Origin of the sequence: Bacillus kwashiorkori (assembly GCF_001375515.1) — a bacterium.
Lineage (GTDB): Bacteria > Bacillota > Bacilli > Bacillales > Caldibacillaceae > Bacillus_BK > Bacillus_BK kwashiorkori.
The window spans coordinates 1-57,671 of sequence record NZ_CTDX01000004.1; the positions used below are offsets into that span (position 1 = coordinate 1).

The window sequence follows — 57,671 nt, forward strand, 5'->3', positions numbered from 1 at the left end:
GCGAAGTTTGCTAGACGCTAGGAGCCGTAGCTAGACAATCATCGAGTAAAGATTCAATCCTTTTTAATGGTTAAGTTAGAAAGGGCGCACGGTGGATGCCTTGGCACTAGGAGCCGATGAAGGACGGGACTAACACCGATATGCTTCGGGGAGCTGTAAGTAAGCTTTGATCCGGAGATTTCCGAATGGGGAAACCCACTGTTCGTAATGGAACAGTATCCATACTTGAATCCATAGAGTATGGAAGGCAGACCCGGGGAACTGAAACATCTAAGTACCCGGAGGAAGAGAAAGAAAAATCGATTCCCCAAGTAGCGGCGAGCGAAACGGGAACAGCCCAAACCAAGAGGCTTGCCTCTTGGGGTTGTAGGACCTTGAACATAGAGTTACAAAAGGTTGGAATAGACGAAGCGGTCTGGAAAGGCCTGCTAGAAAAGGTAATAGCCCTGTAGTCAAAATTTCAACCACTCTTCGAGGGATCCTGAGTACGACGGGACACGTGAAATCCCGTCGGAAGCAGGGAGGACCATCTCCCAAGGCTAAATACTCCCTAGTGACCGATAGTGAACCAGTACCGTGAGGGAAAGGTGAAAAGCACCCCGGAAGGGGAGTGAAAGAGATCCTGAAACCGTGTGCCTACAAGTAGTCAGAGCACAATTACGTGTGATGGCGTGCCTTTTGTAGAATGAACCGGCGAGTTACGATTTCATGCAAGGTTAAGGTTAGATCCGGAGCCGCAGCGAAAGCGAGTCTGAATAGGGCGAATGAGTATGAGGTCGTAGACCCGAAACCAGGTGACCTACCCATGTCCAGGGTGAAGGTAAGGTAACACTTACTGGAGGCCCGAACCCACGTACGTTGAAAAGTGCGGGGATGAGGTGTGGGTAGCGGAGAAATTCCAATCGAACTTGGAGATAGCTGGTTCTCTCCGAAATAGCTTTAGGGCTAGCCTCAAGAGGAGAGTATTGGAGGTAGAGCACTGTTTGGACTAGGGGCCCTCATCGGGTTACCGAATTCAGACAAACTCCGAATGCCAAATACTTATTCTTGGGAGTCAGACTACGAGTGATAAGATCCGTGGTCAAGAGGGAAACAGCCCAGACCGCCAGTTAAGGTCCCAAAGTATACGTTAAGTGGAAAAGGATGTGGAGTTGCCTAGACAACCAGGATGTTGGCTTAGAAGCAGCCACCATTTAAAGAGTGCGTAATAGCTCACTGGTCGAGTGACTCTGCGCCGAAAATGTACCGGGGCTAAACGTATCACCGAAACTGCGGGTGAACACTTACGTGTTCGCGGTAGGAGAGCGTTCTAAATGCGTCGAAGCTAGACCGGAAGGACTAGTGGAGCGTTTAGAAGTGAGAATGCCGGTATGAGTAGCGAAAGAAGGGTGAGAATCCCTTCCACCGAATGCCTAAGGTTTCCTGAGGAAGGCTCGTCCGCTCAGGGTTAGTCGGGACCTAAGCCGAGGCCGAAAGGCGTAGGCGATGGACAACAGGTTGATATTCCTGTACCACCTCGTATTCGTTTGAGTGATGGAGGGACGCAGGAGGATAGGGTAAGCGCGGCATTGGATGTCCGCGTCCAAGCAGCAAGAGTGACAATGAGGCAAATCCCATTGTCGAAAAGCTCAAGCTGTGATGGCGAGGGAAATATAGTACCGAAGTTCCTGATTTCACACTGCCAAGAAAAGCTTCTAGCGAGAATACAGGTGCCCGTACCGCAAACCGACACAGGTAGGCGAGGAGAGAATCCTAAGGTGATCGAGAGAACTCTCGTTAAGGAACTCGGCAAAATGACCCCGTAACTTCGGGAGAAGGGGTGCTCTGGTAGGGTGCAAGCCCGAGAGAGCCGCAGTGAATAGGCCCAGGCGACTGTTTAGCAAAAACACAGGTCTCTGCGAAGCCGCAAGGCGAAGTATAGGGGCTGACGCCTGCCCGGTGCTGGAAGGTTAAGAGGAGGGGTTAGCACTTGTGCGAAGCTCTGAATTGAAGCCCCAGTAAACGGCGGCCGTAACTATAACGGTCCTAAGGTAGCGAAATTCCTTGTCGGGTAAGTTCCGACCCGCACGAAAGGCGTAACGATCTGGGCACTGTCTCAACGAGAGACTCGGTGAAATTATATTACCTGTGAAGATGCAGGTTACCCGCGACAGGACGGAAAGACCCCGTGGAGCTTTACTGTAGCCTGATATTGAATTTTGGTACAGCTTGTACAGGATAGGTAGGAGCCGTAGAAGCCGGAGCGCCAGCTTCGGTGGAGGCGACGGTGGGATACTACCCTGGCTGTATTGAAATTCTAACCCGCACGTCTTATCGACGTGGGAGACAGTGTCAGGTGGGCAGTTTGACTGGGGCGGTCGCCTCCTAAAGAGTAACGGAGGCGCCCAAAGGTTCCCTCAGAATGGTTGGAAATCATTCGTAGAGTGTAAAGGCACAAGGGAGCTTGACTGCGAGACCTACAAGTCGAGCAGGGACGAAAGTCGGGCTTAGTGATCCGGTGGTTCCGCATGGAAGGGCCATCGCTCAACGGATAAAAGCTACCCCGGGGATAACAGGCTTATCTCCCCCAAGAGTCCACATCGACGGGGAGGTTTGGCACCTCGATGTCGGCTCATCGCATCCTGGGGCTGTAGTCGGTCCCAAGGGTTGGGCTGTTCGCCCATTAAAGCGGTACGCGAGCTGGGTTCAGAACGTCGTGAGACAGTTCGGTCCCTATCCGTCGTGGGCGTAGGAAATTTGAGAGGAGCTGTCCTTAGTACGAGAGGACCGGGATGGACGCACCGCTGGTGTACCAGTTGTCTCGCCAGAGGCATCGCTGGGTAGCTATGTGCGGAAGGGATAAGTGCTGAAAGCATCTAAGCATGAAGCCCCCCTCAAGATGAGATTTCCCATATAACTTCGGTTATAGTAAGAACCCTTGAAGATGACAAGGTTGATAGGTCCGAGGTGGACGCACGGTGACGTGTGAAGCTGACGGATACTAATCGTTCGAGGACTTAATCATATATTTACTCGAGTTTTCCTTACATGATCTAGTTTTGAGAGAATGATTTCCTTAATTCATTCTCAACTGAATATTGTTTGGCAGTAATGGCGAGAAGGTCACACCCGTACCCATCCCGAACACGGAAGTTAAGCTTTTCAGCGCCGATGGTAGTGAAGGCTTTGCCTTTGTGAGAGTAGGACGCTGCCAAGCAAGGTAAAAAGACAGTGATGATTCACTGTCTTTTTTGTGTGCGCATGGAATAAGTAATAAATTGGTGATGAAAGTTTTACTACAGACTTAGCAGTAAGAACTGTTAGCAAAAAAGCAAGGCGTCCCGTGGTGACGGGGAGTCTGAAGGAAGCAGGATGAAATTCTCGAATTACGAACGGAATCTACATATCATGCTTACGTGGGACAGACGAGTATCCTGTGAAACAATTTATGAATAAAACGCCAAACGATTAGATGTTTAAGTTGTCTAATTGTTTGACGTTTACTTTGTATGGGAGAAAATTTATGAAGATAAAATCTTTGAAGCGACACTAAAATAAATTAATACGCCAGAAATATCACAGATTGAAGTAATTAGGGGTGCACTAGCGGTTGCAGGGTCAATTTTAAACTTACTAAAGAGAAAGGGGAGAGACATTCCAATTAAGCTACCCGTAATAACGATTAAAATCATTGTTATGGCGACAATCAGAGCAATCTCTAAACCTCCTCTGTACCAACCAACAGCAGAAACAGCGAGTGCCATCGTTAATCCTAAAGTAACGGATAAAAACAACTCTTCTATGACTCATGCCATTCCAACTGAATAGCTAATAATTAGGTAGTATAAGAAAAACGTATTCAAAATATTATAAATATAAAATATGATTATTTGGATTCAATTTCAAACGAATACAGTTTGTTCAGAAAAATTCACCTCCTTCTTTAAATTTCTTATGATACAATATACCTATCTATAAAAATTTTTAATTTATAGACTTTTACGTTTTATAATAGCAAAAGGGTAGGTTTTTCTAATGGTAATGCCACAACAATCTGATATTGAGATTCCTTTATTACAAGTACTGATCGACCTTGGAGGGCAAGGTAGGCCCAAAGATGTTTATCCTCTAGTGACAAAGAAGTTCCCGGAATTAACACGGGAAGATTTGGAAGAAGTTATGGTATCTGGCGTAAACAAATGGACAAATCGTATCCAATGGGTAAGACAAAAATTAATTGATAATGGTGATATGTATAGTCCGCAAAGAGGGATATGGGCGATAACTGAACAAGGAAGATTACGAATTCAATCACCTCAAGAAAACCGACCAGCCCCATTAAACCTTGTTGAATTATATGATAACTATGAAGATGACTTTAAATCGCAGTTACTAGATAGGCTCCATGAATTAACGCCGAGACAATTTGAAGAATTTGCAAAGAAATTTCTTCAAATTTATGGGTTTGTAAGTGTGAATGTTACTAATATTGGCCCTGATGGTGGTATTGATGGATATGGTAAACTGAAATTAGGACTAGCCACAATGAATGTTGCTTTTCAATGTAAAAGGTGGCAAGGAAATGTTGGTAGAAAAGAGATTCAACAATTTCGAGGAGCTATTCAAGGAAATTATGAACAAGGTATATTCTTCACAACTTCCGATTTTACACAAAATGCAAAAGGAATATCTATTCAAAAAGGAGCAGTCCCTATTATTCTAATGAATGGAACTGGAATTGTTGACATTATGATAGAAAAAGGTCTTGGTGTCGAAAAAAAACCACTGTATCTTTTTTATGAGAAGGTACAAGATTTTTTGGATGAGTAATAATAGCATATAGTAGGAAACGTACGATTATCAAAAGGAACTGGAGACAAGTCCTATTAATCCAATTTCGATAAATTGTGGGCACAATAAAGGATAGCAGATTATTCAGTAGATAATGAACTCCATATTTATTCAATTATTATATGAACCGATAAAGGAAGAATAAAAAGTAACAATGAATTTTAAAAGGATCAAATTATTAATAATTATTAATATTAAAAAAATAAAAGGAACTATATTTCAAGTTATTAAGATAGAATTATTGATTAAAGAACCGTGGATGCTATAACCAGTAAATTGAAGTGAATCGAAATGGTAGATAGAGAAACAAGAAAAAAATCTCTACTAATCAAAAAGAACGAATAGAGAAACTCAATTAAAATAAGGAAATTAAAACAAATAGTATTAGGAGTTCTAATATGACAAATGATAAACGTTTAATTGTAAATTCTGATAGTGGAAATCTACTAAATGAACTAGTAAAGTCATTAAAAGAATGTGAATCTTTTTATTTTAGTGTGGCATTTATAAATTTTAGCGGACTTCAGTTACTGCTTGATCCACTGAAAGAAGCGGAGGGTAGAGGGGTCAAAGGGAAAATAATCACTTCCACCTATTTAAATTTCACTGAGGTTAAGGCACTAGAAAAGATTAAAACATTTAATAATATTGATTTAAAAGTGTTTGATACGGTAGCAGAAAAGGGTTTTCATACAAAAGTTTATATTTTTGAATATCAAGATACATATAAAGTAATTATTGGTTCTGCTAACATAACTCAAAGTGCATTAAAAAGTAATATTGAATGGAATGTTGAAGTTGTTTCTAAAAACGAATCTGAATTTGTAAAGGAAGTTATCAAAGAATATAACCATTTATGGGAAATCAGTGAAGAAGCAACGGAAACGTTTATTGGGGAATATGAAAATTTCCTAGCCACTATTAAGAGAACAACACCTATGCGCCAAACAGTTTTTGAACGAGGGAAATATGTTGTTCCAAATCGTATGCAGAAAAGGGCTATGGAGAGTTTGGAGAGATTACGTAGTTATGGGGAGTCGAAAGCTTTAGTTATTGCAGCTACCGGTACAGGAAAAACGTATATGTCTGCTTTTGATGTGAAAAATTTTAAACCTAAGAAACTATTATTTATTGTACATAGAGAAGAAATCCTAAAGAAGGCAAAAGGGACTTTCGAGTTTTTACTGCCAAATGAAAATGTAACATTTGGTTTATTGACTGGAAACGCTAAAGATAAACAAGCTGACTATATTTTTTCTACGATTCAAACATTAACTAGATGCTATCAAGATTTTGAGAGAAATGAGTTTGATTACATTATTTATGATGAAGCGCACCATGCTGCTAGTCCAAGTTATCAAATTATCATGAATTACTTTACTCCAAAATTTACATTAGGCATGACAGCCACCCCTGAGCGCAGTGATAATATGAATGTATTTGATCTTTTCGATAATAATGTGGCAATTGAAGTTCGTTTACATGAAGCTTTAGAAGATGATTTAGTTATTCCGTTTCATTACTTTGGTATAACAGATATTGAGGGAATTGACTTAAGTGATGTAGATATTGATGATATAGCTGAAGTTACAAAACGTTTGAAGGTTAATGAGCGGGTAGATTTTATTATTGAAAAAATGAACTTCTATAGTCATGATGGGGACAAAAGGAAATGTTTAGGGTTTTGTGCAAGTGTAGAGCATGCTCAATTTATGGCGGATGAATTCAATAAGCGCGGGTATTCAAGTGTTTGTTTACACGGAGGTCATTCAGTTGATGAAAGAGCGTATTATATTAATAGATTAGAAAATGAGAATGATGAACTCCAGGTGATTTTCTCTGTTGATATTTTTAACGAAGGTGTAGACATTCCTTCTATAAATACCGTACTTATGTTAAGACCAACAAACTCACCAATCGTTTTCATTCAGCAATTGGGGAGAGGACTTAGAAAATACGAAGGAAAAACTTTTTTAACGGTTCTTGACTTTATTGGTAATCACAGTAAAGTATTTCTGATTGCATTGGCCCTGAATGGGAGCAGATATTATGATAAAGAAAGTTTAAAAGTTGCTGTTGCGACTGGATTTGCTAGTATACCGGGAGCTACACACATTCAAATGGATGAAATTTCAAAGGAGCGTATACTTCAACAAATCGATCGTGAAAACTTTAATTCTTTAAGGTATTTACGAGATGAATATTATGAATTTAAAAAGATGAATCAAGGAAGAATCCCTTATCTTTTACTCGATTATTTAAAATTTGACGGTGCACCAGATCCAATTAAGTTTATTCATCGGGAAAAATCTTATCTCCAATTTGTTGCGAAAACGGAGAAGGATGAATCACTCAAAAAATTATTACTTGATGATAATTTTGAAAGCATTTTAAAGGAATTATCAGGAAAATTACCTTTAAAACGCATTCATGAATTTGTCATTCTTAAACTTTTACTTGAGAAACAACAAGTTACAGTAGAGCAGTCAAAACAAGAAATTTTAAAATATGTCGAGAAAGCTGATGTGGATAGTGTACAACATGCGTTAGAGGTATTAAATCAAGACTATTATGATACCGGACAAAAAAGCAGAGGAGTAAAGCTTGTAAATTATTCAAATGGTGTAGCTGATAGGACAGATATTTTTAGTAGGGTACTCGAAAATAATGAATTTAGCAGTTATATAAAAGATGTTATTCAATATGGAATTTTTAGATACGAAAAGGAATATAAAAGAGAATATTATGGTTTTCCACATTTTAAACTTTACGAGCAATATCAAATGATGGATGCTGCTCTTTTGTCTAACTATCGTAAAACCCACAGTTCGTTTAGGGGTTCTGGGCTTTTAACAAATGGTAATGATTATTTTCTTTTCATTGATTTACATAAAGAAGACAATATAAAAGAAAGTATTAATTACCATGATAAATTTATTAATCGCCAGTATTTTCAATGGCAAACCCCAAATAGTACAGTACAATCATCTGAACGAGGAAAAAATATTATATTGAATAAAAATAGGGGAATTCATCTTCATCTATTTGTTCGAAAATATAGGGAAATTGATGGAAAGACAGAGCCTTATATTTATATTGGAAAAGGAAACACAATAGAATTTGATGGTGAAAAACCAATCACTGTAAAATTAGAACTCGAACATGAAATTCCAAATAACCTCTATACAGAGTTTACGGAAAAGATATAGTCTTCTCAAAATGAGAAGACTATTTTCCATTTACCAGCAATTCTACTGCAGGAATGTCTGCCGGGGCCCAAATAAGTGATTTAAGGTTTTCTCTTTTAAGCCAGATAAACTTAGAATGTTCAACCGGAACCGGATTTCCTGCAATAACTTTGGCTTTAATCGCAATTAAATCGATAATAAACGTATCATATTCATGGATATTTTCATTATGTATGTCGTACGTTTCAATTTTACATTCAAATTCCTCTTCAATTTCACGTTTTAGTGCAGAGAAAACATCTTCATCTTCTTCCACTTTTCCACCGGGAAACTCCCAATGATTTGGTATAGACATTTTTGGGGATCTGAGGGCACATAAAATTTCCTCTTGATCATTTTCAATAATGGCAGCAACTACTTTTATTTTCTTTTTCATTATAATCACCTATCTTTATTTATTCACTTACTAGCATACCATTTTTCTTCTTAATAAAACTACAAATGGAATTAGATAAGATATGCTTAGGGGTAATATCTGTCAATGAGAGGGAGGCGATTAAATTATATAAGCGTATGGGTTTTGTTGAGGAAGGAAAATAAAAAAAATAAATTAAATATGAAGATGGATCTTATGGAGATGACATACTGATGGCATATTATCTTAAATAGTTTCAGTAAATTAATATTTTCAATTAGGATTTAGCTTAGAAATTGTCATTCCCCATTCAATTACTAAATTCTCTAGACTCGGAGAATCCCACTAGTTAATACGGGATAAAATGGAAATATATAGGACATACTATGTGAAATGTATATAGGGAGGTAAGCTAAAGGATGGATAAGAATATTCTTTCCATATATGCCCTTGGCGGATTGCATGAGATTGGTAAAAATATGTATGTTCTTGAATATGGTGATGATATATTAGTAATTGATTGTGGGAATAAATTTCCAGATGAAAGTTTGTTAGGGATTGATTTAATTATTCCTGATTTCTCTTATTTGTTGGAAAAGCAAGAAAAAGTACGTGCACTAATTGTTACCCATGGCCACGAAGACCATATTGGCGGAATTCCTTTCTTTTTGAAAAAATTAAATGTACCTGTGTATGCGACAAGATTTACTTTAGGATTGATAGAATTAAAATTAAAAGAGCACAGGATTTTAAGAGAGAGTCAATTACATGAAATAAATTCAGAATCAGAAATTCAAATTGGGCAGTTTAAACTGTCCTTCTTTAAAGTCAATCATAGTATTCCTGATTGTTTAGGGATTGTGTTTCAGTCACCTGAAGGAACAATTGTACATACTGGAGATTTTAAATTTGATTTTACTCCTGCAAATGATGAACGTCCTGAAATTCATAAAATGGCTGAAATTGGAGATAAAGGGGTTTTACTTTTATTATCTGAAAGTACGAATGCTGAGCGTCCTGGTTGGACCCCGTCAGAACAATTGGTTGAAGAACATTTAGATGCCGCGTTTTTAAAAGCAGAGCAAAAAGTTATCGTTTCAACCTTTGCCTCAAATATAAGCAGGATCCAGCAGGTCGTGAATGCATCAAGTAAGACGAATCGAAAATTGGCATTATTAGGAAGAACGATGGTAAATGTAGTAAATTTAGCTATAGAACGGGGTTATTTAACAGTTCCCGATGACATGTTAATAGAGCCTCGTGAAGTAAATCAACTCCCTCCTAATTTAGTAACAATTTTATGTACTGGCAGTCAAGGAGAGTCATTGGCTGCACTTAGTCGCTTGTCTACAGGTGATTTTCGTGATGTGGAAATAATGGCAGAAGATACGGTTATTATCGCTGCTGGTCCGATTCCAGGTAATGAAAAAAATGTCACTGCTATTGTTGATAATTTATTTAAATTAGGTGCTAAAGTAATTTATGGATCGGGCAGCACATCGGGAATGCATGTTTCTGGACATGGTTATCAAGAAGACTTAAAACTAATGCTTACTTTAATGAAGCCTAAGTACTTTATCCCAATCCACGGTGAATATCGTATGCTCCACCACCACCGATTACTGGCGGAAACTGTTGGTGTGGAACATGGAAATACTTTTATTATTAATAATGGCGATGTTGTTGATATTGAAAATTCAGTACCACGGTTGACTAGGTCCATTACTGTTGGAAATACTTATGTCGATGGATCAGATATAGGAACGATGGAATTTGTGTTACGCGATCGCAAGCAGATTTCAGAAGATGGAATGTTAATGATCATTTTACCGATTGATAAGGCGAATCGGAAATTATTAGCGGAGCCGGAAATTATTACCCGTGGATTTACAGATAAAAAGTTTTCGGAGCTCCGTAAAGAAATGATGAAACTTATTTTAGAGAAGGCGGATGAATTGTACGAAGAGGAGCGAACGGGGAAAAATTCCATGAAAAAGCAAATGAAAAAATTAATACGTCAATATATTTTTAATAAGACGAAGAAGGAACCGATGATAGTTCCGATTTTGCTTGAGATTTAACTTAATAAAGAGTAGTCCCCGCTATCTTTGTAAGCGGGGGAAGGATATACTATGATAAATTAATTCATGGCTTCTAAATAAGTACAAGCTAAGACTAGTAATCCACAAATTTGTAGAACCGCTTGTTGAGCGAGAGAAGAGAAAGAAATATCGAGTTGTCTTAATATTTTTGGCGAGTGCCTTTGGTTATTCCTAGGGATATGATTTGTAAGCATGGAAGAATCGGGTGCAAACTTGTTAAGTTCACTTTGTTAACGATTAAATTGTTCAATTGGCAGTACGAAAACAGTTGCTCCACCTACCATCACTTGATGAGGATTAGGTAAAAATTGCTCCACACTACCTCCTAATGGTGAAATAGGGGGGGCTTCTTTTACTCTTTTTTTACCTGTTTGTTCGATAATGCGAAGTACCTCATCGACCCGCCCCTCTTTCGCCCCAATCAAAAAAGTTGTATTTCCTGAACGTAAAAATCCACCTGTACTTGATAGTTTAGTCGCTTGAATGTTTTGTGCAACTAAAGCTTTCATTAATGCCGAACTGTCTTGTTTTTGAATAATCGCAATGATTAGTTTCATGGATAAACTCCTTTACAAAACTCCTTTACACATATTCAATCATAACTTAATTGTTTGCTATTGAATGTAGGTTGTTTTCCCCATTTAGAGCAAATATTTCACTAAAAACAATTTTACAAGAGGTTGTAATACATAAATAAAGGTCCGTCCCATGTAATTGGGCAGACCGCTAGAGTCTTCTTATATGTCACAACATTGCGAATTGTTGGGGACAGGCACCTTTAAGAAAAAATGTGTGGATTTTTCTTTAATACACTTAACAATACTTCCGTCATTTTTTCAGTGTTACAAACTCGTACTGTTGCATCGCCAAACTTTCCTAAATACATTGCCCCGGTTTCTTGAAATAGCTGATCTACTCTTTCGTATTTTTCCGACGTATGACCGATATGTCTTCTTGATGGAACCGTTATTTTCGTTCCATCTCGTAATACAGTGTAAAGCTGTTCATGGTCATCTGTTAGCCGATTAGGAATATCTAGCCATTCCTCGACGCCGTGAATATAAGTGTTTCTCCGTAAATCGACGCCAATTAACAAAATCGTCGCTTTTCTATCGAGTAATTTTCCCCATGATGATCCTCTCGCACAAGGTGTATCAAACTGTTCATTTCCAGCAATAAAATCACTAGCGTCTTCTCCTAGGGCAGCAACGGAGTGAGTAGGATGTAAAGAGCGAACAACTCCAGGACGTTTTCGAAATAATTCTGTTAAAATACCAACACAACTAGGTGATTCGTCAACGTAAAAGTTTGGATTTTCCGCATTGATATATGACCATGTGTGAGTAGGAAGCACTAATAGTCCATCTTTCATATATTCGGATAAAGCATCAAGAACGGTTTCAGCCCCACCGTCTACTGCACCAATACTTTTCATCGATGAATGTACGAGCAATGTTCCAAAATTGCTTATTCTTAATTTATGCAGATCATGAAGTAAGTCTTGTTTATTGTACATATTGCTTTTCCCCCTGGTGACTTAATGATAAAGCATTATTATATCAGAATACTATTAGAAATAAAAATTTCTTCGGTAACATTTGCCACCACATACTATATTTTGTGAATTTCGTAAATCAATAGTTTGCTAATTCACAAAGTGACCGCTACTTTGTTGGGCTAAAAATTAGCCTGCAGTCTCTACGATTTATAAAATAGCTCATCCGTGCACGAAAAAAATCAGATGCAAAAGCGGGTAAGTGTTTGATAATCATGTGATTCCTACTTTATATTAGCTAAAGGAAAAAGGAAAAACATTTCAATGAAATTTCTAAGTATAATCAAAGTAATAACTAAACTTTCATTTTTCTAAGGAAATAAATGAATAATAAGCGGTTCAATGGTTAAGATAAACATGGTCTCTCCTTCAGTGGAAACAAAATAATTATGATCACAGCATTTGTAGCGTTATAAGTCAAATTGTCACAAGTTTCAATTCAATAAAACTCATTGGAGGTAATTATGGTAAAAGATTCTGAAGCAAATAAAGAAAAACGCAATGTCGGCAATAAAATGCCGGACGAACAAAAACGTGGGAAAGGGAAATCTAACTCACGCGGGGGAAGAAATTAATTCTTCCTAAATTTTGGAGTAAAGAAAATAATAAAGCATGGAGACAGGATGGATTCCTGTCTTTTTCCGTTCTAAATAACCTTTTGCAATACTAATTAATATAATATACGCTCGGACAAGCTCTTATAAAAAAATAAACTAATTTTGTTATAATAGCTTTTAGATTAATCCTATTAACCGAACGTAATGAGGTGAAAGTATTGACTTATAAAGATTCTATTAACGTGCTATTGGAAAATGTCCCCGAGCACATTTTAAGTTATGACCCAAACCATACAGTAAATAAACCAACTCAAGCTTCTTCCGACTTCTTAATTAATAAAGAACAAGGAGATTGGGCGGAAGAAGTTGTATTTAATTTTATAAATCGAGGTTTCACTAATCAATATCGAGCAGTTCGCTATGGAAAAAATGATGATAAAGTAGCAGGGGAAGATGGATTTAATGAATTTTATTACAACTATCAAGAGGAGTTAAGGAAGATTGGCAAAAGGCCCGACTTATTAATATATGAGAGCGGGGCTGTAGCCAATGATGACATAAGCAGAAAAAGTCCAGCAGATATTGATAATATTGTTAAACAAGCAAAGGCAGGTTTCGAAGTTCGGTCTAGCTCCTTTTTAACAGAAAAGTATTTTGAGGATATTGAAAAAAGAGTAGAACAAGCGGAGAAAGTAATAAAAAGTTCTATACAAAAAATAAAGCAATTAGCGTCCTTACAAAAGATAACGTTTAATAATACTTGGCAGCAATTTTTGAATAAGGATTTGCCCAATGATTTAAGAGATATAGAAATACCTGCTTTTCGTGGCGAAATGACGCAATCACCAGAGCTTATGGAAATAAAAGATGAGTTGAAAAAATCGATCAACATTTTAAAAAGGCGACATACGTTAAGTTTTACACCAAAAGTGGAAGATATTTATGCCATTGCGCGCTGGGTCAATATTTACAATGTTCCCCACTACTATGTGCAAGTATTTTTTGATAAAATATATGCTATTTCTTTTAAAAGAATATTAGAGATTATATCCGATAGTAATAATCAGAATAAAATCTTTACGATTGAACGTAACAGAAAAAATCAAATGAAACAAACGATTCATATTGACATACATCAAGGGGAGATTATCGGTGAAATTAATGAGTTGCCGCCCATCGAAGGTAAGATGCGAAAATTAGCTAGAGGAAGATTATTATTTTACATCGGATTTGGTGAAAGCACCGGCATGATTTACAAGGAGAAGTTTCGTGATTTGATCAATGGATAAAGGAAAAAGGTGTCTAGATAAAAGTCCGACACCTTTGCAGTCTAGTTCTGTCCGCAGATTGTGTTCATTTTTGTGAAAATATACAACAACTATCTAACAGAACTTTTCTACTAAATAACTAATAAGCTTTTAAAAAATTTGTTTAACGTATGAAGCTCCATTGTAATCTCTGCACCGTTCAGTTGCTTTTCTCTAAGTACTTGATAAATATCAGTAATAAATTGAATTTGCTCTGTCGTTAAACTGTCTAAGTCAATAACTAATGATGTATTAATATCGTTAGGTTCAAATTTTTTCAAACCTCGTCCATATTCTCTTCTACTATCTTCTAATATTTCTTGGGCAACATCGGTTAATAAATAGGCCATTAACACATTGGTATATTCATCATACATCGGTAACATGTATATACAATGGAAGGTAGTTAAGTTAACGACATTTGCTTCATTACGAATAAATTTAATTTTTTCACGATTAAAGACTCCAACTAAAATAGGCGCTGGTTCTCGCGTTTCGTTCTTAAACCATGGATTCCGGTTTTTTGTTAAATACCGTTCATGATAGCCCAATTTTTCACCGTACTTAATATAATTTTTCAAGTTTTCATCATGTAAGTCTTTCGTATAGGCATTTAATAATTTTACGTGTTTATCATTTTCCCATAAGTTGTTGAAATCATCAGTCGTGAAGAAATTTTTATCAACTTGAACGGCCTTCGTTAAACAAGGAATTAAAAATTGATTAGCAATCTGGTACTGTGCTTGTTTTGTTTTATTAAATTTAAAAAACTCATTCGCCCCAGTAGCGATTCCCCGTGATGCTTTCGCAAAGTTAGAAAAAGCTTTAAGGTTTTTGTATTTACTACTATTTTCACCTTGATAATAAATTCGCCATTTTTTATTAATGTCGATATCCGTAAGGGCTACCGTGTTGCCAAGTCTTGGTTGCTCAGGGTATTTACTAATATAACTTTCCGTTCTTTCTAGTTTTTCCTTTGAGTCAATATTAATAAATTCAATAAAGTCTTTTGGATTCTTTTTTTCAAAGAAGAATAGAGCCGATGTCGTAGTGGCATCTTCAAACCAATTAGTAGTGAAATCTAATATTACAACGAATTTTAAAAGTTTTGAGTCTAACAAATATTGTTTTATTTGCTTTCCATAGTCCGAATTTAAAAACTCAGACGGAATAATAAAGGCAGCCCTGCCACCGTGATTAAGCTGATGTAAAGCCTTTAATAAAAACAATGTATATATATTGGTAAAACCGGATAATTCCAAGTTCATTTCTTCAGAAACAATTTTTAATAATGTATCCTTGTCTTCGTAATCATGAAATTTTAAATAAGGAGGATTACAAATAATTGCATCATATGTATTTTTCCAATTGCTAGTTAAATAGTCTTCGTGGAAAATGGTAATATTTGTATCGTCCAAATGTGCGGCAAAATAATCTAATATTTTTCTATCTATTTCATATCCGAAAAAAGTAACGTTCCTTTGTTGACCTGCTGTGAGCTGTTCTTTCATGGAGCGGATAAATACACCTAGACCGACTGCAGGATCTAATATAGTTGCCCCCTTAGCCAGGTCTTTGGTGACCCATTTAGCCATTAAATCTGAAATATGTTTCGGTGTGAAAAATTGTCCGTATTTTTTTCGATGTTCACTTGATACCGAGGTAATATATTCAGATTCAAGTTGTTTTTTCATCGTCGGCATCGATTCAACTCCTTTTTGCTTTACTGACTCTATTATATCATTACCCACTTGTATTACAATAATATATAAAAACAAACGTTCGCCACAATTCACTATCGATAATAAATAGTAACATGAATTTTTTCATGGAGCAATTAGTTATTTGCGTCACTTCCAATCATTTTCTGTTTCTAAAATCGCCCTTGCCATTTTACTTGTAAAACTTTAATCGAAAAAACACGCTATACTTGTGATAAATTATTTTATTTTGGAAACTTTAATTAAGAATAAATCTCTGTGAGGACAAGGTGAAAAAGATGATATCGAAACGACATTTCCTTTTTAACATAGCAATGATTGTAATACCATGGTTATCACTATTATTTTTCGGGAAACAAAATTTCAAAAGGTATTCTATTGCAGGTATTTCCATTATTTGCCTTGAAATAGTCAATCATCTGATTGGCTATGCCCGTAACTGGTGGAGTTTTTATAGTAAGAGAAAATCATTTCTAACGAACGAACTACCTTTTAGTATCGGTCCGTATATGCCGCTTTCCATGTGGATACTACGTTTCACTTTTGGAAATTTCAAGAAATTTATTTTTGTTAATGCAATATTTGATGGGATTTTTGCCTATTTCTTTATTGAGTGGTTAAGTAAAATAAAAATATTAACTCTAAATAAATTAAGTAACAATCAATTTTTCTTTTACCTTTTTTATAAGGCTTTTATTCTTTATGGAATTCAGTACTTAGTTGAGGGGAAGAAGATGGGAAAAGTAATTTAGCGGTACTTTGTTGAGGAAGAGTGGGTTTTACGTTAATTAACTTACACCGGATAACTGCCAATTTTTCTAAAGGATAGTGATTTGCCTTTCCTTCAATATCCAAGGATACATAAGATACTATGACAAAAATTATTTTGTCCAATCTTTTTAAGGAGGGCAACATTTTATGAGTCATATTTCTTGTTCTAGTTGCGGAAAACGTCACTCACGACATCATGATTGTAGTTGTCACTGTAAATCTTGTGGTGGCTCCCTTAACCGGGATTTCGTTCGTGATATTAGATTGAAGAGAAAGAAAATTCAGCACGAAGTCATTTGTTTTGATAGTTATAACGATTACCATAGCAGTCATCATTGTGAAAGTCATCACCCAAAACTAACTCACAATGGATTAAGCTATCATTGTTCCTACTGTCATAAACACCGAGAGCATTGTTCCTGTAAATTTAATCAAGATTATCACGACTTTCAAAATCATCATAGTCGTGATGGACATTCTGCAAGTTGCTCGGCATGTGGAAAACGGTTGCATTATTGTTCTTGCAGCGATGATTGCGGTTCGCATCATTCTAGCCATGTATCCCCGTGTGCCGACAATTTTAAAGTGCGGCTGGGCGGCTTAACGACAGGAATAGAGTTTCGATTGCGTCAGCTAACCGGCTGCATAGTAAAAATACGTGTAAGTGGTGGAAATGGGAATGAAAACAGTCCAGGGAATACAGCTGAACTAGGAATTGGAAATCTATTACAAATCGGAAATAATAACCGTAGCCGCATTAGTGATGATGAAATAATTGGGCGGATTTGTCTAGTTGGGGGAAATTTTGTCGAACTGGATTACGTGAAACAAGACAAAAGGAATCATCATCGTAAAAATGATCAACATCAAGTCGCTTCCCTCATTATTCCAATAAATCGCATCCAATACGTAAAATTATTAGAGGAAGAGCATCATGAAAAACTTTATGATAAAAAATAAAAGAAGCAATATGGAAATGATAAATTTTATATGAACCATTATTTTATAAGGTAATCCCACCGTCAAGAGGTGGGACTCCTTAATTCGTAAAGAAAAAAGTAAATGGAACAACAAGGGCATAACATTTTCCTTTATAAAAGATACTCCAAAAGAACCACCCGAAAATTCTTTAGTTAAACGATTAATTTAACATAATTAAATACTCGCTTCAACTATGAAGCTGTCAGTTAGTTGTAACTTCATTGAATTTATCTTGCATTCCAATAATCCTATTCAAAATAAATGAAATCGATATCGGAATATTTAATCGAAATCGTTTTTCTTTTACCTGTGTAAAGTTCCAAAAAGTTCTCATTTGTATCGATTATTTTTCCACTTAATTTCAAGTCATTACTAATTATTCTTACGTTTTTTATTTCAAAATTTGCTAAAAAGAATTTTAGCTCTACTGTAAAAAAATGTAGAATTAATGCTGGTGATCTTGATACGACTTCACCAAAATGGAAGGTGAGTGCCCTTCGTAATTTGGCATCTAAGTCTAGTGTATAATGGACTTTTTCATGACTATTGTTTGTTCGAGTAATATGAATGATTCTATCATAAGGGACAATAAATTTTCTGTTTTTATTTTCTAGTAAAACAAAATCTCTTCCGACAATAGATACGACTCCTGAAATGTGCGAGCGACGTTTTAATTGAATGGGATTACGGTTCCGCCTTTTGACAACTCGATATACTCGTTCCACATTTATATTGACGAGTTGGTCTTGAAGACGGTGGAAAATGCGGTCAAACCGATCTGGTGATTGTTCGGTAGCATCATCTTCATCTTGGTCAAGATCCAGTAACAACTGATTCGCCTCTTCGATTTTCTCAACGAGTTCATCTAATTGTTCCTTTGGTAGGCAACTGTTTGGGGAACTTAGTTGTAATTTTTCTAATTTCGGAGAATAACAATCTCCTGGAATAAAAAATCCCTCATTATCCTCGCGAAAGTCTATTTCTGGGCAACGAAACTCATTCATCATAGGAACCACTTCCTCTATCATATACTTTCGAATAATTTAACGGTGGCAGATGTTTTTGTAACCTACCATGGACGCGGATAATCCCCCACATACCTTGTTCAATGTCCCAGCGAATGTTTCCGGATCGGTACATATAATCACCTGGGAAGTTGTAATAACTTCCAGCCCCATAGTGTAGTGATAAATTTCCAGTATGGCCAGCAACAATTTCTCCTCTAACAGAACGAACCTCGGAACTGACATCTCTCAAATCATCGTTCCAATAATGCCCGTGAATGTGGAAAGTATGACTTCGTCGTCGTTCTGATGGGTTTAATAGTCGAACAATAATTGGGTCTTTCGGGTATGCTTCAAAAACAGGTGTTGCCGGATCCCCAAACACTTTTGAACTAAATATTTTTTCTAGATTTGGTACTTCTCTTAATCGATTGATTAACCGTTCTGTACGATAATTAAATCCACGAGACCCATTATCATACGTGTCAACGAGATCTAATTTTTCGAGCTGTTCATCGCTTGGACTGCGTAAAATTCCATCCACTGGATCTACTATTAATTGGTTATTTATATCATGCAACCTTGCACCGTCATACATAATAAGGACAAATTCTCGTGTGTCTGGTAAAAAAGGTTGCCTCCGAATGACATTCGCACCTGTATTCACTTGCTTAAGTGTATATGGGTCCAAAATTTCAGTCCCACGTGCTTCAGCTATAAAAGCTCCATACGTTCCAAGCGAGCGGTGATTGCGTATATCGGTCATATCCCATAAGCCGCATGAACCAATTGGTAAATCAACATACCAGCGATAAGTTATTGATTCACCAGGTCCCACACTTTGATCATGGTTGAACCCAATTGTCTCACCAGCAGATGATTTTACATCATAGATTAGCATTTGTGCATGTAAAGAGATTCGTACAGAAGGAGGATAAAATGCTTGTTCTTTTACTGGTGGATAAGGCCATATCCCATCTAAAAACGGAAAACGATCAAAGTCTAGTAATGAAGTTAATGTAACTTCAACTAAATCTCCTTGGTTAGCTCGAATTATTAAAGGTTCTGGATTTTTGCGACCAGACAATAGATCATCCAAATCTTCTTTTAACGCAAATACGATACCAAAAGGATCATGGTCACCATAGTTGTTGTAATTAATTGGAGTATGGAAGGCAACGATATCAAATTTTTTTACTCGTACATTTTTTGGAAAATCTATTGGGGGATCCGTTAATTTTGCCTTTGGTGGCCGCTTCCCAGTGCAATTCGGTAGCGGTTTTGTTCGTTTTGGTGGTCTTGGTAAATCATGAAGCGGGATTAAGAAATCAACTTCTTCGTCATATGCCCGAATTAATCCCCATAAGCCATTCCATAAATCTTCTTCTGTTTCAAATGTCCATAAATAATCTCCAGAAGCTGGTACATATGTCTCCAATGTGAATGATTCCGAGATGCCGAGATGTTCCTGTGCCCGAAAACGAGACTCCGCATCAGGTCGTTGATCTTTCCATCTTAGTCCGTGAATGTTGAAACTATGAGATTCCTCGTGAGCACCTTGAATGACGTGAATTCTAATAGGATCTTTCTCATAACATTTAAATACTGGTGTGATCGGATCCCCGTGAACATAAGAACTAAATGAATAAGCCGGGTCTTTATCGGAATCTAATCGGAATTGAAGTGGTTCATTTTTATAGTTGACACCAAATAGTCCTGGGTCATCTTGAGAGCCAGGAAAACGTGGTCGTTGTAATGGGTTTCCATCTTTATCAAATAAAAAAGCAAAATCATGAACTTGAATTGTATAATCTCGATAATCCGGAATAAAAGGATGTGTTACCGTTACTTCCGTCCCTTTAACAGTTGGATTACCTTGTGGATCAAAAACAGTGGCAAATCTAGCGTGCACTACGCCATTTCCAAAAACCCCATGTTGCTGGTGTGTATTAGCAAATAAATGGTCATGAAAAAACCATGCTTTTAACTCAACATCGGCAAAGTACTCATACCTCGCAGTCTCACCAGGAAGAATACCGGAATTATAATTCCATCCGACATTCGAACCATCCGCTACTAATACATCAAACTTAACGAAGTGGATATGGAATCCTTGTTCATATGTTCGAGTTACTAGCTGAAAAGCATCACCGTCCAACACTTCCGGACATCGATTAGTAAAATTCACTCGGATAATCGACCCAGCGTCTGCATGAAATACGAGTGGTTCTGGATCTTTTTTTCCACTTAGCACATCCTCTACGTCCTCATCTAAAACGTACATCCGTCCTTTTGGATCGTGCCAGCCTTGCTTGTTATAAATAATTGGCAATTGGATAACAGAAACATGGAACTCGCGGATTGGTGCATTTCTTACGCCACCACTAGGGTCGGCAAAAACGGCCCCAGGTCGAGCGTTCGGAATAGCGGCATTCCGTTCCAAATCAGTAAAGTCCCTTCCACCTTCAATCATTAAAGGAGGTCTTGGGGCTTTACAGCCAATCTTTCCAGGGATGAAATTAGGAAATCCTGGCCTTTCTAAAGTAGGTTTTGGTGGTGGTTCACGATCTGGTAAAGGCTGTAGTGGTGCGATTGGAACTCCGTTTGGATAACATTGACTGCCATCTTGCAATGTGTTAAAAATTCGATTCATCCCCCACATTCCCATTGAAAAATGTGGATATAAATGACAATGGAAAATAACATCCCCAAATGAGCCTTGGTAACTTCCTAAACCGTATAAAGGTTCAATGGTGTACGATGTTTGTGGGCTAAAGGCTTGTGCATCGATAATCTCTGATTCTATATTTTGATTATCAGATAACCATTGGTGAAGGTGGTAATGAAAAACATGGGTTTCTTTGACTGCAGCATGAATTAATCTAATTTTTGCAGGATCTCCAACATATCCTCTCAAAATAGGGGTAGCTGGGTCACCAAATACCCAAGAATCATGATGAACCTCTTCACCATCACAATCAGGGCAAACAATTCCTTCCCGAATTAACATATGGCGATTATGCATTGGTTCGTATCGGTAATTGATACCGTGAAATGATCCAAAAGGTTCGCCAGTTAAATGATCAATCGGTGAATTCCCAGTAATGTCAACGACTTCCATTTCATCATGAAATATAGTTGTATATTCACGGAAAGAAGGTAAAAAAGGATGGTGAATATCTGCATATACTCCACTTTTTATTTCTTTTCCAGTTATTGGATCAGTCCACCATGAACCACGCGCCTGTACCATTAAGGCACCGAATAAACCATTAATATTGGAACCTCGATCACTGCTATCAGGATCTCCTAAGTCAGAAAAGAAATATGGACCTTCTTTATTGACGGTAATTCGATATAGTATTTTCTCTCCTGGATTCGCAAGTGTATTTTCATTCAGTCCGACATTGGCACCGTCTGATGTGAATACATTGTAGTCTGCCTCTTGAAAATGCATCCCCGCTGCATGAAGCAATTTGTTTTCAAATATAATTTCCACTGTATCCCCAACATTTGCACGAATAACAAGTGGTTGAACGAGTTCTACTGGTTTGAAAGGATTTTCTTTCACTAGTTTTTTTACTAAGTCCTCATTTTCTTTTAAAACATACATTGCACCATGAGGATTGTGTTCACCAAAATTGTTAACGACGATACGAATTGGAATAGCAACGACATGATATAGTCTTTTCATTTTAACACCTACGATAAATTATTTATTAACTTTGGTATTTTAGGGCCATTTTCCTCTTCAATATAAAAAATTTCAATGCGGTGAATGTGAATGGACCATAGGCGATTTTCCAATTCTTGTATAGGCGTTGTGTCCACCTTAACTTGTACGTAATCTCCGTGCACAGCTATAATTTTTCCGATGAATACAAAAGGAAATGACCGTGTTAAAAGGAAGATGCGTTTATCGATACTTTCCAAAAGCAATTCAACCATTGCTTCTTCGTGGGTGATACTATCAGAAATACTAATATTTTCAAGTTTATTATCCACTTTAGTTAACCTCCTAAAATTCATTATGTTAACGGGATTCGTTGCTGACAGTCGAAGCAACCAGTAAATTGCGTTATTTTTTCTAAAGGAATGCTAATCGGTATTGGAAACCGATAGAATGGTGCATTGACCATTTTTATCATTACAGGGTATAAAGTAATATGTCCGACACCGACTTCCTTTAATGTTCCACAAAAAACAGGTCGAAAAGTTTCCCCAAATAAATTTAATTGATCAGATAATGTAATAACGAGTAATTCCTCCCCGAGTAATTCGTTTAATTCCTCGGTAAGTTCATCTGTCAAATCCATAGACATCCTATCCCACTTCCTTTTATAAAATAGGTAATTATAACTATTCCATATACTCATATTCAACTATTAAAGAAACGGAATAGGTGATTAACCTAATTTTTCTTCTTCAAAAACTATAAATGCAAAGGAACATGTTCTAGATAAAATTAATTATTCACTAATTTAAATTGTGGAAGCGAATTCTATAAGTTAAAAAGGTAGTAAGAATTTTTATCCTAATTATTCCTGCTATCAAATGGTTTTCGTTACTAAAGAATTCGGATGGGAAATGATTCATCAAAAGATAACATAATACGATAGCAGTTTAATTAAAAATGCAGGTTTGCTCCCTGGCAAAACCTGCATCAAGTTCGTTCTATATCTTTATTTGTATTCAACTATACTCGTTTTCTCTCGCCAAATCTGTTCCATCAATATAACAAGTGCCGTCCCTACTAATAATCCATTACTCATGACATTTTGGACAATTGTCGGTAAATCGGAAAAAGCTTCTGTCGGCAAAAACATCGTTCCCATTCCTATTAAATAAGAAGTACCAAGAATTGTAACTTTTCTTGAATCCAGTGGAGTAATCGTCAAATTATTTATTGCTAACCCTACCAACTGAACAAAGGACGCCATCAATGCCGCGTTAGCAACAGGGGAAGGGATGCTGGAAATAAACGAAATGATTGGCGGGAAAAAGGCAATCAATATTAAAATAATGTTTGCATAAATGAACGGTTGTTTCCTCTTTTGACCAGTGAGTCCGATAAAGCCGGAAGAAGTGGCTAACGGAACATTGGCGACAGTAGAAAATAATCCAGCAAATCCATGACTAATACCAGAAAAAATTGTTCCACTATTCACTTGATGATTGTCTAGTTTAGCATTGTTACCTAATGTTTGATTCATCGCAACTATTGAGGCTACCATATTTGAAATTAAAATAATGGCGGTGATAAAGGCAATTGGGATCACACTTAAATCAAAAGTAGGCTTTCCAAAAGCAAAAATTTTAGGAAATGTAAAGACGGCTGAATTTGTTTGTAGGTTATTTCCACCGATAAAAATTAAATAATTGATCCAACCAAAAATGATACCAATTAAGACTGCATAGCTTCTTAACGTACCTTTACCAAAAGCAGATAGGGCAAGGACTATAAAAAAAGTTATGAAGGCAATAATGGCTCCCGGTAAATAAATGGTATTTGCATCTGCTTGAATGAGCATTCCCTTTAAAAAGGTGCCACTCAATTGAACCGTTAAAAGTAGAAAAAATGTCCCTGTTACAAGTGGGGTAAAAATAGGTAAAATTTTGGAAGAAATTTTAAGAAGCCCAAAGATAACTAAGAACAATCCGGTAAAAAACATAGCAGCTTCCAGTGTTTGCAATGTTTCCGTTAAAGTGTTTCCTCCCCTAACCCCTGTTATAGCCATGACGGAAAAAACACTAATCCAAATACCTGCAGGTCCTTCCATAATCGGTAACCGGTGACCAATTATCCCTTGTAAAAGTGAAGCAAGCCCAACTACAAACAATGTCCGTTGCATTAATCCAGAAATCTCCACCACACTCATATCAAAAATGGAGCCAATAACAATCGGCATCGCAACCGAGCTTGCTAAAAGAAATATAAACCATTGTAAAGTTTCCAATGAAGTTGTTGCAATAGATGTTTTTCTACTCAAAACCAGCACTCCTAAATAACGAATTGATAAACCATTACACATTATAACACTACTTTCATTGCTTGATGTTAAAGTTTTTATAAATTGCGAGTAAGAAAACATTGCATAAGTGTATAAAGTTAACGAAAATTGAAATGTACAGAAACCAGAAACCTTGACCAAAAACGACTCATTGGAGACATTTACCTTTAACTTGCCATGCGTAGGAACTGATAAGTTTCAGAAAAATCATTATCGATTACTAATTTTCACAAAAAAGTAGATTATATAAACTATTGTTAAATGATGGGAATGATATAATAGAATTATATTCTACTAAAGGAGATGAATAGAATGAAAGCTGCAGTTTGGTATGGTGTTAAGGATGTACGTGTAGAGGAAGTAGCAGAGCCCGTAGTTACAACTGGAAAGGTAAAAGTAAAAGTTGAGTGGGGTGGAATTTGCGGAAGTGACTTACATGCTTACTTAGGTGGTCTATCAATGGAAACACATCCAATTACAGGTAAAAAACCACCACTCACCCTTGGACATGAATTTTCTGGAACGATTGTGGAAGTTGCTGAAGATGTGACTAGCCATAAAGTTGGTGAACGTGTTGCGATTGAACCGTTAATCTTTTGTGGTAAATGTTACGCATGTAAGCGAGGTTACTATAATCAATGTGCCCACGTCGGCTTTGTCGGCTTAAATAGTGACGGAGGTTTTGCTGAATATGTAATTGTTGAGGAAAATATGGTCCATGCTTTACCTGATAATGTTTCATTTGAAGAAGGAGCTTTAGTAGAACCGACAGCCGTATCATTTTATGCTGTGCGAGAAAGTAAGTTACGGGCAGGAGATCCGGTTGCCATTTTCGGTGCAGGTCCGATCGGTTTATTAGCTTTACTTTCTGCTAAAGCAGCAGGAGCTACTCAACTAATTGTCGTGGATGTTTCTTTGGAACGATTGGAAAAAGCGAAAGAACTAGGAGCAACGGCCACAATTGATGGAAGTCGCGATGATATTGTGGAAACAATTCTTGAACTAACGAACGGTGGTGTTAGTGTAGCGTATGAATGTGCAGGCGTCCAAGCGACGATGACGAATGCAGTAGCATCCGTACGCCAAGGTGGTCAAGTGATGTCGATTGCCGTATTTAGCAAACCTGTAGAAGTTGATATGGGACAAATATTATTTAAAGCAGCCGATATTACATCCACACTTGCTTACCGCCATGTCTTTCCAGAAGTGATTGAAATGATTGCTACTGGTCGTCTCGATGTGAAACCGATAATTACGAAGAAAATAAATTTATCCGATGTCGTAGAGGAAGGTTTCAATCAATTAATTACCGATAAAAAGCAAGCAAAAATTCTTGTTAGACCTGCAGGAGATCTATAATATTTTATTGTGCATTAACTTGATATAAGATGTTTTTCAATCATAGTCTAAGAAGAAATATAAAAAGCAGCTTCTTGTTTTCCGAAGCTGCTTTATCATGCCTAAAAAACCGCGAAATAATGTGTAGTTATTTGTTACTATTTGCTTTAGCTTGAAGTTTCCTCATGTTGGCAACGGTTCCTCCATCTACTAATATATCTGTACTAGTTATATAGGATGCACCATCACTAATTAAAAATTCCACAACCGTTGCTATTTCCATCGGTTCTCCTTCTCGATCAAGTCGAGTATTTTCTAGCATTACTTTCATCATCGGTTGCTCTATTGTATAATAGCCAATCAATTAATTACAAAAAATTTGTAAAAAATACCTCTAATTAATTATCGGTGAGGCGTATTGTTCAAATAATAGTATCCAGTTTTTCATTACTGGATACTTTTTTATTTGGACATAAGTGTAGAAGGCAAATTCAATAATTATATTATCTATTATTATAAGTAATGATATAAATTTCAGTGAAGCTACCCGTGAAATATTCAATGAAACGAACATCCTGTCTCCAGTGTTATAGTTCTGCAAGATTCGCTTTAAAGCAATTTCGTCCTTTTCATGCTTGCTAAAAACTAACATATTTGAAATGTTTTATCATAAAATATAAAAATAAAATAAATTACTATTTCATTTTTAAATAGAAACAATTATAATAAACATATAGCATTTGTTTTCTATTATTTTAGCTAAAGGAGATTAGTATAAAACAATAGAAACGCAAAAATGTAATCGTTATCAAATAACTAGGAAAAACTAAAAAAGATATTAGAGGAGGTATATAAATGATTCAATTTCGTTATTATCAGTCAGGAGACGAAAAGTTAATTGTAAATTTGTGGAATGAGTGTTTATTAAATGATCCTATCACACAAAAACGGTTCCGAAACCTCGTGTTGCTCGACGCGAATTTTGATCCGGAAGGGTTGCGCGTTGCTATTGATGGAGAAAAAGTAGTTGGCTGTGTCTATGCCGTGCGCAGACTATTGCCTATGTATGGAACTGACTTAGAACGAGATAATGGCTGGATTCCATTCTTCTTCGTTCATCCGGATTATCGGAGAAGTGGTGTAGGTGGTCGACTCATGGAAGAGGCAATCGGATTTCTAAAAGAAGCAGGTAGAAAACATGTTTTCTTTTCATCTTATGCACCAAATTATATTATGCCAGGTATCGATGAAGAAGCATATCCGAGTGGTTACCAATTTTTGTTAGCACAAGGTTTTACAAAGCTTTACTCCCCAATTGCGATGGATCGCAATATCGTAGGGTATCAAATGCCAGAAGCAGTGAAAGAATTAATTAAACAACGAGAGGCAGAAGGCTACACGTTCCGCACTGCAGAAGATTGCGATTTATACGACGTCATTAAGTTTGCGAATGAAGTATTTAATCCAGACTGGGGACGAGCGATTCGTGAAGGTGTGCTTCAAGGATTACCAATGGAAAATATATTGGTTGCCCGAGATGGGGATAAGTTAGTAGGATTCTGTATTCACGGAGGATATGAAGGTGTTCCTGATAGATTTGGACCGTTCGGAGTGGATCCAAACCAACAAGGAAAAGGTCTTGGGAAAATTCTTTTACATCTTTGCTTAACAAAAATGCGGGCAGAAAGTCTTCATGGTGCATGGTTCTTATGGACAGGGGAAAAGACGACAGCCGGTTATTTATATAAGAAAACAGGATTTGAAGTAACGAGAACATTCCATGTGATGAAGAAAGAAATTTAGTAATAATAGGGCTACCTTAAAAAAATGGGATGGAATTTAACCGACAGACTTCTCTTGTTAAAAAATTCCATCACATGAAAGGTAGTCCTTAATTCATCAATCATCAAGCTCTTCATTTTAGCAAAAAATTGCTCATACAAATGAGTATGTTGCTATTGTATTAAAGGGAGGTTTATTTATGTACGTACTTGGAATTGATGGTGGTGGTACGAAGACGAAAGGCGTTATAGCTGATCATGACGGGAATATTGTTGCGACAACTACCGTTGGCCCCTCCAATCCGAACAATGTGAGAAGATCAGATTTACAAAAAGAGCTGTCTACACTTTTTAAAAAATTAGAAGAGCAAAGTGGGCTCATTCATACAGAAATAAATAGTGTTGTTGCGGGGATGTCTGGTGTTGATCATCCTGTTGCGCGCCAAGAAATGCATGAGATTATTAAAAGCTTATTACCAAAAACAGTAAAGTCTGTTGTGACAAATGATGCGATTACGGCACTGTATTCAGGGACATTTGGTCAACCTGGAATCGTTCAAATTGCAGGAACAGGCTCCATTACTTACGGCTTAAACAATAATGGTGATGTCGCAAGAGTAGGCGGTTGGGGTTATTTAATTGGTGAAAAAGGCAGTGGCTATGCTATTGGAAATGATGGACTAGTTGCTGCCTTCCGTGATCATGACGGACTAGCAGAACCGACAATGATAAACCAGCTAATAAAAGAACATTTCAAAATTTCTTCGCTTCCAAGTATTATTCATACTATTTATCAATCACCGAATGTAAAGGAAACGATAGCCGTACTAAGTAAAATTGTTGTCTCAGCTTATGATAGTGGTGATAAAATTGCTCAACAAATCATCATAGAAAATGGAAACTTTATAGGGAAATCTATCGCTTGCTTAATAAAAAGAATATTTACTGAAACGGACATTCAAACAAATATTCCCGTCGTATTAGTTGGCGGTTTATTTAATCGATTCGATATTTTACAAACTCCAATTTTAAACCAGTTAAAACAAGAAGATATTTCGGCAAAGTTAATCATTCCACAAATTGAACCAGTTGGTGGTGCAGTTATCGCCGCCTTGAAAGAAGAAGGAGTAACAATCTCTGAAAACTTTGTGAAGAACTTTAAGAAAGTAGTAGGAAATGGTTAAAACATTATTTCATAAATAAAAAATATATATTGAAATTAAGTTTCTTTTAATATAAAATTGAGTTGTAGGAAAGATTTAATGGAACGTCAATTCCTAAACGGAAGAGAGACTATTAAATGTTCACAACAAAGAGAATATTACAGAAAAGGTGTGTTCTTATGGGAGTAATTCTGTCAAATTTACTAACAGAACAATGTAATGAACGAACGCGAAACATTGATCAGTTGGAGATAAGAGAAATAGTAGAAATGATGAATAATGAAGATCAGACTGTTTCAATGTCCGTAAAACAAGTATTACCAGATATTAGCCGCTCCGCAGAAATTATTTTAGAAGCTATGAGAGATGGTGGGCGTCTATTTTATACTGGTGCTGGGACGAGCGGCCGTCTTGGGGTATTAGATGCTGCAGAGTGTCCACCAACCTTCCGTACACCTCATGAATTAGTTCAAGGGATAATGGCTGGTGGGGAAGGTGCAATGTTTCGAGCAGTAGAGGGAGCTGAAGACGACCCGAAAGCAGGTGCGGATGATTTAAAAGAACGAAAGCTTACGGAAAAAGATGTTGTCGTTGGTATTGCTGCAAGCGGGAGAACTCCATACGTAATTGGTGCCCTGCAATACGCACGGGAAATTGGTGCAAAGACGATTGCATTAGCGTGTAATAAAAATGCGGAAATTAGCCAATATGCAGACCAAAAGATTGAGGTGTTAGTTGGACCAGAAGTGTTAACAGGTTCAACGAGATTAAAGGCAGCAACCGCACAAAAAATGATTTTAAATATGTTGTCTACTTCTGTAATGATTAAGTTAGGGAAAGTATATAGGAATCTAATGGTAGACTTACACGCTAGTAATTCGAAACTATTAGAACGGGCAAGACAAATCGTCATTGCAATTACAGGTGTTGACTATGAAACAGCTGCACATTACTTAAAATTAACCGATCAACATGTAAAACCAGCAATCGTAATGATAGAAGGTAAAGTGTCTTATGAAGAAGCTAATCTTTTATTAAATAATGCAGAGCAATCTGTTGCAAAAGCGTTAGAATTACTAACGGAACAAAATGGAGTCAAGTAATATTCAACGTTTTTTTTATAAACTAAGTGAAATGAAGTAACATTTTTTTAAAAAAACATGTAAATTTATGTTTTAAAATCTATTTATTTGTTTTATAATATTAGTAGAAAAACAAAATGGAAAGTTAATAAAAATGAACTATTAGTGTAATTTTGTATCAGACATTTGGAAACCCTTACAAAAAAGTATTTGGTAAAACTTCCGCATGGAAAGGAGTTGTTAATGAAATGATGAGTGAAAAAAGTTTGAGTACCACTCCACTTACCATAAATCATGAGTTAACAAAAATACAAATTGCTAAAGCAAAGATGCGAAAAATGGTAAAAAGTTGGCAACTGTACGTGTTATTAGCACCTGCATTATTATATTTCCTCATCTTTAAGTACATCCCAATGTATGGGGTTGTAATAGCCTTTAAAAATTTCAGACCTATAGATGGAATTTTCGGTAGTCAATGGGTCGGTTTTGATCACTTCATAAGGTTCTTTAATTCTTATTACTTTTGGGATTTAATTTGGAATACTTTATCCATTAGCTTATATCAATTACTGTTATTTCCAATTCCAATTATCGTAGCTCTAGCTTTTAATGAATTAAGGGCAGGGAAATTTAAAAAATCGGCACAAACAATCACATATGCACCACATTTTATTTCAACAGTAGTATTTGTTGGGATGATTATCGCCTTTTTAGACCCAGCAACTGGTATCATTAATCACTTTATTCAGCTTTTAGGATTTGATCCAATTGATTTTATGGCAAGTCCGAAATGGTTTAAAACAATTTATGTTTTCTCTGGGCAGTGGCAAGAATTAGGTTGGAGTGCAATCATCTATTTGGCAGCGCTTGCAGGAGTTGATCCACAGCTACATGAGGCGGCAAAAGTCGATGGAGCTACGAGATTTCAACGGATATGGTATGTAAATATCCCAGGAATTATGCCTACTATTATTATTCTATTAATTTTAAATATGGGAAGTATGTTAGCAGTCGGATTTGAAAAAATCTTACTAATGCAAAACCCACTGAACTTAACGTCTTCCAATATTATTGCAACATATGTTTATGAAATTGGTTTATTAAATGGTCAATTTAGTTATTCTACAGCAGTCGGTTTATTTAACGCAGTCATCAACTTTATAATTCTCATAACTTTTAACCGTTTAGCAAGAAGAACGGGCACAAGTTTATGGTAAAAAGGAGTGTCCAAAAATGAGTGAAATAGCTAAGTCAAATAAAATCGGACAACCTAAATCAGATAAAATATTTGATGTTTTAAATAAAATATTTGTTTGGTTTCTTATTATCATTATCACATACCCATTAATTTACATTATTAGTGCTTCGATTAGTAATCCAAGCTACGTAAATTCAGGAGAGATGTGGTTATTTCCAAAAGACATTACATTTGAAGGTTTCAAACGTGTCTTTAATAGTCAAGATATTTGGATAGGGTACAGAAATACTATTTTTTACACACTTTTAGGTACAGCCATTAACTTAGCAGTAACTGTTCCTTGTGCTTATGCACTTTCTCGTGTGGATCTTGTTGGAAAAAGTGTCATTATGAAACTATTAATTTTTACGATGTTCTTTGATGGTGGTTTAATTCCAACTTATTTGCTAGTACAAAAACTAGGAATGGTTAACACAATTTGGGCAATGGTCATCCCAGGTGCCGCTTCCGTTTGGAACATTATTGTAACGATGACATTCTTTAAAGGAACAATACCTAGAGCATTGGAGGAAGCTGCAGAAGTTGATGGGGCGTCTATATTCCGAACATTTTTCCAAATAGTATTACCTTTATCTGCACCTATTTTAGCAGTTATGGCTTTATTCTATGGAGTCAGTCACTGGAACCAATATTTTGGAGCTTTAATTTACTTGCATGACCGGGATCTTTTCCCACTTCAACTATTCTTGAAGGAAATTTTAATTGAGCAAGAAATAACAGCCGAATTAATGATGCAAGGAAGTAATATCGATGCAATTGGCGAACAAGCGAAAATTGCTAGTTCTATCAAGTACGCAATTATGATCGTTTCTGCCGCACCTTTACTAGCTGTGTATCCGTTCTTACAAAAATATTTTATTAAAGGTGTATTAATTGGTTCGGTTAAAGAATAACAGATAAATCTTATCTTTAAGGAGGTGATGCACTAAAGTTAGAAGTCATGTATTGTTCAAATTGTCGGGGTCATACATTTTGAGTTTTCATAAAAAGGAGAGAAGGCTTGTGAAAAAGAAATTATCTATAATATTAATGGCAGTTTTGTTAGTAGCAATGACTCTTGCAGGATGTAAGTCAGATGAGAAATCAAATGCATCTAATGGTGATAAAAGTAAAGCACCTGAAAATTTTAATGAAACTGGTTACCCGATCGTTAATGAAGCTATCACTCTAGAAATGATGGGACAAAGATCCCCACTTCAACCAGATTGGGGCGAAATGGGATTCTTTAAAACAATGAAAGAAAAAACAAATATGGATTTCACTTATCGTGTATCCACATCTGAACAATATCAACAACAAAAACAATTAGCTTTTGCATCTCAACAACTTCCAGATTTATTTTTTGGTGCATTATTCAATGCCGCTGAAGAAGTTGATTATGGATCTCAAGGCTTTTTACAACCATTAGAAAATTTAATTGAAAAATATGCTCCAAATTTACAAAAGGTTATGGAAAAATATCCTAACTTGAAACCATCGATTACAGCACCAGATGGACATATTTACGCCTTACCTGGTATCGATACTTCCATTACGTCACAAACACCAATTGCATGGATGAACGGTCCGTGGCTTGAAAAAATTGGGGCAGAAAGACCTACTACAACAGAAGAACTTTATAACTTATTGAAGAAATTTAAAGAAACAGACATGAATGGAAACGGTAAAGACGACGAAATTCCTATGACAGCTTCCAGTATTGCTGAATTAAGATATAACATTTTACCAGCTTTCGGTATTCCATATGGTACTTCAGGAAGTCTTCCTGGTATTTATGAAGACAACGGTACTGTAAAATATGCCTTTATGCAAGATGGTTATAAAGAATATATGAAATTCTTAAACCGCTTATATAGCGAAAAATTATTAGACCAACAAATTGTATCTCATACATGGGAACAATATGTAGCAAAAGGTGCTGCAAACCAAATCGGTGTATTTCCAACATGGCCAATCATTATGATGGGTTATGCAGATCCTGCGGAAGGTGAAAACTATCCATTATTACCAGCTTTAACAAGCCCTATTAATAATAAACCAATAACTGTAAAAATCACTGAAATCAAACGTGGTAGAGCTGCTATTACGAGTGCAAATAAACATCCAGAAGCAACCATGCGCTGGTTAGACTATATGTATTCTGAAGAAGGAACTATTTTAGCTCGATTAGGTATTGAAGGTAAAAACTGGGAGTGGACAGATGATAGTAAATCTTCTTGGACATTACTTGCTCCAGAAGGTATGAACACAACTCAAGCGAATGCTCAAGACGCACCAGGTGCTGGTACAGCCGTTCCAATGATTCTTGAACAAGAGTTTTTCTCTAAAGAAGAAAACCCTACACTTCGGATTATTGAACAATGGATTTTAGATGAATATTATCCACACTTAACAGTTCCGTTCCCTGATGTATATTTCACACTAGAGGAACAAGAAACTACGAATACATTAAGACCAGATATCGATAAATATATTGAACAAATGGAAGCAAAATTTGTTACTGGAGAACTTTCTATCGATAAAGAATGGGATAAATATGTAAGTACATTAAACAAACTCGGCATTGAAGATATCGTTAAAGTAAACCAAGCAGCTTATGATCGTTGGGCTGAAGCGAAATAAATTGGGACAAGCATTCTCATTCTAATTTCATAGATATAGAGATTGGTTGAATGGCGAATAGGAGAAACGAACAAACAGGAATGCGGACTTAATGAATAGTTAATAGTTATCCGAAATACTTGGACTAGGGGCTGGCAAGCTGTTCCTGCCAGCCTCTTATAAAAATTTACGTGTAAAGAGGCGATGAAAATGGTTTTTGAAGGTTTTGTTATGAGAATATATAGCGTTGCAGAGAGGATAACACGAGTTTTATACATTAATTTATTATGGGTATTTTTTACCGTAATAGGTTTAATAGTTTTTGGCTTATTTCCTGCAACTGCAGCCATGTTCGCCGTTACTCGTAAATGGTCACAAGGTGAAACGGATATCCCTATTTTTAAAACATTTTGGCAAGTGTATAAAAAGGATTTCCTGCAAACAAATCTTTTAGGATATTTCATGGCAATCATTGGTGTAGTTCTATACATTGATTTACGGTTCTTTCAATCATCCAACACGTTAGTTTTAAAATTATTTTCTTTTATAATGATTGTTTTATTCGTTGTTTACTTAGCGAGTATCCTTTATATTTTTCCCGTGTTTGTTCATTATAAATTAAAAACATTACAGTACATGAAAGTTTCAGTAATCTTGGCAATCGGTCGACCATTGCAAACGATTTTAATGGGCCTAGTCGGACTGTTCGTTTTTGCCCTTTTTAAAGCCGTACCGATTTTAGCTATATATTTTGGTGGGGGTTTGTTCAGCTATTGCATTATGAAGATTGCAATCCGATCATTTTTGAACGATCCGTTAAAAGTGGAATAGTCTATGATTATTTTTTATAAACGATCCAATTAATAGTTAACAAATGTGAAAAAGTCTATATATACTAAACTCAATTTTTGTAAAAGGAGAAAGGAATATGGCAATGAAAAAACATTTAATGATTGTTGGTGCCCATTGTGGCGACGGGGAAATTCAAGCCGGTGCAATTGCCTATAAGTATGCGAAAGCAGGGCATAAAGTAACCTTTCTCCATTTGACAGCAGGAGAAAAGGGAAATCCGCCGCATATTTCGGAAGAAGATTATCGTTTGCAAAAAATTCAAGAGGCGGAAAAAGCTGCCGCTGTATTAGGGGCAGAAAGTATTACATTAGATTATAAAGATGCTGAATTAAAATTAACCGACGAATTAGTTACTCGAGTGGCAAAAATTATTCGAGAGCGAAAACCGAATTTGGTTATTACTCATTGGGAAAAAAGCATTCATCCAGACCATGCACTATGTCCAAAAATAATGGCTGCAGTGCAAATGAAGGCAGGTTTGCCAGGTTTCGAAATCGATGGACTCCCACCTCATTATTTCGGGATACTTCATAGTGAGAACTGGGAGGATATGCAAGACTACGTCCCTGATATTTTCGTTGATGTATCTGAGGAATTTGAGACATATTTGGAGGCACTTTCTCAATATTGGTTTATTATGAATTCTAGTTCTTTCCGTTATTATGATTATTACAAAGCACTAGGAACAGTACGCGGCTGTGTTAGCCGTGCAAAATATGCGCAAACATTAAAATATCCGACTGGCAGTAATGTTCGTCGTGGAGAGATAATTCCAGGCTTTCCACTGTAAAATTAAATTTAGTATGTTTGAAATGAAAAATTATAAAATGTTTATGTGAATTAAAATTTAAACTTACTTTTAAAGAATATCCATTCAAATATTTTCCATTCAACAATGAAGGGGTTGTCCAAAGACTGAGGAACAATACATATGATAGTTGTTTACGATTCAGCTATACGGGTTTCTCATTTGGATAACCCCTTATTGTATATAAATTTTAACTAATTAGGGGGGATTTAGTAGTTACTATTTAAATTTTTTGAAAAAAGGGGGGTAGAGAGCATTTTTCTTGTAATAGTTGACGTTGAAGATTTAGGGAGTTAAAATATTTTACTATTTTACGAGGGGTTGAAAAAAATTGAATAAGAAATTTATTTCAGTGTTAGCACTTTTTACTATTATTATTGGAAGCGTTTTCTCGTTTTCTCCTAATCAATTAAAAGCATTGGCAAATGAAAATGATCAAGCAATCAAATCTTATATTGAAGTTTCACCGATTGAAGGGAATACGGTTAAGGGGAGTCCGATAATTACTGCAATACCCGATCTAGACAAAGAAGTGGAAAGTGTCACTTTTTTTGCAAAAGCATTGAACGAACCAGAAAGTCTCTATTATAACCAAGGAACAAAAACAGGCGGACCGTACGCATGGAACTGGGCAACCGGTAATCCGTGGATTCCAGACGGAAAATACATTTTGAAAATGGTAATAAAGTATCGTTCTGGTGAAGTGGAAGAACCTACGAAAATATTAAATGTAAAAAACTATGAAGAACCAATTTATCCTGAATCTGCTAAAAATTTGAATGCAAAAGGAACGAATGAAAATCTTGAATTAACATGGGAAAGTGCGAAAAAAGCTTCTCATTATGAAGTTTATGTAAATGGAGAAAAAGTTGAAACAGTAAAGGATACTCACTATACTTTGAAAAATCTAGCAGCAGGGGAAACATTCACTATCCGTGTAAAAACAATTGATGTCTATGACAATATGTCGATTGACGATAATACGATTATTGTAAAAACCCCTGCAAACGGTGGAGAAATAACAGCACTTCCTGTCGTTAGTGAACTTATCGCACCAGAGTCAAATGGAGCTACACCAGGTAGTGGAGGATATTCTGGAACAATCAACGTATCTGTAGAAACAGGTGAGAGTGTTTCTAAAGTAGAATTTTTCGTAAAACTATTGACTGCTCCAGAATCAAGCTATTGGAAATTCCCAACTACAAAAGTAGAAGGTACTACATATTCTACACCTTGGAATACTACTTCTGCAAATGCAGAAGATAAAAATATCATTATTAAAGCAGTTGCTTACGATAGTTTAGGTCAAGCAAAAACGGTTACGAGAGTATTTTTAATAGATAATGAAACTCCAGAAGTTGCACCTCCAAGTTGGAGTCCGGCTGATGAAGTGGCTGCAAATTATATTGTTGGATACCTTGCTGGTTGGAACACTCATTCCAGTTTTAATATAATGAATGATTTGGATGCTAGCCGTCTAACACATTTAAACTATGCTTTCGGATTGATTAGCAATGATATGAAACTAGTGATGAGTGACCCTGAACAAGATCCAAAAAGTTTTGAACAATTAAAGGCATTAAAGAAAAAATATCCACATTTAAAAACGATGCTTTCTGTCGGTGGCTGGGGTGGTTCTGCTAACTTCTCTGAAGCTGCATCAACGGAAGAAAATCGGACGACTTTTGCAAATAGTATTGCAGAGTTCCTCGTGAAGTATGGGTTTGATGGAATTGATTTAGACTGGGAATACCCTGTTACAGGTGGTGGAACAGGTACAAAACCTAATCCAGCCGATAAAGAAAATTTCCCATTATTATTAGCAAAAATTCGTGAAGTGCTAGATGAGCAAGGGGAAAAAGATGGTGTTCATTATTTATTAACGATTGCAGGTGCTGCGAATGCTGGCTACGTTAAAAACGCTTCCCTTAGTGAAACACATAAATATTTAGATTATATTCAAGTAATGACATATGATATTCATGGTACGTGGGAAAAATTAGCAGATCATAATGCACCACTTTATGATGATGGTGGTAAAACATGGAGTGTAGATAAAGCGATTCAGACATATTTAGACGCTGGTGTTCCTGCAGAAAAAATAGTTATGGGTGTCCCATTTTATGGATATACTTATACCGTCAAGTCAAGTGAAAATAACGGATTACGCCAAGAATTTGGAGTAAGTGGCTCGGTTACTTATAACCGAATTGTAAAAAATGACTACTTAAATAATGGTTATGTTCGTTATTGGGATGAAGGTAGTCAAGTACCATATTTATACAACGCTGAAAAATCCATATTTATCAGTTATGATGATGTTGAATCTATTGGCTTAAAGGCGGATTATATACGTGAAAAAGGTCTCGGTGGTGCCATGGCTTGGGAAATTACTCAAGACCACGGTAATGATTTATTAGCAGCACTATATGATAAATTAAAAGATCCAATTGATCGTTCCGAGGGTGATAATCCAACACCTGGAGAGGACGATCAAACACCAGGTGAAGATGATCAAACACCAGGTGAAGACGACCAAACACCAGGTGAAGACGATCAAACACCAGGTGAAGACGACCAAACACCAGGTGAAGACGACCAAACCAAAGATGATTCGACATCCAGTGATGATCAAAATGGGGATGAAAATAAACAAGTACAAGATAATGAAACAAGTGACGAAAATACAAATAATCAAGAGAAGGCTTCAGGAAAAGAACTTCCTAATACTTCTACAGATGCCTATTTTCTGTTAGTTCTAGGTATTGTCATCTTAATTGGTAGTAGTTCTAGTTTAGTTTTTCGAAAACTAAGAAGGTAATTAGTAGTATTTGAAGCAATGGAAGTCACTTTTCCTATTTTCAAAGGAAGAGTGACTTCCTTTCTTCATTTTTATGTAGTTTCCTTAGTTGTACTTTCTGTTAGTTGTTTTAAAGCTCTTGAAAGTTAGAGGAATTTTGAAAGGATAGCAGGGGTGTGGTGTTGTTGAAACAATTAAACAAAGATAGGTAAATTAATATAAATTATTATTTCATTTTCTACGAATAAATTATATAATAGATGCATGATGGTAATATCTTTATGTAAGCGTTAAATATTTTAAAATAGTAAGCAACATTTATTATTTCAAATTAGAGAAAGTAGGGTGTTACTATGGATATAAGAAAAAAGGTTGGTCAACTACTCGTCATCGGTTTTTCTGGAAAAACAGTTCCAAAAGAGGTGAAACAATTAATTCATGATTACCATATTGGTGCGATAATTTTATTTGGTAGAAATATAGGTACACCTAAAGAAGTGCTAGCATTAACAACGGAACTACAAATGGAAGCGAAAAAAGCGGAATATCGTCATCCATTATTAATTTGTGTGGATCAAGAAAATGGAGTTGTTCGGCGCTTAGGTGAAGGTGCGACTATTTTTCCGGGTGCGATGACTATTGGTGCTTCAGGAAAAGCAGAAAATGCCTATAAAATTGGACTAGCTTCAGGTAAGGAATTAAAGGCATTGGGGATAAACTGGAATTTAGCTCCAGTATTAGATGTGAATAATAACCCACATAATCCAGTTATTGGTGTTCGTTCCTTTGGTGAATCACCAGAAAAAGTTGCGGAATTTGGAAGGGCCTCCATGCAAGGAATGCAGGCAGCGAAAGTGGTAACAACTTTAAAGCATTTTCCTGGTCACGGAGATACAAATGTAGACTCCCATTTAGATTTGCCGATTATCAACCATAGTATGGACAGATTGGAAGCGGTTGAATTAAAACCATTCCGTGCATCGATTGAAGCAGGGGCAGATACGGTAATGACAGCACATGTGTATTTCCCTTCGATAGAGCAAGAACATGGTCTGCCAGCTACATTATCTAAAAAAGTAATTACCGGGTTGTTAAGGGAAAAACTGCAATTTGATGGAGTAATAACAACGGATTGTATGGAAATGAATGCAATTGCTAACGGGGTTGGCACAGAAAAAGGAGCAGTGGAGGCGTTAAAAGCAGGGGTCGATTTTGTGATGATTTCCCATACGACCTCTAAACAAGTAGGGGCAATTAGTGAAATCATCAAAGCAATCGAGAGTGGAGAACTTTCAGAATCTCGAATTGATGAATCGATTGCTCGTATTAATAAGCTAAAGGAGAAATACTTGCAGTGGGATGAGATTTTATCAACGGGGATAGAAGTACCTTCAACAGTCGGTTGTCCATTACACGAAAAAGCTGCTTATGAAGTGTATCGAGAAAGTGTGACAATCGTAAAAAATAATCATATACTCCCACTTGAAATTAGTGAAAACGCGAAAGTACTCGTGATTCATTCTGACAGTGGAACGACGATGCAAGTAGAAGATAAACGGTATGCGAATGTGGCACTAGGTGAAGCGGTGAAAGAATATCATCAAAATACAGATGTTGTTTTGTTTAATAACGATTTAGCAGATGAGGATATTCAGCGAATTGTACGGCATGCAAAAGATTTCGACTTCATAATTATTGGAACTCTTACCTTATCAAAAGGGAACAAACAAATTGAGCTAATCGCGAAGTTAATCGAAGCGAAACTTCCTGTCATTGTTGTAGCAATGCGAAGTCCATACGATTTAGCATATTTACCAGACGTGCCTGCTTATATTAATACGTATGAATTTACGTATCCTGCACTAAAAGTAGCTGCAGGTGCTATATTCGGGAAGGAAACAGTTAGTGGTCAACTTCCAGTAACAATCATTCAATAACTAATCTCCTTTTTGGAAAAGAAGAGGAATCCACTAATTTATTATTGGTCTGCCTCTAGAGGTATGCCCTGCTATCGAAAAAAATTAGCAGTCGCTGTACGATCAATTTTCATTTTAGTTAATGAATTTAAATGGACTTGTATAAGAATTAACAACTACATTTGTATCAACTACTAGCGCTAATCTCGTATTAATGAGGTTAGCTATTTTTTTGTACGATTTATAGAGTAATTTTAAACACCTTTGTCATACTAATGGTAGTTATGTTATGGTTTTTATATGTTAAAGTCAATTTTGCCATTTTCTTTAACAAATTTACTAAATTTTATTTTAGGAGTTTGACATATGAAAAAAGTTTCGACCGTATTTTTGTATTCAGCAATTATTTTATTGATTTTAGTTATTTTCGGAGTATTTGCACCAGAGCTCTTGGAAACAGTTACTGCGAATGTACAAAGCTTTATAACAACATCTTTTGGTTGGTATTATTTAATTGTAGTAACTAGCTTTTTATTAGTTTGTTTTTATTTATTTATTACCCCTGTAGGCCGAATAAAATTAGGAAAGCAAGATGATAAACCGGATTTTTCCAGACCTACATGGTTAGCGATGCTTTTTAGTGCTGGAATGGGGATTGGCTTAGTCTTTTATGGAGCGGCGGAGCCAATTAGTCACTTTGCCATTCATTCGCCAACGAACCAAGAAGGTACGAATCAAGGAATTAAAGATGCATTACGATTCACTTATTTCCACTGGGGTCTGCATGCCTGGGCAATTTATGGTATTGTCGCCTTAATACTTGCTTATTATAGTTTTCGAAAAAACCAACCCGTTACTATTAGTGCCACATTGAAACCATTACTAGGAAATAAAGTAGATGGTAATCTTGGTAAGGTGATTGATATTTTAGCAATATTATCGACCGTATTCGGTGTAGCGACCACATTAGGTTTTGGTGCGATGCAAATAAATGGGGGATTATCGTATTTGTTTAACATTCCGACTACATTTTACGTTCAGTTTATTATTATCATTATCGTAACGGTTCTATTTATTTTTTCTGCTTTGTCAGGGTTAGGGAAAGGTATTAAAATTTTAAGTAATACGAATATGGTCCTTGCATTTTTACTTCTTTTTACTATGTTCATCGTAGGACCGTCCTTAACGATTTTAAATTTATTTACTGATTCGATCGGAGGATACTTACAAAATCTTCCAAGAATGAGTTTTCGAATAGCACCTTTAAATGAACAGGACCGACAATGGATTAATAATTGGACCATTTTTTATTGGGCATGGTGGATTGCTTGGTCTCCGTTTGTAGGAATTTTCATTGCTCGTGTATCAAAAGGGCGTACTATACGGGAGTTTATTTTTTACGTGTTATTACTCCCGTCCATAATCGGCTTCTTTTGGTTTTCGACCTTTGGTGGTTCAGCAATCCAACTAGAAACATTAGGTATAGCGCAAGTTTCAGAGTTAGCAGTGGAACAGTTACTATTTGGAGTGTTTGATAATTTTCCTTTAGGATTCATCATGTCTATCGTTGCGATAATTTTAATTATTACTTTTTTCATTACATCTGCCGATTCTGGAACCTTCGTATTGTCCATGATGTCGACTAATGGGTCACAAAATCCACCAAATCGGATGAAGTTAATATGGGGTGGATTGTTAGCTGCCATTGCTCTTGTGTTGTTATATTCTGGCGGGTTACAAGCATTACAAAATGCCATGATTATTGCAGCTTTGCCATTTTCTATCATTATGATTTTAATGGTCCTCAGTTTATTTAGGTCTCTAAATGAAGAAGTAAAAAGGTTTCTAAAATAACTGCTAATTATTTCCTGGGAAAATTTTTAAGCAGGAAGTGAAGATTGGAGTTTTTGAGGTGAAGTCTGTCTATGTAGATGTCTTTCAATTTCGCGGGAGTCACTATGATTTTGGTTATTGGCAAGGGGAACAATTGTGTCATACACCGATAATTGCTAATCGGAGGAAACAGTGGGAACCACAAAGAGAGCGGCATTTTATTGTTAATGTTCGGGAATTTGAACGGGTAATGCTTGAGTTTTCGCCAAAACTGCTAGAGGAAATTAATGGATTAGTGGATGCCTTAAAAATGGACTTGGAAGATGCGATTGTACAATTTGGCGGGTTTTATTTGGAGTATGGCAGAAGCGGCTGTTCCATCTTGACAGGGTTCGATTATTTTGTCCGCAATTATGATAATGAACCACAAACGTATGAAGGAAGATATGTGCTTTATCAACCAACTGATGGGGGATATGCGACGATTGGTCCAACTATGCAAGTTACGGGACGAACCGATGGAATGAATGAGCGAGGATTAGTTGTAGGGTATAATTTTGTTAATCGAAAAATGTCCGGAGATGGTTTTATATGCAATATGATTTGCCGGATAGTGTTGGAAAATTGTGCGAATGTGGAGGAAGCGATTAGTTTATTAAAAAGCATTCCACATCGGCATTCTTTTAATTATGTGCTTTTAGATAAAAGGGGTCAAACTTTCATTGTGGAAGCCTCCCCAAGACAAGTGAAAGTTCGACAAGGAAATTATTGTACTAATCATTTTGAACTGTTGCTTGAGGAAAATAGGTATCAAATGGATGATTCGCTTGCCCGATACGAAGTGATGAATACTACTGCAAATGACCTTATTATAGCGAACGATGCCTTTACATTATTGAACGATAAAGAAAAAGGAGTGTTTTCAGAGAAGTATGGTGCCTGGGCTGGGACAATACATACGTCAGCATATTTTCCAAAGGCAGGACAAGCGTGGCTTTCCGTTGGGGCAAATCAACAACCAGTGATATTTAATTTTTCAAGTTGGCTGACTGGGAAAGATTCAATTATTAAAAAAGTAAAGGGAAAACTAAAATCTAAAACGGTATTTGTCAATATGGAAGAGATAGTTTAATTTGTTTGAAGGGGGTGTCTGTTGGGGACAGTCCCCCACCACGTTAAAGCGCTAAAGCGTCAGTTCGAACTTGATTTTTTTCGATAATATCCGCGGTCTTTATGATACAGTATTAATGATATAAAAATGATAATTGCTGCAAGCCAGATTGATTTATCACCGAGATGGAGTGTGGTGATTGATCCCAATATTGCCCCGAGTAAAAAAGACAAGATTACGACTGAAAACTCTTTAAATTGCGCAACAGCTTCCTTGTTTTTTTCAACGAATACTTTATAAGCTGCTTGGGTAGCCGTACGGAGATTTCCAGTTGTCATTGTTGAGTTATAGTTCCACTTATCTAATTTATTGAATGTGGAAATTTGTAATGAAGATACAAAACCGATACAAACGGTAATAATAATATTAGGAACCGATTGCGGTAAAAATCCAACAATGACTAATACAAAAAATTCCAATAGTAACACGGCACGTCTAGAGCTATACACATAATATTTAACTTTTGGTCTTTTAAATGTCTCTGAAACTAATACTCCAACAATAAAGGCTCCTATTGGAGGAATATAATTTAGCATCTGTTTCCACTCGCCTGAGGCTAAACTTACGCCGAGCAAGACGATATTTCCAGTTTGTGCGTTGGCGAATACTCCATCCCTGCTAATAAAAGTATAAGCGTCTAAAAACCCACCGACGATAGCAAGCATAATTCCTAAGTAAACGGAATTGGAGGACAGCGAAGGAATCATTGGTTGATTAGTATCTGATGATGAAGAGATTATCTCATGAAGTTTATTCATTATTTATCCGTCCTAAAAATAAAATTAAAGGAAAATTTACTTTATCTCCCTTTTATCCTTCATTATTTTAACTAATTTATCATAAAATGCAAGCAGCGGGGGACTGTCCCCAACGATTCGCAATATTCAAAATTGTTGGGGACAGTCCCCCGAGAAATTTTTTGCGTTTGGTGGTAAAATGATTGTATGAGACAATATTTGGATAAGAGAGGAAATTATTGTGAAATCCATAACAGTTGAAAGCTTAGCAGAACAATTTGGTCTAGAGATTTTAACTGGTGCCGATTGTTTGGGAAGAGAAATTACTCAGGGGCGGACACACAGACCAGGCTTGGAGTTTATTGGGTATTTTGATTATTTTCCGATGGAACAGATTCAAATACTAGGGAAAAAAGAAATTACGTATTTACACCAATTAGGTGAAGATGAACGACAAATTAGGATAGGAAATGTTGTAAAATACCATCCACCGTGTTTTATCGTCACAGGTGGTCAAGAGGGATTACAATATTTAATGAAATATTGCACAGAAGAAGGGATACCACTGTTAAGAACGGCAGAGAAAACTACTGAATTCATTGATAAACTGAATGCTTATTTAACTAGTGTTCTTGCACCTGAGATGACCATCCACGGTGTTTGTATGAATATTTTCGGTGTTGGGGTATTAATTCGTGGGAAATCTGGGGCAGGTAAAAGTGAAACTGCTCACACACTAATTGGCAGAGGCCATCGTTTAATTGCTGATGACTTAGTCGTATTAAAAAAAATTAGCTCACAGACAATCCTCGGAACTCATAATATAGTGAATAAGGAATTTCTAGCATTACGTAGTATCGGCCTTTTAAATGTCGTACGTGTGTATGGGAGAAAAGCTTTCCAAGAAGAAACGAGAATTGCCTTGGATATAGAGTTGACGAAATGGGAGGATCAAGAGCTAAACAACGACATCATTATTGAACAAAAATCATCGGAATATTTAGGGGTTAAAATTCCTCATGTAGAAATTCAATTACAGCCTGGTCGTGATATTGCCGGTCTTATTGAAGCAGCTGCAAATAATTGGTACTTAATGCAGCAAGGATATAGTGCCGCCGATGAATTTTTTTCAAGGATTCAAGAACTGAACGGAAGAAAAACGAACGAATTTCGAATGAAATAAAACTAAGGTGAAAAATGTTCATGACGAATCACTCGATATAATATTGGAACCCATTCTAATCGCGAAAGTATTGGAATTAAACCGAAAAAGATAACAAAACGCGTAATTATATACGATACCGTTCATTTATTAAGAATAACCGAAGAAAGACAACAAAACGAGCGTACTTGTCCCTTTTTCACCTGCTTCGACCTTTAATACCATAAAGAGCAAAGAGACAGCTGTGTAGCATATTGATAATGCTATATAAGCTGTCTTTTCTTCAATTGTGTAATAATTGAATTAGAAAATATGAGACGGGTGTAAAAATAAATGTATTCACGTAAACATATTATTTGTTGACATCATTATCGTATTAGTGTACTATACAAATAGTACACTATAACAGTATAACGGATGGGGGTGAAGTAATGGAGTTCAATAGCAACTTGCCGATTTATATCCAAATTATGAATGTGATAAAAACGAAAATTGCTTCAGGGGAATGGAGTGGCGGGGATAAATTGCCCTCGGTCAGAGAGTTTTCCAAACAATTAAAAGTAAATCCAAATACAATTCAACGGGTGTATCAAGAGTTGGAACGGGAGGAATTAGTTTTTACACAACGAGGAATGGGAACTTTTATTACGGAGGATGCGGAAATGATCAAAGAGTTAAAAAAAGATAGGGCAACTAGCTTAATGGATTTATTTTTTCAAGATATGCAAAGCCTTGGATTTAGCAAAGAGGAAATAAAACAACTGATAACTGAACGGATTGATAAGGAGGAGAAAAAATGAATAACCTAGTAGAAGTGAGGAATTTAACAAAAAATTACGGTAAAAAACAAGCGTTAGATTCTGTGGACATAACGATTAAAAAGGGCAAAGTAGTCGGAATCCTCGGGCCGAATGGAAGCGGAAAAACGACGTTAATTAAAATTTTGGCTGGGATGTTAAGGCCATCTACTGGAGAAGTAATCGTTGATGGAAAACAAGTTGGCGTAGCGACAAAATCAATTGTTTCTTATTTGCCTGATCGGAATTTTTTATATAAATGGATGAAAGTTAAAGATGCTTACCAATTTTATGTTGACTTTTTCCCTGATTTTAATAAAGAAAAGTTCCACCAATTATTAACATATATGAAATTAAGTATGGACATGAAAGTGGAGAGCTTATCTAAAGGAATGCATGAAAAGTTGAACTTAGCACTCATTTTATCTAGAAACGCAAAACTATATATACTCGATGAACCAATTGCTGGTGTTGATCCAGTTGCAAGAGATCAAATTTTGGATGCTATTATAAATAATATTATTGATGAAAGTTCGCTAATTATTACAACCCATTTAGTTCGCGATATGGAAAATATATTGGAGGAAGTTGTTTTAATAAAAGACGGAAAGATTGCATTAACGGGAGAAACAGAGAAATTACGAGAAGAGAGAGGCAAACAGATCGAGGAAATTTATAAAGAAGTTTTTGGGGAGGTGCATGCATAATGCTTAAATTAATGAAATATGAGATAAAAGGAACATACAAATATATATTAGCCATTTTAGCGTTAGTGCTTCTTTTATTTACAGCGATTCAACTATACGTTAAATATAATGGACCGATGATGGGGCTTGGCGGGGTTACACTTATTTCGATATCAACTCTCATCATTTTTGGTTCTATGCTCGCAACATTTTTGTATATTGTTGGCTCTTTTAAAAAAGAGTTGTATGAAGATCGCGGTTATTTAACTTTTTCCTTGCCCTTATCGGGTAGAAAATTTGTTGGGGCAAAATTACTAGTTGCCACAGCATGGTTTTTATTACTAGGGTTAGTGACAGGAATTTACAATTTATTGTTTGCATTACAAATAGTGGATGGCGATTTCCTATCTGTTTTTAAAGATATGCTAACCAATTTCCCGGTTCGAGCGGCATTGTTAAGAGGAATTGGGATGATCATGAGTATTATAAGTTTAATATTGATTATTTACTTCTCCATGGCCCTTAGCCGTGTAACATTTCAAAATAAGCGTATCGGCGGTCTTTGGTTTGTCATTTTCCTTGTCTTAAGCATTTTCCTTGCTTACGGTCAGTTTAAAATTGCTGGTCTTTTCCCGTATTACTTGGATTTACAATCATTCACGGTTGCAAAGCTTGATAGTTTCCTCAACCTCCATGTCAATATTGAAATTAATAATGGTGTTTCTGTCTCTGCTAGTTCAGGAACAGACATGGTGAATATTGCAAGCATGTTTTACAATGTAATTGTGCTAGCCAGTTTATTTATTGGAACGAGTTATTTTGTAGAAAGAAAAATAGATTTATAACGGCGTCTTTTATACCAGTCCTTTTCCATGCGACCTCTTCAAAACGAAAGGCAAATGTTTTGAAGAGGTTTTGATTATTCATCATTTATTGTTGTAGTCCGATCCTGCAAAACTAACTGGAAAAACTGTGATTGAAATGCTGTTTTAAGAGAGCAAGTTTGGAATGCATATTTTGTGAACGAGGGATTAGTAAAGGAATAGTACACTTTTCGATGAGAATAATAAAGTGATACGGCATTGTCTATTGGGAATCTACTCATTGACGTCCTGATTGTTTTCTCCTTTTCAGACCATTTTTATCTATTTTATATTACTAAAACAATATGTTACTCAAATTATATTTAGATAGGATATAATAAGAGTATAATTAAATTATCGAATTCTTTTTAGTTTTAAGCTTTACAGTTTTGTAGTAAGATGCAAATATGACGAGATCTTTTATGCAAATCAATCATAGAGGATAAGGATGGGAAAAATGGACAACAGACAAACAAGAACAGACGTAATTTTAATTGGTGCGGGTATTATGAGTGCTACATTGGGAACGTTGTTAAAAGAGCTAGTACCCGATTGGCAAATAACGGTGTTTGAAAAACTGGAAAAACCAGCAGAAGAGAGCTCTAATGAATGGAATAATGCTGGGACTGGGCACGCAGCTTTGTGTGAACTTAATTACACAACGGAAAAACCGGATGGAACGATAGATATTACGAAAGCGATTCGAGTAAATGAGCAATTTCAAGTTTCTAAGCAATTTTGGTCGTATCTCGTTAAAGCAAATTTAATAGAAAATCCTGGAGAGTTTATTCGCCCACTGCCACATATGAGTTTTGTACAAGGGAAAGAAAATGTTGATTTTTTAAAGAAAAGATTTAAAGCGCTAACATCGATTCCACTTTTTGAAGGAATGGAGTTTTCTGACGATCCGAACCGTTTGCAAGAATGGATTCCGCTTATGATGGAAGGCAGAAAAAATTCAGAGCCAATCGCTGCGACAAAAATAGATTCGGGTACAGATGTGAATTTTGGAGCATTAACACGGAGTTTATTCCAACATTTACAACGTAAGGGTGTCGCTGTTCATTATAAACACAGTGTAAAAACGTTGAAGCGGACGGAAGACGGTCAATGGCGTCTGAAAATAAAAAATCTCGATACGGGTGAAGTAGAAAATCATATCGCGAAATTTGTTTTTATTGGTGCAGGTGGAGGTAGTCTTCATTTACTACAAAAATCAGGAATACCAGAAGGAAAAAGTATTGGCGGATTTCCTGTAAGCGGATTATTTATGGTATGTAATAATCCAAAAGTTGTGGAGGCACATCAAGCAAAAGTTTATGGCAAAGCAAAAGTTGGTGCCCCACCTATGTCTGTACCACATCTTGATACGCGATATATTGATAATAAAAAGTCACTTTTATTCGGACCATTTGCTGGGTTTTCACCGAAGTTTTTAAAAACAGGTTCCATGCTTGATTTAATTACATCGGTAAAACCACATAATGTATTAACAATGTTGGCAGCAGGTTTGAAAGAAATGGCTCTAACAAAATACTTAATTCAGCAAGTACTATTGTCGAAAGAAAAGAGAATGGAAGAATTGCGCGAATTCATTCCCGATGCCAAAGCGGAAGATTGGGACTTAATTGTTGCAGGGCAACGGGTACAAGTTATTAAAGATACCGAAACTGGTGGAAAAGGTACGCTGCAATTTGGGACGGAGGTAGTGAGCAGTGCAGACGGATCTATTGCAGCATTGCTAGGCGCGTCCCCAGGAGCTTCTACCGCTGTTCACGTTATGTTAGAAGTTTTAGAAAAATGTTTCCCACAATATATGAATGAGTGGGAACCGAAGATTAAAGAAATGATTCCGTCATACGGGGCGTCATTAGTAGCAAATCCAGAGTTATTCCAAAAAGTGGAAAAAGATGCTGTCGAGACTTTACAATTAGATAGTAAAAAAGTAGATTCAATTGAAAAAAATCGTCATATATTCCAAGAAGCATAGGTTGCCTTTTTTTGGCAACTATGTTTTTTTATCTAGATAAAACACTTTGCAGATAAAAGATTTACTCACGTCAATCACAATTGATTTTGCTATATTATAGTATTCTAGATTTTTTATAAAATATTATTTTGCAATACGTAGAAAAATTTATTAAAAATATAGTTTTTGAAGTAATGTTTTTCATAAACTATACTAATACATTGTCATTATTAGCCACTAGCTAGTCTCATTCCTTTTATATAACAACCTTTTTTAAGGAGGGAAGTGTGAATGTTGGCTGAGGTTGGAATTTATATTTCTATTGCGGTTTTAATCGGGTACTTATTTGGTTGTATCAATGGATCGCAAATAATCGGGAGAATAAAAAATGGGTTATTGTTAAGGATGGAAGGAATGGAATTGGGTCTTATTCGGATGATTCAATATATTATTGGTTCATTTGTTATTATTGGTCATAATTTTCCATTTCAAATGAAGTTTTTAGGTAAGTAGATATAAAAAATAGTGGGGTAAAAAATCCTGGAGCGTCCAATACAGTTTTAGTGCTTGGCTGGAAATATGGGGTAATGGTTGCCTTAATTGATATTCTTAAAGCAGTATTTCCAATTGTCATTTTTGGGTTATTGTTAAGGATGGAAGGAATGGAATTGGGTCTTATTCGGATGATTCAATATATTATTGGTTCATTTGTTATTATTGGTCATAATTTTCCATTTCAAATGAAGTTTTTAGGTGGAAAAGGAACGGCATCTGCGGTAGGTATGATATTGGCTGTTAATTGGAAAATTGGCTTGCTGTCTATAGTTGTCTTTGTTCTTATTGCATTTATTAGTAATTATATTGTCGTTGGTGTATTTTCGATGTATTTATCATTTTTGTCTACGACATTTATTTTCGATGTCGGAATGACAGCATTCATTATCACCTTAGTACTTTTCGGGATGAGTATCGTCAAACATCGGGAAAACATCGCGCGTATTAAAAACAAAACAGAACCTAAATTACTCAGTATATTTTAAAGCGGTGGGGGACTGTCCCCAACAATTCGAAAAATTTTAAATCGTCAGGGACAGTCCCCAACAATTCAAAGATGAGAAACTAATTAAAATAAGTGCTATAATATTTTTTGAATGGAACTGTCGGATGTAGAATACCCATCAATAATTTTTATTTTTGTGAACAAGTGAACAACCGAACAAGTGAACAACCGAACAACCGAACTTCATCGGTGCATTTGTTTATTTTTTATTCCGTATTACCTAAATATTCACTCTTTTAATAACAACAGTAATAGGAAAAATCAAGTTGGAAAAGAAGTGGTAAAATGTGCCTAAAATGCAATTATTAAAATGGCCAGATAAAGTTAGGTCAGACTATTTTTTGAATAAACATTTCTCTGGTGAGTCTATCCATTATAAAGGGATCATTGGTCTTACGATTCCGATATTTGTTGATCAAGCGTTTTTGATTATTATGAGTTTGTTAAATACGGCAATGATTAGTTCTTCCGGGGTTGCAGCAGTTAGTGCCGTAAGCATGGTGGACTCACTAAATATATTTTTAGTAAATGTATTTATAGCAGTAGCAACAGGTGGAACGGTCATTGTTGCCCAATATAAAGGGCAGGGGAATCATGAAATGGTCTCGAAAACAGCAACACAAGCTATTTCAGCGGTTACCCTTTTATCAGTTTTTGTTAGTGTTGTAATGATCGTCTTTCATTCTGGAACATTAAATGTTTTGTTTGGTAAGGCAGATGTTGAAGTATTTCATAACGCTACGATTTATTTAATAGGTAGTTGTCTTTCTTATCCATTTTTAGCGATTTTTCAAGCGGTAAATGGTGTGCTTCGCGGTGTTGGGGAAACGAAACCTTGTCTAGGATTATCGTTAATTATTAATTTAGTGAACACGTTTTTAAATCTAATCTTTATCGTTTTTCTTGGTATGGGTGTGACAGGTTTAGTTATTTCTGTTATCATTGCAAGAATTATCGGGATGACTGCTGCTTTAGTTTATTTAATTAAATATAATGAAACTATTCGATTTCGGATTAAAGATGCACTTCATATCGATCTTTCAATACTGAAAAAAGTGATGTTTATTGGAATTCCTTTTGCTGCGGAGCAATTGTTTTTTAACGGTGGAAAGTTATTAACGCAAACGTTTATTGTCCAACTAGGGACTTTAGCGATGACGGCGTATGCCATCGGGAATACGATTGTCATGATTTTGCAAGTAGCACCGAATGCTCTTTGTATTGCAATCGTAACGGTTGTCGGTCAATGTATGGGGAGAAAAAATATAGCCGACTCTAGGAAGTTCATTAAATCATTCCTAGGACTATCCGGAGTTTTATTTATTGCTAGTGCTATTTTAGTTTTGCCGTTTTACCCTTTACTAGCAAAATTGTTCTCCTTACCGGCTGAAATTGTTCCGACGGTGTTTATATTAGTACTCATGAGCGCCATTACCCAGCCTTTGTTATGGCCAGCAAGTTTTCTCTTACCTGGGGCATTGCGTGCTGCTGGCGATTCGACATTCACTTCTGTGACAGCGATGTTCACGATGTGGCTAATTCGGGTCGTGTTAGGATATATATTAGGGATTACTCTAGGATTTGGAATTATCGGTGTTTGGGCAGCGATGATTATCGAATGGGTTGTGCGCGGGGGGATATTCCACTTGCGCTTCAAAGGGAAAAAGTGGTACGCACATAACTTAATATAACGATTCAAACACTTTAGCACTTTAAAGCGGTGGGGGACTGTCCCCAAAGCGTTGGGGACAGTCACTTATTCAAATATATAGCTGACTGCGGCGAGTGCTTGTTCCACTGTTTCTACAGTGACATTCGCTCTGTTTGAAAGTTCTTTTAGCGGATGGATTAGCGTCTCTGGACGGATAATGATTGTCGGTTTATTCATTGCGATTGCAAGACTTACATCCATAGCTGTATTCCATTGTCGGTAAGATTCGCCAAATAAGCCGATTACGATATCTGCTTTTTGCATTAAAACTTGTGTACGGAAATTATTAATATCACTTGCTGCATCATCTTTGTATAAATTATTTGGTTGTTTTCCTAAAATTTCTTCACCGATTGCATCTGAACGATCGTGGTCAGTTTGAGGACCGACAAATACGAGCGGTAAATTTTTTTCTTTCGCTTTTCTTTTCATTTCCTCTCGCCAGTTATCATGTATTTGACCAGCTAAATAAACAATTAATTGCATAGTAACTCCTCCCTCACGATTAATCCCGTTGTATTAGCATTAACAATCCCCATCTCCCCATAGGAAAAATTAAAAAAATGCTAACTTGATTAATTCCGTATTGCCATATTTTGTAACAATAAAATATTCTTCAAAGATTGTCGGCAGATTTCTCCGAATGCAAATTTTCGTCCCTCATTGAGAATAAATGCTCATAAATCATATCGTTTAGAAAAACAACATAGAAAAAATTCTATAACCTATAATTATTTTTCGTTAAATTTAATAAGATTAATAGAATTTGCTAAAGACGAATGAATGGAAATATTATTAAATGTCAAGCCGAGTTGAATCGCGGTTTGAGCAACTTCCGGTCTAATACCAGAAAGGCTTGTTTTAACCCCAATTAACGCTAGAGCATCGATTAATTGAAAAAGTTGATGTGCCACAGCTGTATCGATAACAACAACACCAGATAAATCTAAAAGAAGTTCTTTTACTCCTAGTTTGGAGCATTGTTCTAATGTTTTTTCTAGTAATATTTTAGCGCGAGCGGTGTCAATTTCTCCAATTAATGGTAATAACGCTATTTCCTCACTTAAGGCTATTACTGGAGTACTTAATTCTAAAATTAATTCCTGCTGCGCCTTCAGTTTCTTTTGGGAAAATTTATTATATTCCTCTGTAAACCATTCAATAACAAAGTTCATTGTATCTATCACTGTTCGGAAAATTAATTTTATCTCCTCTGAGGGATACTTGTCTTTATGTAAATCAAAAAATTCAGATATAAAATCAATATATTGGTCTTGTGTTTGGTGAAATTCGCGAATGATTTCATGTAGTGGGGTTCGGGTGTGCTCCTCATCTTGAGCAACCATTATTATCCATTCTTCAAATTCCTTTAAAAATGGTTCCTTGTCAATCTCAAAAACTTGAGCAAATTTTTGATGGAATTCGTTATTTTGTTTTTTTACTTGTTCAATCACTGCTGGATCATTAGATGCATAAACCCCAGAGGATTTGTTTTTATTCAGTCTGTCATACCATTGCTCTGTTAGCCGCCAAGACTCGTCGAGAAAATATTGATATAACTCCTTATTTCTGTGCAATCTTTTTTCCTCCTTGTTTGTTTTCTTTACAATCCTAAATTATTTTACCTTAATTAGTTAGATAAGTCTAAAAAAAACTAGATTGAAGCAAATTTACTTCACTTGATCAACTCCATACAGGGGAAATGGATATGCTACAAGTTGGCATAAAAAGGAAATTGGATCGAAACATAGTGAAAATGTTATGGAACTTTTTACTTTTTTAAACGTACATACTGTATATATTGTTTTTTCCGAACTTTCGCGTCTAGCATAACGTTACCATTCCAAAGCAAGTGTATCATAATTAAAAAAGTGCTATAGGTTGCTAATAAAAGGATAGATTAGATGTAATCTATAATAATGAATTTTTAATGAGTTGGGAAGGAGATGATGGAATGACTACTTTATTTACTAAATGGAAAAGGTTTTTTTCGAAGGGTAATATAAATCAACAACTAAAAGTAGTAGCGCCCCCTAAAAATTTAGGTATTCATATTGAACACGGAGATGCTTTAGTAAAAGAGTTGTATCAAGCATTAGGAAACGAGTTTTCAGAAAAAATTAAAGTCCGCTTTTTACAGGAACATCCAAATTGGACGAATTATCAATTTGATTGGGCTTTTTTTGAATTAAAGCGGTACTTTATAATGAATAAAATTTTACGTTCAGTACCGATGTTTAGTAAAACAGTGGATGAAGTTTGGCATGAAATGCTGATGTGGACTAGAGAATATGAGGCATTTTCAAAAACTTTTTATCTTGACATGCTCCATCACATACCGAATATAAATAATAAGCCAATTCCAGGAGAACGCGGCTTTTTTGACTGGATTTATTTACAATTATTTGAATCAACGCCAAATAGCAGATTGCTTTGGGGAGGTTTCTTCCAACATCCAATAAAAAAAGAAATACTGAATGATTTTCGAATGTTGTCCGAGGAAGAGCTGTTGAATCGATATTTCCGACATAATGGTGAATGGATGAATATGAAAAGAGGATTAATAAAAAAGCTAAAGCAACAAATGGAAGAGGCTCATTTAGTGGATGGAGACCGGCCATTTATAAATAGTTCGGTTACTTCTGAAGCAACATTATATCAGTATGCTTTATTTCCAGCAGTTTATTTTTCTTTATTTCACGTTCGCAACTTTCAACAAGCTATGAGTCAAGCGATGCCAGATAAATTATACGGGAAAGTACATAGAGATACTAGTTCGGCATGTTCTGGTTTTGCTTGTGCGTCTATGATTAGTGACGGGAAGGATGCTTCTAACGGATCAGATGGAGCTGACTCTGCCGGCAGTGGTGATTCTGGAGGTAGTTGTTCCAGTTGCGGTGGCGGGTGCAGCAGCTAAATAGTTACCATGCATGCTATCGTTTATAGGGATTATGTTTTACAAAAATATTATTGTGCAAAAGCAATAAATTCATTGGAAAGTCATTAAGTAAAAAGGAAGAAAATAAAAATAAATTTTCCTCCTTGATTCGGGTAAATTAATTTGAGGAGGAGATGAAGATGGGAAAAAGAAATCGCAACAAAATACTTGTTCCTGAATCTAGGCAAAAATTAGATCAGTTAAAAGCCTCTGTTGCAGGTACTAAAACGCCAGAACAGGCAAAATTTGAAGTAGCAAAAGAGTTAGGAATTCCGTTAAAATCTGGATATAATGGCGGTTTAACTTCGGCACAAGCCGGGAAAGTTGGCGGTCGCTTAGGCGGAAATATGGTGAAAAAATTAATTCAAATGGCACAGCAAAACTTAAGTGAAAAATAAATGGAATGAATGCAAATAAAAATAGGGCAGAGTGTAGGGGAATTTCTCCTTATCTCGAGCCCTATTTTTAGTTGTTAGCGCGGAACATATTTAAAAATTTCATCACTGTCTAAAAAATTCACAAAACGGTCGAGCCAATCATAGTAATTTAACCATTTCTCAATTTCAGCTAGGAGCACTTTTGCTTTTTCTTTTAAACTTTCGTCCAAATCTTCCTGCCCCAGTATCAAATAAAGTTCTTCCTGAAATAATTTCCCAGATCGGCGATTTTTTTTAATTATATTCTCCCAGTTAGTGGTCAAGATGGAAATAAATGTTTCATAATAATCTTGTTCGACGTCGTATATATCTTTTCGAACACCTTTTTCATAAACTTTATAAGCAATATTATGCTCAACCATTTCCCGAACAACTTGACTCATTCGCGTTTTACTCATCCCAGTTGCTTCTGATAATTCATTAAGTGTCATTGGTGCGCGATTCATTTGAATAATCCCGAGAACCCTTCCTACTGTTGTTGGGATGCCGAGCGGTCGCATATTTTCTGCAATATTATCAATAAAGCGCTCCTCAATTTTTATAAGTTTTTGCTGAACTTCCTCATTCAACCTATTCACCATCCAGTAAAGTAATTAAATAAAGTTGTTTAATTTTTGTTTAGTATGGGCATTTTTGCCACATATACTGTATATATCAAAATTTGTTAAAAAACGGTTTGTGGATTGGAAGTAGTGAAAAACATAAAATTACCATGGAAAAATTTTTAACCATATAAATAATAATTTACCATATTTTTATAAAAAACTAAATGAAGTCCCTTTATATATAGGTTTTGACAATGGTTTTTAAGGGAAAATGTCATAAATGGTATAAAGTTAGTACAATTTATCAACAATATAAACTTTTAATTTTACAAAGTTTATTATACAATATAACTATTCATTTGAAAAATAATTGTTGGAGGTGCTTTTCTTGCTAAGGTTTGAACATGTTTCAAAAGTATATAAAGGCAAAAAGCGTGCAGTGAATGATTTGAATTTTGAAATTCAGAAAGGAGAGTTCATCGTATTTATTGGACCGAGTGGTTGTGGTAAAACTACTACAATGAAGATGATTAATAGGTTAATAGAACCGTCAGAGGGGAAAATATTTATTAATGACGAAAATATTATGGAAGTCGATCCTGTTCAATTACGGAGAAAAATAGGTTATGTCATTCAACAAATTGGACTTTTTCCGCATATGACCATTGAACAAAATATTGCTCTCGTTCCACGGCTGTTGAAATGGTCACCAGAAGACCAAAAGGAACGGGCGAAAGAATTGTTATCACTTGTTGATATGACCCCTGATTATTTACATCGCTATCCAAGTGAGTTAAGTGGAGGTCAACAGCAACGAATTGGTGTGTTGCGAGCGCTTGCTGCAGATCAACCGTTAATTTTAATGGATGAACCGTTTGGTGCGCTCGATCCAATTACAAGAGATTCATTGCAAACAGAATTTAAGAAATTGCAAAGAAAACTTGGGAAAACGATTGTATTTGTTACTCATGATATGGATGAGGCATTAAAGCTTGCAGATAGAATAGTCATTATGAAAGATGGCAAGGTTGTGCAGTTTGATACTCCTGACGAGATACTACGGAATCCAGCAAATGATTTTGTGAGAGAGTTTATCGGTAAGGAGCGGCTAGCACAAGCGATGCCTCAAGTACAAACAGTAGATCAAATTATGAATCCATGTCCAGTTACCGTTACTGGTGATGTGACATTGTCAGAAGCGATTAAAATTATGAAACAAAAACGGGTTGATTCATTATTAGTTGTTAACGGCAATAATAAATTACATGGTTATATTGATTTCGATGTTATTGATCGTAAACGTACAAAGGCAACAAAAGTTTCGGATGTTGTTATGACAGATATTTATCAAGTAGAAACTGGGATGTTAGTACGAGATACAATACAGACGATTTTGAAACGTGGATTAAAATATGTGCCAGTTGTTGATGAAAATGGCAGGCTCGTAGGTATTGTCACACGTACTAATTTAGTGGATGTCGTGTATGATTCCATTTGGGGCGAAGGAGATACTACATCAATATCATAAATAGCCAGTTAAATTGTTTTTACTCATGATAGAGGTAATTTCTGTAGTTATTTGCGAAAAGTAATACTTCGATGATAGCAGCATTTTGTGAAATTTTTACTAGGGGAGTTTTTGCAATCGAAATCCATTTGAGAACAAGCTGTGAAATCATGAGCATTATTTCGCCATTTGAAAGATAAGTTTCAATGAAGTT

General features: G+C 36.0%; 45 protein-coding genes, 2 rRNA genes and 1 pseudogene. 33 read left to right on the forward strand and 15 right to left on the reverse strand.

Going from position 1 to position 57,671, the window contains the following annotated elements:
• The first annotated feature begins 68 nt into the window (after window positions 1-68).
• Together BN1242_RS01065 and rrf are read left to right on the forward strand one after the other, a co-directional pair.
• Window positions 69-3,004 (forward strand): 23S ribosomal RNA (locus tag BN1242_RS01065).
• A gap of 76 nt (window positions 3,005-3,080) precedes the next feature.
• A 5S ribosomal RNA gene (gene rrf, locus BN1242_RS01070) occupies window positions 3,081-3,196 on the forward strand.
• A gap of 304 nt (window positions 3,197-3,500) precedes the next feature.
• Here the strand turns inward: rrf and BN1242_RS01075 are convergent.
• Window positions 3,501-3,773, reverse strand: coding sequence for a magnesium transporter (locus BN1242_RS01075; protein WP_275259435.1), 273 nt, complete (start codon window positions 3,771-3,773; stop codon window positions 3,501-3,503).
• Window positions 3,774-4,014: 241 nt separating this feature from the next.
• Between BN1242_RS01075 and BN1242_RS01080 the strand changes: the two genes are divergently transcribed.
• Both BN1242_RS01080 and BN1242_RS01085 read left to right on the forward strand, forming a co-directional pair.
• The gene (locus BN1242_RS01080) at window positions 4,015-4,809 is read left to right on the forward strand and encodes a restriction endonuclease (protein ID WP_062350144.1); all 795 of its coding nucleotides are present in this window, start codon (window positions 4,015-4,017) and stop codon (window positions 4,807-4,809) included.
• Between the two features lie 419 nt (window positions 4,810-5,228).
• Window positions 5,229-8,039, forward strand: coding sequence for a DEAD/DEAH box helicase (locus BN1242_RS01085; protein WP_062350146.1), 2,811 nt, complete (start codon window positions 5,229-5,231; stop codon window positions 8,037-8,039).
• A gap of 19 nt (window positions 8,040-8,058) precedes the next feature.
• Here the strand turns inward: BN1242_RS01085 and BN1242_RS01090 are convergent, their stop codons facing one another.
• On the reverse strand, window positions 8,059-8,454 hold the full coding sequence (locus tag BN1242_RS01090; protein WP_062350147.1) for a (deoxy)nucleoside triphosphate pyrophosphohydrolase: 396 nt from the start codon (window positions 8,452-8,454) through the stop codon (window positions 8,059-8,061).
• 56 nt (window positions 8,455-8,510) lie between these two features.
• On the opposite strand from BN1242_RS01090, the pseudogene BN1242_RS13055 reads away from it, so the two are divergent.
• A pseudogene (locus tag BN1242_RS13055) lies at window positions 8,511-8,627 on the forward strand (GNAT family N-acetyltransferase); the annotation flags it as partial.
• Window positions 8,628-8,852: 225 nt separating this feature from the next.
• A complete protein-coding gene (locus tag BN1242_RS01095; RefSeq protein WP_062350149.1) occupies window positions 8,853-10,514 on the forward strand; it encodes a ribonuclease J in 1,662 nt (553 codons plus the stop codon).
• Between the two features lie 251 nt (window positions 10,515-10,765).
• Here the strand turns inward: BN1242_RS01095 and BN1242_RS01100 are convergent, their stop codons facing one another.
• Both BN1242_RS01100 and BN1242_RS01105 read right to left on the reverse strand, forming a co-directional pair.
• Window positions 10,766-11,092, reverse strand: a complete 327-nt coding sequence (locus tag BN1242_RS01100; RefSeq protein WP_062350151.1) for a cyclic-di-AMP receptor — start codon at window positions 11,090-11,092, stop codon at window positions 10,766-10,768.
• Window positions 11,093-11,313: 221 nt separating this feature from the next.
• Complete coding sequence (locus BN1242_RS01105; RefSeq protein WP_062350153.1) at window positions 11,314-12,051, reverse strand: AAC(3) family N-acetyltransferase; 738 nt, start codon at window positions 12,049-12,051, stop codon at window positions 11,314-11,316.
• Window positions 12,052-12,865: 814 nt separating this feature from the next.
• On the opposite strand from BN1242_RS01105, the gene BN1242_RS01110 reads away from it, so the two are divergent.
• A complete protein-coding gene (locus BN1242_RS01110; protein WP_062350155.1) occupies window positions 12,866-13,936 on the forward strand; it encodes an AccI family restriction endonuclease in 1,071 nt (356 codons plus the stop codon).
• Between the two features lie 110 nt (window positions 13,937-14,046).
• On the opposite strand, the gene BN1242_RS01115 is transcribed toward BN1242_RS01110, so the two are convergent.
• Window positions 14,047-15,657: an HsdM family class I SAM-dependent methyltransferase gene (locus BN1242_RS01115; RefSeq protein WP_062350157.1), complete on the reverse strand. Its 1,611-nt coding sequence runs from the start codon at window positions 15,655-15,657 to the stop codon at window positions 14,047-14,049.
• A gap of 296 nt (window positions 15,658-15,953) precedes the next feature.
• Between BN1242_RS01115 and BN1242_RS01120 the strand changes: the two genes are divergently transcribed.
• Together BN1242_RS01120 and BN1242_RS13570 are read left to right on the forward strand one after the other, a co-directional pair.
• Window positions 15,954-16,427 carry a hypothetical protein gene (locus tag BN1242_RS01120; RefSeq protein WP_062350159.1) on the forward strand — a complete coding sequence of 158 codons (474 nt, stop codon included), beginning with the start codon at window positions 15,954-15,956 and terminating at the stop codon, window positions 16,425-16,427.
• 166 nt (window positions 16,428-16,593) lie between these two features.
• Entirely contained in the window at window positions 16,594-17,406 is an 813-nt protein-coding gene (locus tag BN1242_RS13570) for a hypothetical protein (RefSeq protein ID WP_158661025.1), read from the forward strand.
• A gap of 269 nt (window positions 17,407-17,675) precedes the next feature.
• Here the strand turns inward: BN1242_RS13570 and BN1242_RS01130 are convergent, their stop codons facing one another.
• From BN1242_RS01130 to BN1242_RS01150, 5 genes are all read right to left on the reverse strand, one after another.
• Entirely contained in the window at window positions 17,676-18,434 is a 759-nt protein-coding gene (locus BN1242_RS01130; protein WP_062350163.1) for a hypothetical protein, read from the reverse strand.
• Window positions 18,424-22,125: a multicopper oxidase domain-containing protein gene (locus tag BN1242_RS01135; protein ID WP_062350165.1), complete on the reverse strand. Its 3,702-nt coding sequence runs from the start codon at window positions 22,123-22,125 to the stop codon at window positions 18,424-18,426. Before BN1242_RS01135 ends, BN1242_RS01130 begins: the two co-directional genes overlap by 11 nt.
• 8 nt (window positions 22,126-22,133) lie before the next feature.
• Window positions 22,134-22,436 carry a hypothetical protein gene (locus BN1242_RS01140; RefSeq protein ID WP_238985055.1) on the reverse strand — a complete coding sequence of 101 codons (303 nt, stop codon included), beginning with the start codon at window positions 22,434-22,436 and terminating at the stop codon, window positions 22,134-22,136.
• Between the two features lie 23 nt (window positions 22,437-22,459).
• Window positions 22,460-22,753 carry a hypothetical protein gene (locus BN1242_RS01145; RefSeq protein WP_338022866.1) on the reverse strand — a complete coding sequence of 98 codons (294 nt, stop codon included), beginning with the start codon at window positions 22,751-22,753 and terminating at the stop codon, window positions 22,460-22,462.
• 360 nt (window positions 22,754-23,113) lie between these two features.
• On the reverse strand, window positions 23,114-24,421 hold the full coding sequence (locus tag BN1242_RS01150) for a purine/pyrimidine permease (protein WP_062350169.1): 1,308 nt from the start codon (window positions 24,419-24,421) through the stop codon (window positions 23,114-23,116).
• A gap of 333 nt (window positions 24,422-24,754) precedes the next feature.
• Between BN1242_RS01150 and BN1242_RS01155 the strand changes: the two genes are divergently transcribed.
• Window positions 24,755-25,801: a 2,3-butanediol dehydrogenase gene (locus BN1242_RS01155; RefSeq protein ID WP_071435384.1), complete on the forward strand. Its 1,047-nt coding sequence runs from the start codon at window positions 24,755-24,757 to the stop codon at window positions 25,799-25,801.
• 127 nt (window positions 25,802-25,928) lie between these two features.
• On the opposite strand, the gene BN1242_RS01160 is transcribed toward BN1242_RS01155, so the two are convergent.
• Window positions 25,929-26,114 carry an SDR family oxidoreductase gene (locus tag BN1242_RS01160; protein ID WP_158661026.1) on the reverse strand — a complete coding sequence of 62 codons (186 nt, stop codon included), beginning with the start codon at window positions 26,112-26,114 and terminating at the stop codon, window positions 25,929-25,931.
• A 521-nt stretch (window positions 26,115-26,635) separates the two neighbouring features.
• Between BN1242_RS01160 and BN1242_RS01165 the strand changes: the two genes are divergently transcribed.
• The 12 genes from BN1242_RS01165 (at window position 26,636) to BN1242_RS01220 (ending at window position 43,006) form a co-directional block, all read left to right on the forward strand.
• Window positions 26,636-27,583 carry a GNAT family N-acetyltransferase gene (locus BN1242_RS01165; RefSeq protein ID WP_062350174.1) on the forward strand — a complete coding sequence of 316 codons (948 nt, stop codon included), beginning with the start codon at window positions 26,636-26,638 and terminating at the stop codon, window positions 27,581-27,583.
• 178 nt (window positions 27,584-27,761) lie between these two features.
• A complete protein-coding gene (locus BN1242_RS01170) occupies window positions 27,762-28,745 on the forward strand; it encodes an N-acetylglucosamine kinase (RefSeq protein WP_062350176.1) in 984 nt (327 codons plus the stop codon).
• Window positions 28,746-28,903: 158 nt separating this feature from the next.
• On the forward strand, window positions 28,904-29,827 hold the full coding sequence (gene murQ, locus BN1242_RS01175; protein WP_062350179.1) for an N-acetylmuramic acid 6-phosphate etherase: 924 nt from the start codon (window positions 28,904-28,906) through the stop codon (window positions 29,825-29,827).
• Between the two features lie 308 nt (window positions 29,828-30,135).
• Entirely contained in the window at window positions 30,136-31,023 is an 888-nt protein-coding gene (locus BN1242_RS01180; RefSeq protein WP_238985059.1) for an ABC transporter permease, read from the forward strand.
• Window positions 31,024-31,039: 16 nt separating this feature from the next.
• Window positions 31,040-31,957, forward strand: a complete 918-nt coding sequence (locus BN1242_RS01185) for a carbohydrate ABC transporter permease (protein WP_062350184.1) — start codon at window positions 31,040-31,042, stop codon at window positions 31,955-31,957.
• A gap of 109 nt (window positions 31,958-32,066) precedes the next feature.
• Window positions 32,067-33,686, forward strand: a complete 1,620-nt coding sequence (locus tag BN1242_RS01190; protein ID WP_062350186.1) for an extracellular solute-binding protein — start codon at window positions 32,067-32,069, stop codon at window positions 33,684-33,686.
• Window positions 33,687-33,896: 210 nt separating this feature from the next.
• Window positions 33,897-34,496 carry a YesL family protein gene (locus BN1242_RS01195; RefSeq protein WP_158661027.1) on the forward strand — a complete coding sequence of 200 codons (600 nt, stop codon included), beginning with the start codon at window positions 33,897-33,899 and terminating at the stop codon, window positions 34,494-34,496.
• A 97-nt stretch (window positions 34,497-34,593) separates the two neighbouring features.
• Window positions 34,594-35,307 (forward strand): PIG-L deacetylase family protein, encoded by a 714-nt coding sequence (locus tag BN1242_RS01200; protein ID WP_062350190.1) that lies wholly within the window; start codon window positions 34,594-34,596, stop codon window positions 35,305-35,307.
• 349 nt (window positions 35,308-35,656) lie between these two features.
• Window positions 35,657-38,146, forward strand: a complete 2,490-nt coding sequence (locus BN1242_RS01205) for a glycosyl hydrolase family 18 protein (RefSeq protein ID WP_062350191.1) — start codon at window positions 35,657-35,659, stop codon at window positions 38,144-38,146.
• Between the two features lie 332 nt (window positions 38,147-38,478).
• A complete protein-coding gene (nagZ, locus tag BN1242_RS01210; protein ID WP_062350194.1) occupies window positions 38,479-40,062 on the forward strand; it encodes a beta-N-acetylhexosaminidase in 1,584 nt (527 codons plus the stop codon).
• A 345-nt stretch (window positions 40,063-40,407) separates the two neighbouring features.
• A complete protein-coding gene (locus BN1242_RS01215; RefSeq protein WP_062350196.1) occupies window positions 40,408-41,895 on the forward strand; it encodes a glycine betaine uptake BCCT transporter in 1,488 nt (495 codons plus the stop codon).
• Between the two features lie 58 nt (window positions 41,896-41,953).
• A complete protein-coding gene (locus BN1242_RS01220; RefSeq protein ID WP_062350198.1) occupies window positions 41,954-43,006 on the forward strand; it encodes a C45 family autoproteolytic acyltransferase/hydrolase in 1,053 nt (350 codons plus the stop codon).
• A gap of 59 nt (window positions 43,007-43,065) precedes the next feature.
• On the opposite strand, the gene BN1242_RS01225 is transcribed toward BN1242_RS01220, so the two are convergent.
• Window positions 43,066-43,803 carry a YoaK family protein gene (locus BN1242_RS01225; protein WP_238985056.1) on the reverse strand — a complete coding sequence of 246 codons (738 nt, stop codon included), beginning with the start codon at window positions 43,801-43,803 and terminating at the stop codon, window positions 43,066-43,068.
• Between the two features lie 220 nt (window positions 43,804-44,023).
• On the opposite strand from BN1242_RS01225, the gene hprK reads away from it, so the two are divergent.
• The 8 genes from hprK (at window position 44,024) to BN1242_RS01265 (ending at window position 52,010) form a co-directional block, all read left to right on the forward strand.
• The gene (hprK, locus tag BN1242_RS01230; protein WP_062350200.1) at window positions 44,024-44,965 is read left to right on the forward strand and encodes an HPr(Ser) kinase/phosphatase; all 942 of its coding nucleotides are present in this window, start codon (window positions 44,024-44,026) and stop codon (window positions 44,963-44,965) included.
• A 410-nt stretch (window positions 44,966-45,375) separates the two neighbouring features.
• The gene (locus tag BN1242_RS01235; RefSeq protein ID WP_062350201.1) at window positions 45,376-45,744 is read left to right on the forward strand and encodes a GntR family transcriptional regulator; all 369 of its coding nucleotides are present in this window, start codon (window positions 45,376-45,378) and stop codon (window positions 45,742-45,744) included.
• Window positions 45,741-46,448, forward strand: a complete 708-nt coding sequence (locus BN1242_RS01240; RefSeq protein WP_062350203.1) for an ABC transporter ATP-binding protein — start codon at window positions 45,741-45,743, stop codon at window positions 46,446-46,448. Before BN1242_RS01235 ends, BN1242_RS01240 begins: the two co-directional genes overlap by 4 nt.
• Window positions 46,448-47,272 carry a hypothetical protein gene (locus tag BN1242_RS01245; RefSeq protein WP_062350206.1) on the forward strand — a complete coding sequence of 275 codons (825 nt, stop codon included), beginning with the start codon at window positions 46,448-46,450 and terminating at the stop codon, window positions 47,270-47,272. Before BN1242_RS01240 ends, BN1242_RS01245 begins: the two co-directional genes overlap by 1 nt.
• Before the next feature lie 475 nt (window positions 47,273-47,747).
• Window positions 47,748-49,280: a malate:quinone oxidoreductase gene (locus BN1242_RS01250; RefSeq protein ID WP_203226024.1), complete on the forward strand. Its 1,533-nt coding sequence runs from the start codon at window positions 47,748-47,750 to the stop codon at window positions 49,278-49,280.
• A gap of 270 nt (window positions 49,281-49,550) precedes the next feature.
• On the forward strand, window positions 49,551-49,772 hold the full coding sequence (locus BN1242_RS01255) for a hypothetical protein (protein ID WP_062350211.1): 222 nt from the start codon (window positions 49,551-49,553) through the stop codon (window positions 49,770-49,772).
• 50 nt (window positions 49,773-49,822) lie between these two features.
• Window positions 49,823-50,299, forward strand: a complete 477-nt coding sequence (locus tag BN1242_RS01260) for a glycerol-3-phosphate acyltransferase (RefSeq protein ID WP_062350214.1) — start codon at window positions 49,823-49,825, stop codon at window positions 50,297-50,299.
• Between the two features lie 316 nt (window positions 50,300-50,615).
• Entirely contained in the window at window positions 50,616-52,010 is a 1,395-nt protein-coding gene (locus BN1242_RS01265) for an MATE family efflux transporter (RefSeq protein ID WP_062350370.1), read from the forward strand.
• Window positions 52,011-52,075: 65 nt separating this feature from the next.
• Here BN1242_RS01265 and BN1242_RS01270 read toward each other — a convergent pair whose 3' ends face one another.
• Complete coding sequence (locus BN1242_RS01270) at window positions 52,076-52,516, reverse strand: YtoQ family protein (protein ID WP_062350215.1); 441 nt, start codon at window positions 52,514-52,516, stop codon at window positions 52,076-52,078.
• 245 nt (window positions 52,517-52,761) lie between these two features.
• Entirely contained in the window at window positions 52,762-53,607 is an 846-nt protein-coding gene (locus tag BN1242_RS01275; RefSeq protein ID WP_062350218.1) for an STAS domain-containing protein, read from the reverse strand.
• A 377-nt stretch (window positions 53,608-53,984) separates the two neighbouring features.
• On the opposite strand from BN1242_RS01275, the gene BN1242_RS01280 reads away from it, so the two are divergent.
• Entirely contained in the window at window positions 53,985-54,947 is a 963-nt protein-coding gene (locus tag BN1242_RS01280; RefSeq protein ID WP_062350220.1) for a glycine-rich domain-containing protein, read from the forward strand.
• Window positions 54,948-55,108: 161 nt separating this feature from the next.
• Window positions 55,109-55,366: an alpha/beta-type small acid-soluble spore protein gene (locus BN1242_RS01285; RefSeq protein ID WP_062350223.1), complete on the forward strand. Its 258-nt coding sequence runs from the start codon at window positions 55,109-55,111 to the stop codon at window positions 55,364-55,366.
• Between the two features lie 74 nt (window positions 55,367-55,440).
• On the opposite strand, the gene BN1242_RS01290 is transcribed toward BN1242_RS01285, so the two are convergent.
• Window positions 55,441-55,986 (reverse strand): GbsR/MarR family transcriptional regulator, encoded by a 546-nt coding sequence (locus BN1242_RS01290; RefSeq protein ID WP_062350226.1) that lies wholly within the window; start codon window positions 55,984-55,986, stop codon window positions 55,441-55,443.
• 352 nt (window positions 55,987-56,338) lie between these two features.
• On the opposite strand from BN1242_RS01290, the gene BN1242_RS01295 reads away from it, so the two are divergent.
• The gene (locus tag BN1242_RS01295; protein ID WP_062350229.1) at window positions 56,339-57,478 is read left to right on the forward strand and encodes a betaine/proline/choline family ABC transporter ATP-binding protein; all 1,140 of its coding nucleotides are present in this window, start codon (window positions 56,339-56,341) and stop codon (window positions 57,476-57,478) included.
• Window positions 57,479-57,671: the final 193 nt, after the last annotated feature.

What these genes read in the sequence shown, in the direction of transcription:
- BN1242_RS01080 (WP_062350144.1), top strand. Translation starts at nt 4,015, where the DNA reads ATGGTAATGCCACAACAATCTGATATTGAGATTCCTTTATTACAAGTA.
- BN1242_RS01085 (WP_062350146.1), top strand. Translation starts at nt 5,229, where the DNA reads ATGACAAATGATAAACGTTTAATTGTAAATTCTGATAGTGGAAATCTA.
- BN1242_RS01090 (WP_062350147.1), bottom strand. Translation starts at nt 8,454, where the DNA reads ATGAAAAAGAAAATAAAAGTAGTTGCTGCCATTATTGAAAATGATCAA.
- BN1242_RS01095 (WP_062350149.1), top strand. Translation starts at nt 8,853, where the DNA reads ATGGATAAGAATATTCTTTCCATATATGCCCTTGGCGGATTGCATGAG.
- BN1242_RS01100 (WP_062350151.1), bottom strand. Translation starts at nt 11,092, where the DNA reads ATGAAACTAATCATTGCGATTATTCAAAAACAAGACAGTTCGGCATTA.
- BN1242_RS01105 (WP_062350153.1), bottom strand. Translation starts at nt 12,051, where the DNA reads ATGTACAATAAACAAGACTTACTTCATGATCTGCATAAATTAAGAATA.
- BN1242_RS01115 (WP_062350157.1), bottom strand. Translation starts at nt 15,657, where the DNA reads ATGCCGACGATGAAAAAACAACTTGAATCTGAATATATTACCTCGGTA.
- BN1242_RS01120 (WP_062350159.1), top strand. Translation starts at nt 15,954, where the DNA reads ATGATATCGAAACGACATTTCCTTTTTAACATAGCAATGATTGTAATA.
- BN1242_RS13570 (WP_158661025.1), top strand. Translation starts at nt 16,594, where the DNA reads ATGAGTCATATTTCTTGTTCTAGTTGCGGAAAACGTCACTCACGACAT.
- BN1242_RS01130 (WP_062350163.1), bottom strand. Translation starts at nt 18,434, where the DNA reads ATGATGAATGAGTTTCGTTGCCCAGAAATAGACTTTCGCGAGGATAAT.
- BN1242_RS01135 (WP_062350165.1), bottom strand. Translation starts at nt 22,125, where the DNA reads ATGAAAAGACTATATCATGTCGTTGCTATTCCAATTCGTATCGTCGTT.
- BN1242_RS01145 (WP_338022866.1), bottom strand. Translation starts at nt 22,753, where the DNA reads ATGTCTATGGATTTGACAGATGAACTTACCGAGGAATTAAACGAATTA.
- BN1242_RS01155 (WP_071435384.1), top strand. Translation starts at nt 24,755, where the DNA reads ATGAAAGCTGCAGTTTGGTATGGTGTTAAGGATGTACGTGTAGAGGAA.
- BN1242_RS01160 (WP_158661026.1), bottom strand. Translation starts at nt 26,114, where the DNA reads ATGATGAAAGTAATGCTAGAAAATACTCGACTTGATCGAGAAGGAGAA.
- BN1242_RS01165 (WP_062350174.1), top strand. Translation starts at nt 26,636, where the DNA reads ATGATTCAATTTCGTTATTATCAGTCAGGAGACGAAAAGTTAATTGTA.
- BN1242_RS01170 (WP_062350176.1), top strand. Translation starts at nt 27,762, where the DNA reads ATGTACGTACTTGGAATTGATGGTGGTGGTACGAAGACGAAAGGCGTT.
- murQ (WP_062350179.1), top strand. Translation starts at nt 28,904, where the DNA reads ATGGGAGTAATTCTGTCAAATTTACTAACAGAACAATGTAATGAACGA.
- BN1242_RS01180 (WP_238985059.1), top strand. Translation starts at nt 30,136, where the DNA reads ATGCGAAAAATGGTAAAAAGTTGGCAACTGTACGTGTTATTAGCACCT.
- BN1242_RS01185 (WP_062350184.1), top strand. Translation starts at nt 31,040, where the DNA reads ATGAGTGAAATAGCTAAGTCAAATAAAATCGGACAACCTAAATCAGAT.
- BN1242_RS01195 (WP_158661027.1), top strand. Translation starts at nt 33,897, where the DNA reads ATGAGAATATATAGCGTTGCAGAGAGGATAACACGAGTTTTATACATT.
- BN1242_RS01200 (WP_062350190.1), top strand. Translation starts at nt 34,594, where the DNA reads ATGGCAATGAAAAAACATTTAATGATTGTTGGTGCCCATTGTGGCGAC.
- nagZ (WP_062350194.1), top strand. Translation starts at nt 38,479, where the DNA reads ATGGATATAAGAAAAAAGGTTGGTCAACTACTCGTCATCGGTTTTTCT.
- BN1242_RS01215 (WP_062350196.1), top strand. Translation starts at nt 40,408, where the DNA reads ATGAAAAAAGTTTCGACCGTATTTTTGTATTCAGCAATTATTTTATTG.
- BN1242_RS01225 (WP_238985056.1), bottom strand. Translation starts at nt 43,803, where the DNA reads ATGAATAAACTTCATGAGATAATCTCTTCATCATCAGATACTAATCAA.
- BN1242_RS01235 (WP_062350201.1), top strand. Translation starts at nt 45,376, where the DNA reads ATGGAGTTCAATAGCAACTTGCCGATTTATATCCAAATTATGAATGTG.
- BN1242_RS01240 (WP_062350203.1), top strand. Translation starts at nt 45,741, where the DNA reads ATGAATAACCTAGTAGAAGTGAGGAATTTAACAAAAAATTACGGTAAA.
- BN1242_RS01245 (WP_062350206.1), top strand. Translation starts at nt 46,448, where the DNA reads ATGCTTAAATTAATGAAATATGAGATAAAAGGAACATACAAATATATA.
- BN1242_RS01250 (WP_203226024.1), top strand. Translation starts at nt 47,748, where the DNA reads ATGGACAACAGACAAACAAGAACAGACGTAATTTTAATTGGTGCGGGT.
- BN1242_RS01255 (WP_062350211.1), top strand. Translation starts at nt 49,551, where the DNA reads ATGTTGGCTGAGGTTGGAATTTATATTTCTATTGCGGTTTTAATCGGG.
- BN1242_RS01265 (WP_062350370.1), top strand. Translation starts at nt 50,616, where the DNA reads ATGCAATTATTAAAATGGCCAGATAAAGTTAGGTCAGACTATTTTTTG.
- BN1242_RS01270 (WP_062350215.1), bottom strand. Translation starts at nt 52,516, where the DNA reads ATGCAATTAATTGTTTATTTAGCTGGTCAAATACATGATAACTGGCGA.
- BN1242_RS01280 (WP_062350220.1), top strand. Translation starts at nt 53,985, where the DNA reads ATGACTACTTTATTTACTAAATGGAAAAGGTTTTTTTCGAAGGGTAAT.
- BN1242_RS01285 (WP_062350223.1), top strand. Translation starts at nt 55,109, where the DNA reads ATGGGAAAAAGAAATCGCAACAAAATACTTGTTCCTGAATCTAGGCAA.
- BN1242_RS01290 (WP_062350226.1), bottom strand. Translation starts at nt 55,986, where the DNA reads ATGGTGAATAGGTTGAATGAGGAAGTTCAGCAAAAACTTATAAAAATT.